The sequence below is a fragment of the Flavobacterium sp. T12S277 genome (assembly GCF_048514875.1).
In the GTDB taxonomy this organism is placed as follows: Bacteria; Bacteroidota; Bacteroidia; order Flavobacteriales; family Flavobacteriaceae; genus Flavobacterium.
This window is the reverse complement of record NZ_JBLYEG010000009.1, coordinates 57,672-115,342: the sequence shown is the minus strand read 5'-3', so window position 1 is coordinate 115,342 and position 57,671 is coordinate 57,672. Positions and strand designations below refer to the sequence as shown.

At 35.5% G+C, this 57,671-nt stretch carries 50 protein-coding genes and 1 tRNA gene (2 of these 51 cut by a window edge); 27 read left to right on the top strand and 24 right to left on the bottom strand.

What is annotated here, in order from left to right:
* Both ACN1CN_RS14185 and ACN1CN_RS14180 read right to left on the bottom strand, forming a co-directional pair.
* Nucleotides 1-202, bottom strand: partial view of an NAD(P)-dependent alcohol dehydrogenase gene (locus tag ACN1CN_RS14185; RefSeq protein WP_419136126.1) — the start only. The gene continues 845 nt to the left of window position 1, outside the view; the window shows 202 of its 1,047 coding nt (coding positions 1-202); it begins with the start codon at nt 200-202; its stop codon lies off the left edge, out of view.
* Between the two features lie 97 nt (nt 203-299).
* On the bottom strand, nt 300-1,547 hold the full coding sequence (locus tag ACN1CN_RS14180) for an ABC transporter permease (protein WP_419136125.1): 1,248 nt from the start codon (nt 1,545-1,547) through the stop codon (nt 300-302).
* 166 nt (nt 1,548-1,713) lie between these two features.
* Between ACN1CN_RS14180 and purH the strand changes: the two genes are divergently transcribed.
* The 6 genes from purH (at nt 1,714) to rodA (ending at nt 8,968) form a co-directional block, all read left to right on the top strand.
* Nucleotides 1,714-3,240 carry a bifunctional phosphoribosylaminoimidazolecarboxamide formyltransferase/IMP cyclohydrolase gene (gene purH / locus ACN1CN_RS14175; protein ID WP_264526162.1) on the top strand — a complete coding sequence of 509 codons (1,527 nt, stop codon included), beginning with the start codon at nt 1,714-1,716 and terminating at the stop codon, nt 3,238-3,240.
* Between the two features lie 54 nt (nt 3,241-3,294).
* Entirely contained in the window at nt 3,295-4,323 is a 1,029-nt protein-coding gene (locus tag ACN1CN_RS14170; protein ID WP_007804822.1) for a rod shape-determining protein, read from the top strand.
* 109 nt (nt 4,324-4,432) lie between these two features.
* Nucleotides 4,433-5,257 carry a rod shape-determining protein MreC gene (gene mreC / locus ACN1CN_RS14165; protein WP_419136124.1) on the top strand — a complete coding sequence of 275 codons (825 nt, stop codon included), beginning with the start codon at nt 4,433-4,435 and terminating at the stop codon, nt 5,255-5,257.
* Nucleotides 5,250-5,756, top strand: coding sequence for a rod shape-determining protein MreD (locus ACN1CN_RS14160; RefSeq protein ID WP_264526160.1), 507 nt, complete (start codon nt 5,250-5,252; stop codon nt 5,754-5,756). The genes mreC and ACN1CN_RS14160 overlap by 8 nt, the downstream gene beginning before the upstream one ends.
* A complete protein-coding gene (mrdA, locus tag ACN1CN_RS14155) occupies nt 5,753-7,717 on the top strand; it encodes a penicillin-binding protein 2 (protein WP_291285857.1) in 1,965 nt (654 codons plus the stop codon). The genes ACN1CN_RS14160 and mrdA overlap by 4 nt, the downstream gene beginning before the upstream one ends.
* A 15-nt stretch (nt 7,718-7,732) precedes the next feature.
* Entirely contained in the window at nt 7,733-8,968 is a 1,236-nt protein-coding gene (gene rodA / locus ACN1CN_RS14150) for a rod shape-determining protein RodA (RefSeq protein WP_264526158.1), read from the top strand.
* Between the two features lie 207 nt (nt 8,969-9,175).
* Here rodA and ACN1CN_RS14145 read toward each other — a convergent pair whose 3' ends face one another.
* The 6 genes from ACN1CN_RS14145 to xrtF form a co-directional block, all read right to left on the bottom strand.
* Entirely contained in the window at nt 9,176-9,856 is a 681-nt protein-coding gene (locus tag ACN1CN_RS14145; protein WP_419136123.1) for a DedA family protein, read from the bottom strand.
* 130 nt (nt 9,857-9,986) lie between these two features.
* Nucleotides 9,987-10,328, bottom strand: a complete 342-nt coding sequence (locus ACN1CN_RS14140) for a heavy-metal-associated domain-containing protein (RefSeq protein ID WP_264526157.1) — start codon at nt 10,326-10,328, stop codon at nt 9,987-9,989.
* 100 nt (nt 10,329-10,428) lie between these two features.
* A complete protein-coding gene (locus ACN1CN_RS14135) occupies nt 10,429-12,435 on the bottom strand; it encodes a TonB-dependent receptor plug domain-containing protein (protein ID WP_419136122.1) in 2,007 nt (668 codons plus the stop codon).
* Nucleotides 12,436-12,548: 113 nt separating this feature from the next.
* Nucleotides 12,549-12,944, bottom strand: a complete 396-nt coding sequence (locus tag ACN1CN_RS14130; RefSeq protein ID WP_419136121.1) for an HYC_CC_PP family protein — start codon at nt 12,942-12,944, stop codon at nt 12,549-12,551.
* 45 nt (nt 12,945-12,989) lie between these two features.
* The gene (locus ACN1CN_RS14125) at nt 12,990-13,436 is read right to left on the bottom strand and encodes an exosortase F system-associated membrane protein (RefSeq protein WP_419136120.1); all 447 of its coding nucleotides are present in this window, start codon (nt 13,434-13,436) and stop codon (nt 12,990-12,992) included.
* Nucleotides 13,426-13,962 (bottom strand): exosortase family protein XrtF, encoded by a 537-nt coding sequence (gene xrtF / locus ACN1CN_RS14120; protein WP_419136119.1) that lies wholly within the window; start codon nt 13,960-13,962, stop codon nt 13,426-13,428. Before xrtF ends, ACN1CN_RS14125 begins: the two co-directional genes overlap by 11 nt.
* 71 nt (nt 13,963-14,033) lie before the next feature.
* Here xrtF and ACN1CN_RS14115 point away from each other — a divergent pair, with 71 nt between their 5' ends.
* The 13 genes from ACN1CN_RS14115 to rpe all read left to right on the top strand — a co-directional run bounded on the left by ACN1CN_RS14115 (nt 14,034) and on the right by rpe (nt 30,479).
* Entirely contained in the window at nt 14,034-14,489 is a 456-nt protein-coding gene (locus tag ACN1CN_RS14115; RefSeq protein ID WP_419136118.1) for a GAF domain-containing protein, read from the top strand.
* A gap of 31 nt (nt 14,490-14,520) precedes the next feature.
* The gene (locus tag ACN1CN_RS14110) at nt 14,521-15,465 is read left to right on the top strand and encodes a TonB family protein (RefSeq protein WP_419136117.1); all 945 of its coding nucleotides are present in this window, start codon (nt 14,521-14,523) and stop codon (nt 15,463-15,465) included.
* Between the two features lie 154 nt (nt 15,466-15,619).
* Nucleotides 15,620-15,886: a 30S ribosomal protein S15 gene (rpsO, locus tag ACN1CN_RS14105; protein WP_007804772.1), complete on the top strand. Its 267-nt coding sequence runs from the start codon at nt 15,620-15,622 to the stop codon at nt 15,884-15,886.
* Nucleotides 15,887-16,049: 163 nt separating this feature from the next.
* On the top strand, nt 16,050-18,185 hold the full coding sequence (locus tag ACN1CN_RS14100) for a polyribonucleotide nucleotidyltransferase (RefSeq protein ID WP_291285852.1): 2,136 nt from the start codon (nt 16,050-16,052) through the stop codon (nt 18,183-18,185).
* 212 nt (nt 18,186-18,397) lie between these two features.
* On the top strand, nt 18,398-18,790 hold the full coding sequence (locus ACN1CN_RS14095) for a hypothetical protein (protein ID WP_264526150.1): 393 nt from the start codon (nt 18,398-18,400) through the stop codon (nt 18,788-18,790).
* 162 nt (nt 18,791-18,952) lie between these two features.
* Nucleotides 18,953-20,614 carry an ATP-binding protein gene (locus tag ACN1CN_RS14090; protein ID WP_419136116.1) on the top strand — a complete coding sequence of 554 codons (1,662 nt, stop codon included), beginning with the start codon at nt 18,953-18,955 and terminating at the stop codon, nt 20,612-20,614.
* Nucleotides 20,607-21,353 (top strand): LytR/AlgR family response regulator transcription factor, encoded by a 747-nt coding sequence (locus ACN1CN_RS14085; RefSeq protein ID WP_264526148.1) that lies wholly within the window; start codon nt 20,607-20,609, stop codon nt 21,351-21,353. Before ACN1CN_RS14090 ends, ACN1CN_RS14085 begins: the two co-directional genes overlap by 8 nt.
* Before the next feature lie 686 nt (nt 21,354-22,039).
* Nucleotides 22,040-22,759, top strand: coding sequence for a hypothetical protein (locus tag ACN1CN_RS14080; RefSeq protein WP_419136115.1), 720 nt, complete (start codon nt 22,040-22,042; stop codon nt 22,757-22,759).
* Nucleotides 22,760-22,779: 20 nt separating this feature from the next.
* Nucleotides 22,780-25,515: a TonB-dependent receptor gene (locus tag ACN1CN_RS14075; protein WP_419136114.1), complete on the top strand. Its 2,736-nt coding sequence runs from the start codon at nt 22,780-22,782 to the stop codon at nt 25,513-25,515.
* A 5-nt stretch (nt 25,516-25,520) separates the two neighbouring features.
* Nucleotides 25,521-26,747, top strand: coding sequence for a DUF4249 domain-containing protein (locus ACN1CN_RS14070; protein WP_419136113.1), 1,227 nt, complete (start codon nt 25,521-25,523; stop codon nt 26,745-26,747).
* Nucleotides 26,735-28,471, top strand: coding sequence for a hypothetical protein (locus tag ACN1CN_RS14065; protein ID WP_419136112.1), 1,737 nt, complete (start codon nt 26,735-26,737; stop codon nt 28,469-28,471). The genes ACN1CN_RS14070 and ACN1CN_RS14065 overlap by 13 nt, the downstream gene beginning before the upstream one ends.
* Before the next feature lie 122 nt (nt 28,472-28,593).
* The gene (locus tag ACN1CN_RS14060) at nt 28,594-29,457 is read left to right on the top strand and encodes a sigma-70 family RNA polymerase sigma factor (protein ID WP_007804760.1); all 864 of its coding nucleotides are present in this window, start codon (nt 28,594-28,596) and stop codon (nt 29,455-29,457) included.
* Nucleotides 29,458-29,816: 359 nt separating this feature from the next.
* The gene (gene rpe / locus ACN1CN_RS14055; protein WP_419136111.1) at nt 29,817-30,479 is read left to right on the top strand and encodes a ribulose-phosphate 3-epimerase; all 663 of its coding nucleotides are present in this window, start codon (nt 29,817-29,819) and stop codon (nt 30,477-30,479) included.
* Here the strand turns inward: rpe and ACN1CN_RS14050 are convergent.
* Together ACN1CN_RS14050 and ACN1CN_RS14045 are read right to left on the bottom strand one after the other, a co-directional pair.
* On the bottom strand, nt 30,456-31,238 hold the full coding sequence (locus ACN1CN_RS14050) for a DNA/RNA non-specific endonuclease (protein ID WP_419136110.1): 783 nt from the start codon (nt 31,236-31,238) through the stop codon (nt 30,456-30,458). The genes rpe and ACN1CN_RS14050 overlap by 24 nt on opposite strands.
* A gap of 105 nt (nt 31,239-31,343) precedes the next feature.
* Nucleotides 31,344-33,527: a carboxy terminal-processing peptidase gene (locus tag ACN1CN_RS14045; protein WP_264526141.1), complete on the bottom strand. Its 2,184-nt coding sequence runs from the start codon at nt 33,525-33,527 to the stop codon at nt 31,344-31,346.
* A 201-nt stretch (nt 33,528-33,728) separates the two neighbouring features.
* Here ACN1CN_RS14045 and surE point away from each other — a divergent pair, with 201 nt between their 5' ends.
* The 4 genes from surE (at nt 33,729) to ACN1CN_RS14025 (ending at nt 38,355) form a co-directional block, all read left to right on the top strand.
* On the top strand, nt 33,729-34,508 hold the full coding sequence (gene surE, locus ACN1CN_RS14040) for a 5'/3'-nucleotidase SurE (RefSeq protein ID WP_419136109.1): 780 nt from the start codon (nt 33,729-33,731) through the stop codon (nt 34,506-34,508).
* 144 nt (nt 34,509-34,652) lie between these two features.
* Entirely contained in the window at nt 34,653-35,771 is a 1,119-nt protein-coding gene (lpxB, locus tag ACN1CN_RS14035) for a lipid-A-disaccharide synthase (protein ID WP_264526139.1), read from the top strand.
* A 12-nt stretch (nt 35,772-35,783) separates the two neighbouring features.
* The gene (locus ACN1CN_RS14030) at nt 35,784-36,269 is read left to right on the top strand and encodes a C40 family peptidase (RefSeq protein ID WP_419136108.1); all 486 of its coding nucleotides are present in this window, start codon (nt 35,784-35,786) and stop codon (nt 36,267-36,269) included.
* A gap of 46 nt (nt 36,270-36,315) precedes the next feature.
* Nucleotides 36,316-38,355 carry a ComEC/Rec2 family competence protein gene (locus ACN1CN_RS14025; protein WP_419136107.1) on the top strand — a complete coding sequence of 680 codons (2,040 nt, stop codon included), beginning with the start codon at nt 36,316-36,318 and terminating at the stop codon, nt 38,353-38,355.
* A gap of 88 nt (nt 38,356-38,443) precedes the next feature.
* On the opposite strand, the gene ACN1CN_RS14020 is transcribed toward ACN1CN_RS14025, so the two are convergent.
* From ACN1CN_RS14020 to ACN1CN_RS13990, 7 genes are all read right to left on the bottom strand, one after another.
* Nucleotides 38,444-38,890, bottom strand: coding sequence for a thioredoxin family protein (locus ACN1CN_RS14020; protein WP_291285840.1), 447 nt, complete (start codon nt 38,888-38,890; stop codon nt 38,444-38,446).
* Nucleotides 38,891-39,159: 269 nt separating this feature from the next.
* A complete protein-coding gene (locus tag ACN1CN_RS14015; RefSeq protein WP_264526135.1) occupies nt 39,160-39,612 on the bottom strand; it encodes a thioredoxin family protein in 453 nt (150 codons plus the stop codon).
* A 225-nt stretch (nt 39,613-39,837) separates the two neighbouring features.
* On the bottom strand, nt 39,838-40,305 hold the full coding sequence (locus ACN1CN_RS14010) for a thioredoxin family protein (RefSeq protein ID WP_264526134.1): 468 nt from the start codon (nt 40,303-40,305) through the stop codon (nt 39,838-39,840).
* A gap of 52 nt (nt 40,306-40,357) precedes the next feature.
* Entirely contained in the window at nt 40,358-41,842 is a 1,485-nt protein-coding gene (locus ACN1CN_RS14005; RefSeq protein ID WP_264526133.1) for a peptide MFS transporter, read from the bottom strand.
* Between the two features lie 14 nt (nt 41,843-41,856).
* Nucleotides 41,857-43,515: a peptide MFS transporter gene (locus ACN1CN_RS14000; protein WP_419136106.1), complete on the bottom strand. Its 1,659-nt coding sequence runs from the start codon at nt 43,513-43,515 to the stop codon at nt 41,857-41,859.
* 78 nt (nt 43,516-43,593) lie between these two features.
* A complete protein-coding gene (locus ACN1CN_RS13995; protein WP_264526131.1) occupies nt 43,594-45,270 on the bottom strand; it encodes a peptide MFS transporter in 1,677 nt (558 codons plus the stop codon).
* Nucleotides 45,271-45,304: 34 nt separating this feature from the next.
* Nucleotides 45,305-47,476 carry a S9 family peptidase gene (locus ACN1CN_RS13990; protein ID WP_419136105.1) on the bottom strand — a complete coding sequence of 724 codons (2,172 nt, stop codon included), beginning with the start codon at nt 47,474-47,476 and terminating at the stop codon, nt 45,305-45,307.
* A gap of 182 nt (nt 47,477-47,658) precedes the next feature.
* Between ACN1CN_RS13990 and ACN1CN_RS13985 the strand changes: the two genes are divergently transcribed.
* Nucleotides 47,659-48,975 (top strand): hydroxymethylglutaryl-CoA reductase, degradative, encoded by a 1,317-nt coding sequence (locus ACN1CN_RS13985; RefSeq protein ID WP_419136104.1) that lies wholly within the window; start codon nt 47,659-47,661, stop codon nt 48,973-48,975.
* A gap of 89 nt (nt 48,976-49,064) precedes the next feature.
* The gene (locus ACN1CN_RS13980) at nt 49,065-49,979 is read left to right on the top strand and encodes a GYDIA family GHMP kinase (RefSeq protein WP_419136103.1); all 915 of its coding nucleotides are present in this window, start codon (nt 49,065-49,067) and stop codon (nt 49,977-49,979) included.
* 45 nt (nt 49,980-50,024) lie between these two features.
* On the opposite strand, the gene ACN1CN_RS13975 is transcribed toward ACN1CN_RS13980, so the two are convergent.
* From ACN1CN_RS13975 to ACN1CN_RS13945, 7 genes are all read right to left on the bottom strand, one after another.
* Nucleotides 50,025-50,456 carry a hypothetical protein gene (locus ACN1CN_RS13975; protein WP_419136102.1) on the bottom strand — a complete coding sequence of 144 codons (432 nt, stop codon included), beginning with the start codon at nt 50,454-50,456 and terminating at the stop codon, nt 50,025-50,027.
* A gap of 252 nt (nt 50,457-50,708) precedes the next feature.
* Nucleotides 50,709-52,808: a peptidylprolyl isomerase gene (locus ACN1CN_RS13970; RefSeq protein ID WP_264526126.1), complete on the bottom strand. Its 2,100-nt coding sequence runs from the start codon at nt 52,806-52,808 to the stop codon at nt 50,709-50,711.
* Between the two features lie 108 nt (nt 52,809-52,916).
* A complete protein-coding gene (locus ACN1CN_RS13965) occupies nt 52,917-54,176 on the bottom strand; it encodes a hemolysin family protein (RefSeq protein ID WP_419136101.1) in 1,260 nt (419 codons plus the stop codon).
* 3 nt (nt 54,177-54,179) lie between these two features.
* Nucleotides 54,180-54,374 (bottom strand): hypothetical protein, encoded by a 195-nt coding sequence (locus ACN1CN_RS13960; RefSeq protein ID WP_264526124.1) that lies wholly within the window; start codon nt 54,372-54,374, stop codon nt 54,180-54,182.
* Between the two features lie 11 nt (nt 54,375-54,385).
* Entirely contained in the window at nt 54,386-54,937 is a 552-nt protein-coding gene (gene lptC / locus ACN1CN_RS13955; protein ID WP_419136100.1) for an LPS export ABC transporter periplasmic protein LptC, read from the bottom strand.
* A gap of 52 nt (nt 54,938-54,989) precedes the next feature.
* Complete coding sequence (locus ACN1CN_RS13950) at nt 54,990-56,222, bottom strand: hypothetical protein (protein ID WP_264526122.1); 1,233 nt, start codon at nt 56,220-56,222, stop codon at nt 54,990-54,992.
* Entirely contained in the window at nt 56,215-56,949 is a 735-nt protein-coding gene (locus tag ACN1CN_RS13945; protein WP_419136099.1) for a type III pantothenate kinase, read from the bottom strand. Before ACN1CN_RS13945 ends, ACN1CN_RS13950 begins: the two co-directional genes overlap by 8 nt.
* Before the next feature lie 104 nt (nt 56,950-57,053).
* Here ACN1CN_RS13945 and ACN1CN_RS13940 point away from each other — a divergent pair.
* Both ACN1CN_RS13940 and ACN1CN_RS13935 read left to right on the top strand, forming a co-directional pair.
* Nucleotides 57,054-57,126 (top strand) — tRNA-Phe (locus ACN1CN_RS13940).
* A gap of 397 nt (nt 57,127-57,523) precedes the next feature.
* On the top strand, nt 57,524-57,671 hold the beginning of the coding sequence (locus tag ACN1CN_RS13935) for an MFS transporter (RefSeq protein WP_419136098.1). The gene runs 1,349 nt beyond the window's last position; 148 of the gene's 1,497 nt are visible here — the first part of the coding sequence; the start codon lies at nt 57,524-57,526; the stop codon falls past the right edge of the window.

Below are 57,671 nucleotides of genomic sequence, written 5' to 3'. Positions count from 1 at the left end.
GGCCCACAATTTCGTGACCTGGGACTAAGGGATAGTCAACAGGCCCCCAGTCGCCTTTTGCAGTATGAATATCAGAATGGCAAACGCCACTGTATAAAATTTCGATCTGAACCTGATGAGCACCAACTTCTTTTCTTTCAAACGTATAAGGTTTTAACGGATTTACAGCATCATAGGCTGCATAAGCTTTTACTGGTATCATATTATCGCTTTTTAAATTAGGGTATTAAAATTACGATAAAATTCAACAGCAAAGCCAAAATTAAAGTGCTTCGGAAATGATTTTTTCTGTAATGGGTTTACATTCCGGTTCGAATCGCTTCTACCGGATCTAAATTTGCAGCAGAAATCGCCGGCAGTATCCCGGAAATTAATCCGATCAGCGCCGCCAGTCCGGTTCCTAAAATGATATTTCCGGCGCTTAAAACAAATTCAAAGTCAAGTACTTTTGTCAAAACAAACGCAATACCCCAAACCATCAACAAGCCAATTATGCCGCCAATAACAGAAAGAATAACCGCTTCGAATAAAAACTGAAACAAAATAAATCGGTTTTTAGCTCCTAAGGATTTCTGAATTCCAATTAAATGAGTGCGTTCTTTTACGGATACAAACATAATATTGGCAATTCCGAACCCACCAACCAAAAGAGAGAATCCGCTGATAATCCATCCCACCACATTCATTTGTCCCAAAATCCCGTCTATAAAATCGGTAAATCCAGAAAGTACATTAATAAAGAAATTATCTATTTCGCCGGCTTTCATACCTCGAATGGCCCTTATTTTTTGTGCAACCTGCGCTTTATAGGCGTCCATGTCTACTCCTTTTTCCGGTTTTACAACAATTACGGGTGTCATCGCATCGCTGTCACCATACATTCGGCGTAAAAAATTGACCGGCAAATAAACCGATGTATCATTACTGTCTCCAAAGAAACCCGCCCCTTGTTTTGCAATTACACCAATAACCGTAAAACGCTGTCCGTACAAACGAATATCTTTTCCAATCGGATCACTTGTGCCGAAAAGTCCTTCGGCAATTTCGTAACCTAAAACAATAACTGCTTTACCGGAGTTGGACTCTGATCCATTATAAAACCTTCCTGTTTCAAAGCTCAACCCTTCAATATCTACAATTTCGCTTGACGAAGGAATAATATTAACATCACTTACGGTCTTTGAATCGTATTTTAAACTCTCGTGTTTTACAAAAAGCTGATACGCTACCTGATCGGTATTTGTTAGTGAATTCTTTAAGCCTACATATTCATCGTATTTTACATTTGGGAACTGATCTCTTTTCCATTGCGGAATTTCGGAGGGCCCAAAACTAAACTTCATTAAATAAATTGTATTTTTATCCAAGCTGCTCAAATCCTTAGAAATTTTACGATCTAAAGAATCAACTGCCGCCAAAACAGCAATAATTGAAAAAATCCCAATTGTTACTCCTAACAAAGACAATAAAGTTCGCAGTTTATTATTTCGCAAAGCATTAACAGCAAAGCTCAAACTTTCTTTTAATAATCTAAGATAAACCAGCATATAGTCGTATTTTTCAATAAAGTAAAATTCAATAATTTAAAATCAAAAACCTAATAAAAGTTAACTTACTCATCAGTAGATTTTTTTAGCATAATGTTACATTAATTTTCTTTAAAATAATGTTTAAAAAAACTACTTTTGCAGTCTCAAAAATCATAACTACACGATGAGCACAACTAAAACAATACAATCGGCATTAATATCTGTTTTTTCAAAAGACGGTTTAGAGCCAATCGTTAGAAAATTACACGAACAAAATGTAACACTTTACTCGACCGGAGGAACCGAAGACTTTATAAAAAATCTTGGTATTCCTGTAGTTCCTGTTGAAGATATTACTTCTTTCCCTGAAATTCTTGGAGGAAGAGTAAAAACATTACACCCGAAAATCTTTGGTGGAATTTTAAACCGTCAGGATAACGAAAGTGACGTTCAGCAAATGAAGGAATTTGATATTCCGCAAATCGATTTGGTAATTGTTGATTTGTATCCGTTTGAAAAAACAGTTGCCTCAGGTGCAAGCGAGCAGGATATTATTGAAAAAATTGACATTGGCGGAATTTCATTAATCCGTGCCGGTGCAAAAAACTTCAAAGACACAGTAATTGTAGCTTCAGTAAACGAGTACAGCCTGCTTTTAGATTTGATTACGACACAAAATGGAGCCACAACTCTTGAAAACAGAAGATTGCTTGCTACAAAAGCTTTCCACGTTTCCTCTCACTACGACGGTGCTATTTTTAACTATTTCAATACTGACGAAACCATTTACAAAGAAAGTATTGCAGACGGTCAGATTTTAAGATACGGGGAAAACCCTCATCAAAAAGGATTTTTCTTTGGTGATTTTGACGCTATGTTCAACAAAGTTCACGGAAAAGAATTATCATACAACAACTTATTAGATGTTGATGCCGCAGTAAACTTAATTAATGAGTTTAAAACTGACGGACCAACATTTGCGATTTTAAAACACAACAATGCTTGTGGTTTAGCTTCCAGAAAAACAATTAGCGAGGCTTATTTAGCAGCTTTGGCTTGTGATCCTACATCAGCTTTTGGAGGTGTTTTGATTGCAAATACTAAAATCGACCTGGATACAGCACAGGAAATCAACAAGTTATTCTGCGAAGTGGTAATTGCTCCGGCTTATGATGAAGAAGCAATTGCTGTTTTACAGGAAAAGAAAAACAGAATCATTTTAATTCAAAATGAAGTTGAATTACCTTCAAGACAAGTAAGAACATGTCTTAATGGTTTGTTAATTCAGGACAGAAATAATATTACAGATACTAAAGAGCATTTAAAAACCGTTACTATTACAGAGCCTACAGCTGAAGAGATAGAAGATTTAATATTTGCTTCAAAAATTTGTAAAAACACCAAATCAAATACAATCGTATTTGCTAAAAACGGAACATTAATTTCGTCAGGAACAGGTCAGACCTCAAGAGTAGATGCTTTAGTTCAGGCAGTTGACAAAGCAAAAGCTTTTGGATTTGATTTAACCGGTGCTTCAATGGCAAGTGATGCATTTTTTCCGTTTCCGGATTGTGTAGAATTAGCCAAAAAAGCAGGAATAACTGCTGTTATTCAGCCAGGAGGCTCAATAAAAGACGAATTAAGCATAAATTATTGCAATGAAAACAATCTTGCAATGGTATTTACGGGAACACGTCATTTTAAACATTAATTTGTTTAACTTTGTTCAAAATAATTTATAACATTTTAAACCCCTAAAAAACTTATGGGATTTTTTGATTTCATGACCGAGGATATTGCGATAGACCTTGGTACCGCAAACACTTTAATCATACATAATGATAAAGTTGTTATTGATAGTCCGTCGATCGTTGCACGTGATAGAATATCAGGCAAAATCATTGCTGTTGGTAAGGAAGCCAATATGATGCAAGGTAAAACGCATGAAAACATCAAGACCATAAGGCCTTTGAAAGATGGTGTAATTGCAGATTTTGATGCTTCAGAAAAGATGATCAACATGTTCATCAAAAGTATTCCGGCATTGAAAAAAAGAATGTTTACTCCAGCTTTAAGAATGGTGGTTTGTATTCCTTCCGGTATTACCGAAGTGGAGATGAGAGCGGTAAAAGAATCTTGTGAAAGAGTAAACGGAAAAGAAGTTTACTTAATTCATGAGCCAATGGCAGCAGCAATTGGTATTGGTATCGATATCATGCAACCAAAAGGAAACATGATTGTTGATATTGGAGGAGGTACTACTGAAATTGCAGTTATTGCATTAGGCGGAATTGTATGCGACAAATCTGTAAAAATTGCAGGTGACGTTTTCACAAACGATATCGTTTATTATATGCGTACACAACACAACCTTTTTGTTGGAGAGAGTACTGCTGAAAAAATAAAAATTCAAATTGGTGCCGCCATCGAAGATTTAGACGGACCACCAGAAGATATGTCAGTTCAGGGTAGAGATTTACTTACCGGTAAACCAAAACAAGTAGATGTTTCTTACCGTGAGATCGCGAAAGCACTTGACAAATCAATTCAACGTATCGAAGATGCGGTAATGGAAACATTATCTCAGACTCCACCTGAATTAGCAGCCGATATTTACAATACTGGTATTTATTTAGCGGGTGGTGGATCGATGTTAAGAGGTCTTGACAAACGTATTTCGCAAAAAACAGATTTACCTGTTTACATTGCTGAAGACCCGTTAAGAGCAGTTGTTCGCGGAACCGGAATGGCGCTTAAAAACATTGCGAAATTTAAAAGTATCTTAATCAAATAAGATTCAAAATAACAATCAATATATTTTTATTAGAGTTGAATTCAAACGTTCAACTCTAATAAATTTTGAAACCAAAAGCATATCCTGAAACAAAATAACCAAACAAGAAATGCAGCAAATTTTTAATTTCATTATAAGAAACAGTAATCGATTGCTGTTTTTGCTGCTTTTAGGTATTTCGTTAGCGCTCTCAGTTCAATCACATTCTTATCACAGAAGTAAAATAATCAGTTCGGCTAATTTTTTAACCGGAGGTGTTTATGAGAAAATCAATCACGTAAACGAATACTTGAACTTAAGAACTGAAAATGACGAACTTGTACTTGAAAACGCAAGATTAAAAAGTCTATTATTCAACAAACAAGACACCACAAAACTACCTTTAGCAGACAGCGTAAAAGGAGTTAAACCTGCGGATATTATTGTTTCAAAAGTAATTCACAACTCCTACAACACTCACGAAAATTTTATCACGCTTAACTCGGGATCAAATGATGGTGTAAAACCAGACATGGGAGTTATTAATAGCTTAGGAATTATTGGATTGGTAGACAATACTTCGCCAAGATATGCAACTGTAGTGAGTATTTTGAATATGAAATCACAGATCAACGCTAAACTAAAAAAGACAAACCATTTTGGTTCTTTAACCTGGGATGGAAAAAGCACCGGATTTGTACAGCTGGAAGATGTTCCAAGGTTAGCTTCTGTTAGAAAAGGAGATACCATCGTAACCGGAGGGCAATCTGTAATTTTCCCGGAAGGAATTAATATCGGTACTGTAGAAAATATATACAAAAAGGAAAATTCAAGTTTTTATGTTATAAAAGTTAAGCTATTTAACGATATGACCAATCTTGGACACGTATACATCATCAAGAGTAAGGACAGAGAAGAACTTATTAATTTAGAAAACAAGGGAAAAAATGAATAGCGCTTTGTTACTCAATATTTTTCGATTTATTATGTTACTAGCAATTCAGGTTGTTATTTTCAATAATATGAATTTTTTAGGGTACATAAGTCCCTTCCCATACATCTTGTACATTATTTTGTATCCGGTTAACAGCAACAGAACCGGCTTGATTGTATCGAGCTTTTTGCTTGGAATTATCATGGACATGTTTTGCAATTCGGGCGGAATTCATGCGACAGCCTGTCTTGTACTTGCGTATTACAGACCGTACATTTTCAAATTCTCGTTTGGACTTAGCTACGAATATCAAACCATTAAACTGAATGATTCCTTAACCCCGGAACGGTTTTCTTTTATTCTTGTTTCTGTCGTATTGCATCATATCGTATTGTTTGTATTAGAAGCTTTTCAGTTTAAATTTATTCTGGATGTTTTACTCCGAACTTTATTTAGCTCTATCTTTACAATAATCACCTCCATTATCATAATTTACCTTATTAAGCCTAATAAACGATGAGAAAAGTCCTGCTGCCCTCTTTAATTATTATTGCAGCATCTTTGCTAGTGATCAGGATCTTTTATTTGCAAATTATTGATGATACCTTTAAGTTAAAATCCGAAAATAACGCAATAAAGAAAAAATACGACTATCCTGAAAGAGGTTATATTTATGACCGACACGGGAAATTATTAGTTGCCAATCAGGCCTCTTATGATATCATGGTAATTCCGAGAGAGATCAAGGAAGACCTTAATATTCCTGAATTCTGTGCTTTATTAAACATTACACGAGAAGATTACGACAAACGAATTGCCAAAGCCAAGGTATACAGCCCAAGGCTTCCTTCGGTATTTTTAGCACAGCTGAACAAAAATGAGTTCGCCGCTTTTCAGGAGAAAATTCGGAAATACGAAGGTTTCTATTTTCAAAAGCGTTCGCTTCGTGACTATGACGTAGACTACGGTGCAAACATCTTTGGCTTCATCACACAGGTAAACGAACGACAAATTGCCAAAAATCCATATTACAATAGTGGTGATTTAATTGGAAAGCAAGGTGTTGAAGAAAGCTATGAAGATATTTTACGCGGTATTAAAGGTGTAAAATACATTCAGAAAGACAAATACAACAGAGAAATTGGCTCTTACAAAGAGGGTAAATACGATACTATTGCCGTAGCCGGAGAAGACATCAACCTGACAATCGATGCCGAACTTCAGAAATACGGAGAAGAATTAATGATCAATAAAAGAGGTGGTATTGTCGCTATCGAACCTAAAAGCGGTGAGATTCTGGCATTAGTAACCGCACCTTCTTATGATCCCGGAATTTTAGTTGGAAGACAGCGTTCTAAAAACTATACCCTTTTGTATCACGATTCGATCGCAAAACCGCTGTACGACAGAGGACTTTTGGCTGAGTATCCTCCGGGTTCTCCGTTTAAAATCCTGACTGGTCTGGTTGCTTTGCAGGAAGGCGTTATCAACGAACAAACCACCTTTATGTGTCACCATGGATTTAGCTATGGTCGAGGTCGTTTTATGAAATGTCACGGTTTTGGACCTCATCAGTTGCATAACGGAATTTACAATTCCTGTAACACCTATTTTGCACAATCTTATATGTTGACCATAAACAAATACAACAATCCTGCTAAGGCGGTAGATGTTTGGAGTGACCACGTAAAAAGTTTTGGATTAGGACAGTTTATGGGCTATGATTTGCCAACAGGTAAAAAAGGAAACATTCCGACATCAAAAACCTATAAACGAATTTATCCTAACGGAGGTTGGAGAAGCACCACTATTGTATCGAATTCAATTGGCCAGGGAGAGGTTTTAATGACCCCTATTCAATTGGCAAATATGATGGCAACTGTAGCCAATCAAGGCTACTATTACACGCCTCATATTATTAAAAAAATTGAAGGAAGAAAAATTGATGCTAAATTTACCACCAAACACGTTACCACAATTGACCAAAAATATTTCCCACCGGTCATCAGCGGTTTGTTTGACGTTTACAACAAAGGAACAGCTTATGCACTTCGCGTAGAAGGTATTGATATTTGCGGTAAAACGGGTACGGCAGAAAATTTTGCAAAAATTAACGGAAAAAGAACACAGCTTAAAGACCACTCTATATTTGTTGCTTTTGCCCCTAAAGACAATCCTAAAATTGCAATTGCAATTATGATTGAAAACGGAGGATTTGGAGCTACAGTAGCGGGTCCGATTGCCAGTTTAATGATTGAAAAATACCTGAGACATAAAATCACAAGAACCGATTTGGAAACCAGGGTTTTAAACAAAAGTTTGGCCAGTGAATATGCGAAACTAGGCGGTATGAACGAAGCCAGCGCAATTGAATCTACGCCAAAAGATTCCCTTTTAAAAGCTAAAATTGTTACTCCTAAACCGGTAACACCTAAAGCAGAAGTTAAAAAAACAGTATCAGACACCACTAAAAAGAACTAACAAAGATTATTTCAAATGAAAAATCAAAGTGTAAAAAATAACATTGACTGGATAAGCGTTTTTATCTACATTTCGTTGGTGATATTAGGGTGGCTAAATATCTATTCCTCATCATTATTATCAACAGAAGGAACTTATCAAAAACAATTAATCTTTATTGGATGTACCGTCCCTTTGATTTTTGTGGTCCTTTTTGTTGATGGAAAGTTCTATGAAAAATACGCCAGTATTATTTTTGGAGTTTCCTTATTGTCCTTAGCCGGTTTGTTTCTCTTTGGAAAAACGATTGCCGGACAGCGTTGTTGGTATGCGATCGGAAGCTTTACTTTACAGCCGTCTGAGTTTGCTAAAGCCGCTACATCATTGGCATTGGCCAAATATCTAAGTGATACGCAAATCAACCTGAAAGATACCAACAGACAAATTCAGGCCCTGGCCATTGTATTTTTACCGGTATTATTGATCTTACCTCAACCCGATCCGGGAAGTGCCCTAATCTACAGTATTTTTATTGTTGTATTGTACAGAGAAGGTTTACCATCCTGGTATGTATGGACTGGTTTTATCACCATTCTATTGTTTGTATTAACACTTGTCCTGGAACCTTATGTTGTTGTTCTAATTTCCTTGGGAGTTTTAACGATCATACATTTCAAAGGAAGAGTAGTTGATCGAAACATTATCTTAAGCGGTATTCTTTTACTTGTTATCTCAGGTTTTGTTTTCTCTGTAGATTACGTTTTTGATAACGTTTTCAAACAGCACCACCGTGACCGTTTTAATATCTTATTAGGAAAAAGCGTGGACATGAAAGGTATTGGATACAACACCAATCAGTCTGAAATTGCTATTGGATCAGGAGGATGGATCGGAAAAGGCTTCCTTGAAGGAACACAAACCAAAGGAGGATTCGTTCCGGAACAGCACACCGATTACATTTTTACAACCGTTGGCGAAGAATGGGGTTTTGCAGGATCTTTAGTGGTAATCGCACTTTTCGTAGGGCTATTTCTAAGAGTCATTTACCTGGCCGAAAGACAGAAAACAAAATTCAGCAGGGTCTATGGTTATTGTGTTGCGGGAATTTTATTTACACACTTCTTCGTTAATATTGCCATGGTTATTGGAATTTTCCCAACAATTGGAGTTCCTCTGCCCTTCTTTTCTTATGGAGGCTCCGGACTCTGGGGATTCACAATTTTGTTGTTTATCTTCCTAAAAATGGATGCCAACAAAGTGAATGAATGGTAGTTTTTTTTTTAAAGGTTCTGAGGTTCTGAGGTACTAAGATGCTAAGTTTTTTTTTAGTTCAGAGGCGTAATGATTCAGAAGTTGATATTTAGAGGTTACATCTCACAACTCACATTTCACGTTTTACATTTCACAAAAGAAAATATATCCCATAAAAAAAGTCCGAAACTTAACTGTTTCGGACTTTTTTATACCTTTTGTTTTAAATTACATCTTTTCGCTTGGTCTCTTTTTAAAAAGCTTTACCAATACCGGAAATGTAGATATGATTACAATTATAATAATGATGTATTCGATGTGATGTTTTAAATCTATTCCTTCTTTCAGGAACACGCCATATAAATAGTGTCCTGCGAAGATCAATATAAACGACCAAAGGAAAGAACTCAAAACATTATAGAACATAAATTTCTGTTTATCCATAGAAACGATCCCTGCCACAATAGGAGCGAAAGTTCTGAAAATTGGAAGAAAACGCGCATAGATAATTGCTTTTCCACCGTACTTCTCAAAGAAGTCTTTTGATTGCAATAAGTATTTTTTCTTGAACCAGAAAGAATCTTCTTTTTTGAACAGATAGTAACCGCTTTTGGCTCCAAACCAATATCCGGTCATATTCCCCAAGACTCCCATTATGGCAACAAGGGTTGAAAGTATAAAAACATTAAGAAAATCTGCCGGAATATCGACAACATTCTGCATTAAATCACGACTGTAAATACCTGCTAAGAAAAGTAAACTGTCTCCCGGAAGAAAAAATCCCGCAAAAAGACCTGTTTCTGCAAAAACTATAAAGAGAACAATAAATAAACCAATTTGAACCCCTCCAATGCTTAATGTTATATAAAATTCAGGGTTGATTAATTGCGTCCAATCAAAATTATTCATAAATGCGTTTGGTTATATTTATAAGTTTGTGAAATTAGCAATAATTTGCTTCAACCACAATTAAAAGCCATATTTTAAAGATAAATTAACTATTAAAAGCCCGAGTATAAACCCGGGCTCTGCTGTTTTTTTATTCTCTTACATACTTACAGCAAGAATGCAAATTGTCATAATCGGCATCCGTCGCTTTAACCTCTTTAGTATCATGTCCGACTTTAGCTACAGCAGCATTCAAATCTGCAGGAGATGATTTTTCTTCGTTTAAAATCACCGCTAGCTGATGAGTACTAATGTCCCATGTTGCCGATTTTACTCCCGGAACACTAAAGGCCGCCTTTTCAATACGTTTTTTGCATTGCTCGCAGTTACCATTTACCTCGGTTGTGTACTTTAAATTCTTGTTTTTCTTAGTTTGTGCCTGAGCCGAAAATCCTAAAAAAGTAATCAGCGCGATTAAAATTATTCTATTCATCTTATTTATTATTTAGTGTTATTATTCTTATCTTATGTGTGAGATGTTAGATGTAAGATGGTTGAATAAATTTTCACATTTTACAGCTCACATTTTACAATTACTTTATCTTAAACCGCAATCCTGCGTAATACATCTGTCCAAAAATAGGAGCATACGCAACAGAAGCATCAAAATTAGGACCAAATGGATCTGAAGCTCCTAAAATAGCTTTTTGCTGTTTGTAATTTCCAATATTCTCTCCTCCTACATATACTTCAAAAACAGAAGAAAAAATTCTAGTTACCTGAGCATTCATCACCGCATACGAAGGCGAAAAATCAGGAAACTGATCTGCAGTCGGGTTTGACGCTGTATAAGGCAATTGCTGTTTTCCAGACCAGTTAAAAGTATAATCAAATTTCCATTGTTTATCATTGTTCAGTTTGGTTTCATATTCCAGATTCCCCAAAAAGCGGTGTTTCGCCTGTAAGGGACGCTGAAAAGTACCACGTAGATAATCTGTTTGAATATCGTAATACTTGTAAGCCGTTCTTAAATTCAGGTTATGAATAAATTCGAAATTGAATTCCAACTGAAAGCTATTAGCAAACGAGCTTCCTTTCAGATTATAAAACAAAACATCCTGCGGACTTTGCATCAAGTCGACAACGGCCTGATTTTGAAAATCGGTACGATAGAAATCAAATCCAACTTCAGCATTTTTATTAAAAACACGGAATTTCTGAGAAAAACTCACTCCATAATTCCATGCGATCTCGGGATTCAACCCATAAATTTTTCCACTTTGATCTAAAATCGAAAACGTTCTGGAACTCGCAAAAAGCTGCTGATTTTCGGCAAAAATATTAGCCGAACGCTTCCCTCTTCCGGCAGAAACACGAAGCACTCCAAACTTCCAGGGATTGTATCTCATGTGCAGACGTGGCGTAACAAATACCCCCAATCGATTGTGATTGTCTACCCTACCTCCTAAAATCAAACTAAAATTATCGGTATTGTCATAAGTATACTCAAAAAATGCACCAACAGAATTATCAATTCGGCTGTAGTCATTTGCATTTACAAACTCCTGATACTGATCGTAAGCAAAATTTAAACCTGTAGAGAATTTATGCTTTGTATTGTTAATAATCGAATTGAAAATTAAATTTGAATAATAGCTATTTTGCCTGATATCATAAAGACTCAAACCAAAATAAGAGTTCTGATTGTGGGTATTGAAGGCGTTCTGAAAACCAATACTTTGATACGGCATGTCTTTAAACACATAGCCTATCTTAGTAGAAACATCAAAACGTTCTGTATTGATCTCCGAACCCCAACGGTTCTTTGTTCCGCGATCGGTATCTTTATCGAAATCTACTTCTCCGGTTTGTTTTTTATCATTCATATACCTGAAATTGATAAAACCCACCAAACCGCTATCCGGATTATAATATTGGTAACGGTTTAAAACATTAATTTGTTTCCCCAGCGGATTGTCTAAAAACCCGTCATCGTTCATGTCGTTTTTCGCTACACGGGCATTGCCATGAACAAATAAACTCGTTGCCCATTTATCCGATAATTTTTTATTGAAATGGGTATTCAATTCAAAACGGGCATCGGTAGAACCATAGGCGTTTAAGAAAAACGGGATATCACTTAATGGTTTTAAAAGCTCGGTATTAATTTGTCCTGAAATACTCTCGTACCCATTGATAACACTGCCCGCTCCTTTAGTAATCTGAACACTTTCTATCCATGTTCCCGGAGTAAACGATAATCCGTAAGCTTGTGAAGCCCCTCGTACAGAAGGAAGATTCTCTTCGGTAATTAATAAATAAGGACTTGTCAGACCAAGCATTTTAATTTGTTTGGTTCCGGTTAAAGCATCGGAAAAATTCACATCTATTGAAGGGTTTGTTTCAAAACTCTCGGCCAGATTACAGCAGGCTGCTTTTAGCAGTTCTTTACTTGTAATAACAGATGTATTGGCGGTAAGCGTATAGGATTTTTTTATTCCTTTTTGCTTTTTTGTAATTTTTACTTCCTGTAAATCTTCTTGTGAAAACACAGCTACTGACAGCAAAAATGCAACAAAAAGCATTATATTTTTTTGCATAAAAAATTGACTTTAATGTTAAATAGAAGGCCGCTCTGATGTCATTTCTTCCAAAGGAGAAATAAACAAACAGCATAGCACAAGCCAAAATGGCCCGGATCTAAACATTAAAATCAGGAATAAAAAATATATTGATGGTATAATTTGAACAAAGGAGGTGCATTCGCATCAGTATAATACGAAATGACCTGATTGCTTTTGAAATTTGAAATTCCAAGAAAAGCAATTGGCTGATACTCCTGAATTACCGGAGGAAAAGCAAGCTGAAAGAAGAAAAACTTTAAAGTAGCATCGTCTGATTTTTTCTCAAAATGAACTACTTTGTCTTTACAGCAGGATGATTTTTTTTCGGATGCCCCACAACAATTCTTTTCCGCAGCGGCGGCTGTTGTGTTTAACGAAACCGAAGCAATCTCACCACCGCAATAGTGCACATCAAAAGCAAACCCTATGTTGGAGACCAACAACAGGAAGGCTAAAAATAATCCGGTGCACTTTTTTAGTTTCATACTGCAAAATTATTTAAAAGACACCAAAAAAGACCGCATAAAGTGTTATTTTTTTAAATTTTGTTGCTGATAATAAAATGCAGAAATAAATAACAGCACAAATATGGGTTGAATAATGAATCGTCGTACATAAAAAAGAAGCCAGTTCCACTGTGGAAAACATTCGAGAATGACAAAAAACATTACCAGAAGCAGCACGGCAAAAAACGCATATAAAAATAGGCTGAATTGAAACATATCACGATCCTGAAACAAGGTATAGATTAATACAAGAGACAGAATCGCATTCAGGACGTATCGAAGTAACAGATTCCAAAAAAGAGCAAAGGTCTCTACTTCCGGGAAAGGCAAATTTTTAAAATTCCCGTCAAAATAACGCAGAAAAGGATCATAAAACAGTTGATTTTCAAAAGCTCTGATAACGGCAAAACACAGTACAATTGCTATTGCAATTATTAATTTGAATTTGTGCTCAAGGATTTTATTTAGCATACTTCGAAAATTTGTTTACCCAAACAATCCACAAAAGAAAAACGAAACCGTAAATCATTAAAGGAAACAAAGTTCCGTGTAAAAAATGATTGTGTTCGTGAAAACGAAACAACAAAACCACCAATAGTGCTATTCTGGCCACATTTAAAACATAAATAGAAAAGATTCCAAATAGTATAAACAGCAAAGTAGCTTTAAACTTTCCGGAGAATGCCAATACAAACGCAACAAACAGAATCATAACGCTTACAGCATTGCAGCCTTCAACGATTCGAACCGAATAATGTTTATTGTACCAAACTTCTAACCACGAATCGGTGAGGCTTTTATGAACTTTGATCTCACAATGAAACAATTGCATGAGCTGTTCGACATTTCGCCCCACAACATTGGTTATTCCATCTACTTCATTGGGTCCGAAACCGTTCAAATAGAACTTATACACCAAGGTTAGTACAATATAGGCCGCAAAAAAAGTGCTTATAAAAATCAGGAAGGGCTTAAACTGTACTAAATATTTTTTCAACGGAATTTTTTTTCAAATTTATGTATTTTTTGAGTTTAGCTTTAAATACTTTTGTATAAAATTTTAACATCATGACATTTCAAGAATTACAACCAAAAATAAGCGCTATTGTTTCTGATTCAGTATTAGTTAGAGACGAAAAATTATTAGCAATCTGTCAGTTATTGAACGAAAATATTGAATACTACAACTGGGTTGGTTTTTATTTTGCCAATCACGAGAACAAAACTCTGCATTTGGGGCCATATGTTGGAGCAGAAACAGATCATACTGTTATTCCTTTCGGAAAAGGGATTTGCGGTCAGGTAGCCGAAAGTAATGCCAATTTTGTAGTGCCGGATGTTGCCGCTCAGGACAATTATATTGCCTGCAGTTTTACGGTAAAATCTGAAATAGTAGTTCCTTTATTTGTTGACGGCGTAAATATTGGTCAAATCGATATTGACAGTCATGTTATTGATCCGTTTACAGAAGCCGACGAAAGGTTTTTAGAGTTCGTGAATGAAGAGGTTGCCAAGCTTTTCTAAGAAACTCAAATACAATTAGCCAAATCAATTTATGAGAAAAAAAATTTTCATTGCTTTAGCATTATTTCCAATATTCCTCTTTTCACAGAATTCTTCAGACAAAATCATTTATCGTGATTCGATTGGAAAAGACGCGTCAAAAGAAGACCATGCTTTTTATACAATAATCAAAGATTATTACACCGACAAAGATTTATATCAGGTTAAAAACTACTATAAATCCGGAGTATTGCAAATGGAAGGGAATTCTAAAACAAAAGATGGAAACTCAAGAGAAGGAGAATACACCCACTACTACGAAAATGGAAAGAAAAGAAGGATCGAGAACTATCTTAAATCAAGATTAAACGGAAGTATTTCAGAATGGTATGAAAATGGCAATCCTCTATTAAAGGGCGAATATATTGAATCTAAAAAAGGATTTAGTTCTGAAATGAAGATTTATGACTTTTGGGATGTTAACAATAAGCATATGGTCATAAATGGAAATGGAACATATGAAGAAAATGGTAAGCCTTTTTCATCAAAAGGAAGCTTAAAAAATGGATTCAAGGATGGCGAATGGAAAACAATAAATGAAAATACCGGCCATCAGTATGATGACATTTACAAAGAAGGAACATTTATTTCTGGCAAAAGCACAGATAATAACGGTATAGAAACACAATATAATATTCTTGAATCAAGACCATTACCTAAAAAGGGAATACAAGATTTTTACAATTTCATAGGGACAAATTTTTCAAAGACAAAAGAAGCAGTTGCAAATAAAATAAGCGGACGATTAATAATTCAATTTATAATTGAAAAAGATGGTAAAATAACTGAACCCAAAATACTAAAATCACTAGGATATGGCCTGGATGAAGAAGCTATGAGAGTCATTACCAGTTATGAAAATTGGATTCCTGGCCAACAAAGAGGCATCCCTGTTAGAGTCAATTACTCTATACCTTTAACTGTGACAGACAAGTAAAACAAATAAGGCCGCAAATTGTTCGAAAACAAAAATTACTGTTCTTTTTGAGATTCTTTTATTTTTGTTTGATTTTTTTGTTTTTTTAATCTAATTTTGCACCCGTCTTACAAAAGTTGTATGACATACATAAAAATCATTAAACAATATTGGAATGTATTTAACTAAAGAAAAGAAAGAAGAGATTTTCGCACAACACGGTGGTGCAACAAACACTGGAAGCGCAGAAGGTCAAATTGCATTGTTCACTTACAGAATTTCACACTTAACTGAACACTTGAAAAAAAATCGTCACGATTATAACACTGAGCGTTCACTTGTACTATTAGTAGGTAAGAGAAGAGCTTTGTTGGACTACTTGAAAAAGAAAGAGATCAACAGATATCGTGAGATTATCAAAGTATTGAATATCAGAAAATAATCAATATAGAAAAGAGGTGCGAGAGTGCCTCTTTTTGTTTTTACATTACAAGCATTTTATAAGAAAAAAAGTTTGGTTTTTCATTGGGTTTTAGAACAATAACTACACACAACAACAACTACAACACAACTAAAACCCATTGTATAACCAATAAGGAAAAATTATGATTCCACAATTATTTGTAGAAAAGATCGATTTAGGTGATGGCAGAAGCATCACAATCGAGACAGGGCGTTTAGCAAAACAAGCAGACGGTTCTGTAGTAGTAAGAATGGGCGACACGATGATTCTTGCGACAGCAGTTTCAGCTCGCACTTCTAACCCAGGCGTTGATTTTTTACCATTAACGGTAGATTATCGCGAAAAATTTGCAGCAGCAGGTCGTTTTCCGGGTGGTTTCTTCAAGAGAGAAGCTCGTCCAAGTGATAGCGAAGTATTGACAATGAGATTAGTTGACCGTGTTTTACGTCCACTTTTCCCAGACGATTACCATGCTGAAACTCAGGTTATGATTCAATTAATGTCTCATGACGAAGAGGTTATGCCGGACGCTTTAGCTGGTCTAGCGGCATCTGCAGCATTAGCAGTTTCAGACATTCCATTTTATAACTTAATTTCTGAAGTACGTGTTGCACGTATCGATGGAAAATTCGTAATCAACCCAAGCAGAGTAGAATTAGAAAAATCTGACATCGATATGATGATTGGAGCTTCTTTGGATTCTGTTGCGATGGTCGAAGGTGAGATGAAAGAAATTTCAGAAGCTGAAATGGTGGAAGCCATTAAGTTTGCTCACGAAGCTATTAAAGTACAAATCCAGGCGCAATTGCGCTTGCAGGCTGCTTTTGGTAAAAAAGAAATTCGTACTTACGAAGGTGAGAAAGAAAACGAAGAAATTTACAAAAAAGTAAAAGCTGCAGCATATGATAAAATCTATGCTATTGCAAAAGTTGGTTCTGCTAAACACGAAAGAGGTGCTGCATTTGCTGAAGTAAAAGAAGAAGTAAAAGCTTTATTTACAGAAGAAGAATTAGCTGCTGATGGAGATTTAGTTTCTAAATATTTCTACAAAACAAACAAAGAAGCTGTTCGTAACGTAGTATTAGAACTAGGTGTTCGTTTAGACGGAAGAAAAACAACAGATATCAGACCAATCTGGTGTGAAACTGATTACTTACCAAGAGTTCACGGATCTTCATTGTTTACACGTGGAGAAACTCAGGCATTGGCAACGGTAACTCTTGGAACTTCAAGAGAAGCAAACCAAATTGATTCTCCATCTGAACAAGGTGAAGAGAAATTCTATTTACACTACAACTTCCCTCCTTTCTCAACTGGTGAAGCAAAACCTCTAAGAGGAACTTCAAGAAGAGAGGTTGGTCACGGTAACTTAGCTCAAAGAGCTTTGAAAAATATGATTCCTGCTGATTGTCCTTACACTATCCGTATTGTTTCTGAAGTTTTAGAATCTAATGGTTCTTCTTCTATGGCAACCGTTTGTGCTGGAACAATGGCTTTAATGGATGCCGGAGTTCAAATGACGAAACCGGTTTCAGGAATCGCTATGGGATTAATTACTGACGGTGAGAAATTTGCTGTATTGTCAGATATTTTAGGTGATGAAGATCACTTAGGAGATATGGACTTTAAAGTAACCGGAACTGCTGACGGTATTACCGCTTGTCAAATGGACATCAAAATTGATGGTTTACGTTATGACATTATGGAACAGGCTTTAGGACAAGCAAGAGAAGGACGTTTACACATTTTAGGTAAACTGACTGAAACGATTGCTGCGCCAAGAGCTGACGTGAAAGCACATGCACCAAAAATCATTACCAGAACTATTCCTGGAAACTTTATTGGAGCATTGATCGGACCTGGTGGAAAAGTAATTCAGGAATTACAAAAAGCTACAGGAACGACTATTGTAATCAACGAAGTTGACGAACAAGGTGTAATCGAAATCTTAGGTACAGATCCTGCCGGAATTGAAGCAGTATTGGCAAAAATTAAGTCAATCACTTTCAAACCGCAAATGGGAGAAGCTTACGAAGTAAAAGTAATTAAAATGTTAGATTTTGGAGCTGTAGTAGAATATACTGCTGCACCAGGAAACGAAGTTTTATTACACGTTTCTGAATTAGCATGGGAACGCACTGAAAATGTTACTGATGTTGTAAACATGGGTGATGTATTCCAAGTGAAATACTTAGGTGTAGATCCTAAAACTAAAAAAGAAAAAGTGTCAAGAAAAGCACTTTTACAAAGACCTCCACGTGAGGAGAAAAAAGAGTAATCAGATCTTAGTTTACTAAAGGTTTATTCATAGAAAACCCCAATTCATGTATTTGAATTGGGGTTTTTCGTTTTTATTGCAATTTTTCACTAAATATCTCCTCAAATACCCGAATAATCACAAAAAAACACGACAAACCTTACATTTATACAGGAAAATAAAATATCTTTAACACGCCAAAAAAACAAATTAGTAATCCTTAAAACACAATTATGTACTTTAACATTACCCAAATCACAAAAATTAACGAGCAAGATTTTGTCTTTTCAGACCAAAGCGGTCTTACTTTTCCAATCCCGCCTCTAGCCTCAGCACAACTTTACAGAAATCAGGGTGTACTTACCTTAAAAATCTGTGCTACGGTATACATCAACTCTAAAGATTCACAAAGCCCGGTGGTTGGAACCCTAATCGAAAATGATACCAATATCGAAGTTTATTTTGATTATGACTGGGACGAAAGCACACCAGATACTTACGATGTTTGGTATGTTGAAATCGATTATATTTCCGATACAGTTAACAATATTAAGAGCGTTACATCTTACTTAAGAAATTTAGACCCTGAAACCTCTAGAGGTACAGAAACTAAGGTAGGCAACTAAAAAATGAACACACATCGCTTAGATCGTCACAAATCAAGCGATGTTTTTCTTTCTTAATTTCACATATAGCTAACTTACAACATGCTAAGAATTAATATTTTCATCACTATAATTCTGCTTAGTCTCCCGTGTTTACTTTTCTGTCAAGTAAAACCAATTATTATGACATTAAATAAAGTAGTCGAAGATGAAAGTAAAGAATTTGAAAAAGAAATTAATTTCGAACAAGCAAAAGCATCTTTTATAAAGAAGAATTGGGATTCCACTCTAACCTATTCCATTAGTGCTTTGGCAGTGGCAAAAAACAAAAAAATAATTGATTATTGCCACTTTTTCAGAGGATATAGCTTTAGAGAAAAAAGATTATTCAAAGAAGCCCAAAGAGAAATGCTTTTGGTATCTAACAGCTTCAAACTTTACCCTTTTATAAATAAAAACCTTGGGCAAATTTCTTTAGAACTAAGAGATTTTAAAAAAGCTATTTATCATTTCGAAAAAGCTGAAAAGAAACCTCTTTCAAATAATCAAGATTACAAATTAAGTATTATATATGAAAACTTAGGCATTTGTTATCTACATCTTAATGATTTTCTTAAAGCTGAAAACTACTTTTTCAAAAGTCTGAAACTAAAAGAAACAGAAAATGACTTAATTTCTTTAATTGGATTGTATATGAATATTGCCAATTTATATTATTCACAATACAAAGACGACCAAGCCATTCCTTACTTCACAAAAGCTTATAAACTCTCAACAAAAATAAAAGACTTTGACACTAAAAGAGTCGCTTCAAAAAACATGGCTGTTGTTGAAGAAAATAAAGGTAATTTTAAAAAAGCCTTAGAATACAGGAAAGAATCAGAGCAATGGAAAGACTCCCTCAACAATCAAAATAAAATTTGGGCAGTTGCCGATTTTGAGAAAAAATTCGCTGTAGCCCAAAAGCAAAAACAAATAAAAGTACTTGAAGTAGAAAACAAACTTAAAAATACCCAACGTAACGGTTTCTTTTTTGCTGCCGTTGGTCTATTGCTAATCTTAACAGCAGGAGTGTATCTCTACGCCCAAAAAGTAAAAAATGGCAAAACCATATTACTTCAAAAAAACAAACTCGATCAATTAAATACGACCAAAGATCAACTGTTCTCTATTGTAAGCCATGATCTGCGCTCGTCGGTAAATGCGCTCAAAACAAGTAACGCGAAGTTATCGGCAACATTGGAAACCAAGAATTATGATGAATTGAACCAACTCATTATTCAAAACAGTACTATTGCAAGCGGCGCCTATAGCTTATTGGATAATTTACTGCATTGGGCCATGTTACAAACCAAACAATTGTACTTTCACCAAGAATCCGTTCACTTGTATTCTATCGTGCAGCAAATCGAATACAATTACAAACCTTTGCTACTGGACAAAACCATTACTTTTGAGAATTTAGTTTCAAAAAATAGTTTTATCTTCGTAGACCTCGATTCGTTAAAAATTGTACTTCGTAATTTATTGGACAATGCGATTAAATTTTCGAATGAAAATGGCAAAATAAGCTTTTACACCCGGGAAACCAATCCTGATTTTTGCGATCTGATCCTTGAGGACGACGGAATCGGAATGAGCCCGGAAACCATCAGAGAATTACTTACCGACAATACTTCTTTACTCGCCAAAAAAAATAATTCTGAAATTATAGGTACCGGTTTAGGTTTGCAGCTGTGCAAACAAATGATCAAAAAAAATGGCGGAACACTAGCCATAGAAAGCGAGCTCAATATAGGAACTAAAATGATTTTGACTTTCCCAAAAACAACCACCGATGGATAACATTCATGTTTTAATTATAGAAGATACCCCGGAACAAAGCGAAGCGCTATGTAAGGTACTGCGGCAAAACAATTATAATATTGTAGGAGTTGCAACCAATTTTACCGACGCACTGAAACTTTTTTACGAGAATACGATAGACATCATTATTATTGATGTTTTTTTAGACGGGAAACCCGAAGGAATTACGTTTGCCGAATCAATCAACATTATTCCAAACGCCTCCAAACCATTTGTCTTTTTAACCAGTTCACAAGACCGCCAGATCTTTGAAAGAGCTAAACTTACAAAACCTTTCAGTTTTTTGCTAAAACCTTTTAACGAACTGGAAATTCTATATGCCATAGAAATGGCAGTCGAAAAGTTTTATGCCCAAACCAATGTTTTTCAAAATGAAGAACAAGATACCGTGATTAGCAATGACTACTTGTTTATAAAGAAGAAAAACTCTTTGAAAAAAGTAGCACTAAACGATATCCTCTACATTGATGTCGAAGAACGCTATTGCAACATCATTACCGAGAAGGAAAAATTTGTAATTCTGATTTCATTGACAAAAATCAGCAATTTGTTAGACAAGAACAGGTTCATCAAAACACATCGAAATACGATTGTAAACACGAATAAAATAGAAGAAATTATCCTGGCCGATAATCTCATTATTTTAAAAGGCGATCACAAGATAAATCTAAGCGACACCTATAAAGATTTCATAAAAAAGATGAACATTTTGTCGTAACAGCAAAAGCTCAAAAAATAACAAGTCTGCAAATCCTCTCCATCCGGGAGGATTTTTTTTGTTTTGAAAGAAATACTCCCAACCACAAAGGCTTCGAAAGATTTCATGACAACAAATTCAGCTTTCGTGACATTTTTAATTTCCTTCCCAAAAATCAAAATTACTTTTACCCCAAGAAACCCAAATTATAAAACGTAAATGAGAATTGAATTAAACAGACCATCAGACATGAAGCTTTTATCAATATTAAAAAAAATAAAAAACAACCCCTGGGTTGGCGTAACTGTCTCTCTTCTATTTATCATTCCTTGTTTATACAAAATTCTTGACGACATCACGGTTTTCAGAATAGAATATCTCTTGCTAGCCATTGCATTCCCAGTCTATATAAAATCACTTAAGAAAATCTTTGATGACATCTTAGACACCTCAGACGATTTTTCGGACTAAACAATATTTTTTGCCCCTTTTTTAATGAAACACTACTGCTTAATCTTTTAAGTCAGGGTGTTTTTTTATTTTTAGACAAAACAACTCTTAAATTCCATCGACATTGCATAAATTGCTTCTTTTTTAAGTCAAAAAACATCAACATCTTTAATATTTAACAAAAACACCGCGCTTATTAACATTTTTTTGATATTTTTGAGAAGCTATAAACCAAAATATCCAAAACAACCAATCCTTTGAAGAAAAATCAAATAAAAAACCACTACCTAATTTTATTTGTCTTATTCTTAAATGCATACACCATTTACGGACAAACAAGCAATGAAATCTCAGTATACAACTGGTTTGACAAAAACCTGGGTGTAGAATCTTTAGAATTTGAAAACGGCCCGGCTCATTTAAACTTCGACAAAACCGTCAACAATCAAAATCGTTATTATATTTCCGAAGATTTTAAAAAAGGAAGTATGCAGTATAATAATCAAAATTACGCTGATTTATTATTAAACTACGATACGTATACCGATGAACTGGTTATAAAACCGTACGGGGAGCAAAACACCACTAAGGTTAATCTTTTTACCGAAAACATTAGCTCCTTTACCATAGGCAATGAAAAATTTGTAAATCTGAACGTCCCTAATTCAGACAGTTTCAGAAAGGGATATTATGAGGAAGTTCCGGTAGGAAACAACATTATTCTTTACATAAAGCACTCCAAAGAAAAGAAAAAAATCAACAAAGCCGAAGTCGATTTAATAGGTTATGTACCCAAACATGAATTTATTCTTTTAAAACAAAATACATTTTATCCTATAAATGATAAAAAGGAAATCACAACACTGTTTCAGGATAACAAAAGGAAAATAAATGATTTTTATCTTATGTATAGAAATTTAAAGAAGGAAGATGCTGCACTATTTATGAAAAACCTCCTGAAGTACATAAATAACTAAAATCCGTAGCAATTATCCAAATGAGAATACTTACCCTTCTTTTATTATTTTTCGGTTTTAACCAATTCATTTATTCACAAGATCAAAAAATTAACCTCAATTACAGCAACATCAATCGGGTTGAAGTTTTAAAAAAAATAGAAGCTTCTACAACTTATAAATTCTATTTTCAAAACGAATGGATCGACACTAACGTCTTAATATCCGGAGAGTACACCAATAAAACAGTACAAGAGGTATTAAACAAAGTTTTTGAAGACACCGATCTTAATTTCTTTATCACCAAAAACAAAGTTATTTTAACGAAAAACAGTATCATCTACGACAAATTTCAGAATGATAAAGGTCGAACCGTTAATGCCCCGATCTTTTTTCAACAGTACGATTCCGTTACAAAAAACAAAACCGATCAGGCTGCTCCTATTGCGTTAATTGGAAAAGAAACCATCGACTCTGACACCGATTTCTACACCATTTCGGGCCGTATCACCGACCTGAAAAACGAAAAACCTTTAGCCGATATAACGGTAAAAGCAAAAAATTCGACGGCAACAACCGTTACAAATGCCGAGGGATTCTATAGTCTAAAACTACCCGTTGGATTGGCAACAATCGAAATCGAGTCGATCTTGTACAATAACACAGCGCGAAAAATAATGATCTACAGCGACGGTACGTTGGATTTCTCGATAATTGAAAAAGTAAATCAATTAAAAGAGGTGGTTGTAAAAGGAAAAAACAGCCAAAACATAAGAACTGCCATCACAGGAGTTACAACCATTGAAGCCGAAGGCGTAAAAACAGTTCCATTGATTTTTGGAGAAAGAGATGTATTGAAAATTGCGCTGACCATTCCGGGTATAAAAACTGCCGGAGAAGGCTCGTCAGGATTTAATGTCCGAGGAGGAAAAGAAGATCAAAACCTGATGTTGCTGGACAACGGAACGATATACAATCCTTCTCACCTTTTTGGGTTTTTCTCTTCGCTTAACCCTTATACCATCAATAAAGTTGACATTTACAAAGGAGGTATCCCATCCGAATTCGGTGGCAGATTATCGTCTGTTTTTGATATTACCTCTAAAAACGGAAACACCGAAAAATTTTCGGGAGAGGGAGGTATTGGCCCGGTTACAAGCAACCTTACCGCTTCAATTCCGGTTGTAAAAGGCAAGGCAAGTTTATTAGTAGGCGGAAGAGCGACTTATTCTGACTGGATCCTGAAAACCTTAGACGATGAAAACCTAAAAGACAGCCAGGCTTCTTTCTATGATTTATTTGCAAAATACAGTCACAAAATAAACAAAAACAATTCCGTTGAAGGTACTGCCTACTATAGCAAAGACAAGTACAGCATCACCCCTGACTCGCTATACCAATACAGCAACCGTCTTATTTCTTTGAAATGGAAACACGCTTTTAACGAAAAAAACAATAGCGAATTTAATGTGTCTAATAGCGAATACAAATTCAGTATCGACTATGAATCTGTTAATCCTGAATCTTTTATTTTCAAATACAAAATAAACGAAACTCAGGCAAGCCTTAAATTCAACAGCGAACTTAACAGCAAACACAAATTGACTTACGGAATAACGAGCAAATTATACAAAGTTAGTCCGGGCGAGCTCAATCCAAATGGAGAATCTTCAATCGTAAATCCCATAAAAGTTGATGATGAAAAAGGACTGGAGTCGGCTTTGTTTTTATCAGATAAGTTTAAAATCACCGAGAAGCTGCTGTTAGATGTTGGAGCACGATATTCTTTATATGCCGCTTTAGGAGCGTCTACTCAGAAAATTTATCAGGAGGGTGTACCTATGACCCCTTCAACCGTTGTAGAAGAAAAAACGTATGGCAATAACAAAGTAATCACAACTTATGGAGGTTTTGAACCAAGAGTTGCTTTGCGCTACATCTTTGATGAAAGTCTATTTGTTAAGGCCGGTTTTGATAAAAACTATCAGTACATCCATTTATTAACCAATAACACGACACAATCGCCTACCGACACCTGGAAATTATCGGATTTGAATGTTAAACCTCAAAGCGGATTGCAGTACTCTTTGGGTATTTTTAAGAAACTGGATTATAAAGATATCGAGTTAAGCCTTGAAGGATATTACAAAACGTCTAAAAACATACTGGATTACAAAGTTGGAGCAAACCTGCTCTTAAACAAAGATCTTGAAACCGAATTACTTCAAGGCAATGGAAAAGCTTATGGTGTCGAATTTTTACTAAAAAAATCCGTCGGAAGGCTTAACGGCTGGCTTGGCTACACCTATTCCAGAACTTTTATAAAACTGGACAGTCAATTTAACGATGAAAAGGTAAACAACGGAGCGTACTTTCCAACGAACTTTGATAAACCGCATGACTTAAGCATTGTACTGAATTACAAATTTACACACCGTTATAGCTTTTCTTCAAATTTTGTGTATCAAACCGGAAGGCCTATAACTTATCCTATTGGAAAGTACTATTATAATGGCGCGGAATATACGCTGTACAGCGATCGAAACAAATACAGAATACCGGACTATTACAGATTAGACATCGGAATAAATATTGAAGGCAACCATAAAATAAAAAAATTAGCGCATAGTTTCTGGAACATTTCCATTTACAATGTTTTGGGGCGAAACAATCCTTATTCTATCTTTTTCGTAACAAAAGAAGGGCAGGTAAAAGCCTATCAAACCTCTATTTTTTCTGTTCCGATACCAACAATTACTTATAATTTTAAATTTTAAAAGTGATGAAAAAGACCTTACTCTTTGGATTTCTTATAACGATACTCCTCTCGATAACATTCGGATGTACAACACCCTACTCCTATCAGACCAATGGATTTGAGGATGCTCTTGTAATAGAAGCAACCATTACAAACGAATTAAAAAGTCAGCAGATTAAATTGTCCAGAACCTATAAACTTGAAAGCAAGAAACCAATCTTTGAAAGTAAAGCGGTGGTATATGTAACAGATGATCAGGGCAATAAATACGATTTTCAGGAAAAAAATGAAACTTATGTTTCCCTGAATCCGTTTCAGGCCAGTCCTGACAGAGCCTATCAGTTGCACATCCTTACAAAAAACGGAAGAAGTTATGTCTCGAATGAAGAGAAACTGCCACAACAGACTCAGATCGAAAAACTAGAAGCAAAAACGGTGACCAAAAAAGGCGTACTAGGGGTTGAAATTACTGTAAGCAGTAACGATCCAACAAACAAATCCCGCTATTACAGATATGAATACGACGAAACCTATAAAATAATTGCTCCTAAAGCGTATTCTAAAAAAGCCGTGGCTGTTTTTTTTGCTCCAGGCTCCAATCCAAAAGGACAGGTTGTCTTTCAAGACAGAACAACAGAAGTCAGAACTTGTTACTCAGATAAAAAATCGAATGAATTAATCCTGACCAATACCAACCAGCTAAGCGAAGACAGAGTAACGGATTTCCCTGTCAAATTCATTAGCAGCACAGACCCGATCATCAGAAACAGATACAGCATTTTAGTCAAACAATATGTTCAAAATCTTGCTGCTCATACTTTTTATGAAACCTTAAAAGATATATCCGACATAGGAAGTATTTTATCACAAACCCAGCCCGGATTTTTTTACGGAAACATAAAACCGATTGACAATCCTGGTGAAAAAGTGATTGGCTTTTTTAATGTGTCTTCTTACTCTGAAAAAAGGCTCTTTTTTAATTTTAAAGACCTCTTTCCTATGGAACCGCTTCCTAAATACCAATACAACTGTCCCTACCCGATTCCTGAAAATGAAGCAGACGAGTTTTACTATAATTACTGCTTTGGTGCTTCAACGGAATGCCAGGGAAATGTAGTCCTGGACCTGCTTAACTCCGGAATTAGAGTTTATTTTCCCGACGAAAGTCCAAAGTACTTATTGTATCCCGTAGAATGCGGAGACTGCACTTCATTTTCATCAAACGTAAAACCATCATTTTGGATAGACTAAAATACATCACCATCATAGCTTTAGCAATGAGTTTTCAGCAAATTTCGTTTGCTCAGAAAAACAATGCCATAACTGAGCTAAACGAAATAGACAAGAAACTAAACGAGTCTGTTTACATCAGTACAAACTCCAATTCGTATGTAACTGGTGAATCTTTATTCTACCAGCTTTTTTGCATCAATAAAGCAACAAACGAAACATCAAAATATAGTAAAGTTGCTTACTTACAACTGATCGATAAAAACAAAACAACAATTCTGACCCATAAATTATTTCTTGAAAATGGAACTGCCAGCAGTGCTTTTTTTATTCCAACAACTCTCGAAACCGGAAACTACAAGCTAATAGGGTACACCAACTGGATGTTAAACAAAGAGGCTGCCGAATACTGCAACATTGACATTTACATCTTAAACCCCTATAAAGACAAACCTCTAAATACCATTTCTCAAAAAGAAACAGTTCCAACAGCAAGCATAACCAATACAAACATCTCGTTTAATTTAAAAAATAAAACCTATAAAAACAGAGATTTGGCAGAACTGCAAATCAACACTGGTTCTGATGAATTTGCAAAGGGCAATTATGTACTTTCGGTACGAAAAGCAGATGGGTTTGTTGCTCAAAAGAAAACAAATTTTGCGGAACTTGCTGCAAACAATACCTCTAACAATGCGGAAACACCATTAAAAAATCCTAATTTTCTATTACCGGAATTACGAGGTGAAATCATTTCAGGGAAAATAAAATCCAGTAGTGCAGAAACTAAAAACAAAAAAGTCGCCCTTTCGATAGTAGGCAAAAATTATGTTTTAAAGCTTGCAAAAACAGACAATGAAGGGAATTTTGTTTTCAATCTCGAAAAACCAAATCCAAGTTCAAATGTCATCGTTCAAATTCTTGAGGACAACAAACAGGATTATACGATTGAAATGGACAAACCTAAAAATAGCAATCTTTCAAATTTAAGCTTTCCGGAGTTTCAATTCAACTCCGAATTCAAACAAAACATTTCCGAAAGACTGATTTCCACCCAAATCGAAAACGCCTATTATAACATTAAAAAAGACAGCACCTTAGCTTCTACCGATACTATTCCTTTTTACAACAAATTATCAAAAGAGTATAAACTGGATGCCTTTACCCGATTTCCAACCATGGAAGAAACCATAACCGAAGTGGTAAATGGTGTCTATTTTTCAAAAGAAAAAAACAACTATGCCATTCACGTTTACGACTACGATCCTAACTACGAATCTGCCTTACCCGCTTTAATAATAGTAGACGGACTGATTATAGAAGACCTGACCGAGCTTTTTCAATACAGCCCAAAAAACATCTATAAAGTCAATGTGGTAAAAGGAATTTACTACTATGGCGCGAAATCTTTTAACGGTGTGGTTTCCTTTACCACTAAAAACGGTGATTACGAAACCAAACTTAAAGGCAGCTTTATCATACGACCTGAACTTTTAAGACCACAGCCTAAAAAAGAATACTTTAAACCCGATTATACCACTACTAAAAATGAAAGGATTCCTGATTTCAGACACCAGCTTCTATGGATCCCTAACGTTAATTTAAGTGATGCTAATTCAAAAATACAATTTTACACCTCAGATGTATCCGGCAAATTTGAAATAACGCTGGAAGGATTTTCCACAGCAGGAAAACCTGTTTTTATTAAAGAAATTATAACCGTAAAAGAAGACGTTTCAAATTAGAGCTCAGCAAGTTAAAAAAGATAAACCAATTAATTTTAAAAATAATTTAAAGTAATTGTAACCTTTTTTCAACTTCTTACGTATAACTACTTGTACACTTAAAAATTGAGGAGACAAAAAACATGAGACAACTTAAAATCACCAAGCAGGTAACCAATCGTGAAACTGCATCATTAGACAAATACCTACAAGAAATTGGAAAAGTTGACCTAATTACCGCTGATGAAGAGGTAGAATTAGCACAAAGAATAAAAGCCGGTGATCAAAGAGCATTAGAAAAATTAACAAAAGCTAACCTACGTTTCGTTGTATCGGTTGCTAAACAATATCAAAATCAAGGATTAACTCTTCCTGACTTAATAAATGAAGGAAACTTAGGTTTAATTAAAGCGGCTCAACGTTTTGATGAAACTCGTGGTTTCAAATTCATCTCTTACGCTGTATGGTGGATTCGTCAATCAATCCTTCAGGCTTTGGCAGAACAATCCCGTATTGTTCGTTTACCATTAAACAAAATTGGTTCTATCAACAAAATCAACAAAATGTATGCCTTATTAGAGCAATCTAATGAACGTCCACCTTCTGCTGAAGAAATTGCAAAAGAACTTGACATGACTGTAAATGACGTAAAAGAGTCTATGAAAAACTCTGGTCGTCACCTATCAATGGATGCACCTCTTGTTGAAGGAGAAGATTCTAACCTTTACGACGTTTTACGTTCAGGAGAATCTCCAAACCCTGACAGAGAACTAATTCACGAATCATTACGTACTGAAATCGAGCGTTCATTAGAAACATTAACTCCAAGAGAGGCTGATGTGGTTCGTTTGTATTTTGGTCTTGGCGATCAGCACCCAATGACTTTAGAAGAAATTGGAGAAACTTTCGACTTAACTCGTGAGCGTGTTCGTCAGATTAAAGAAAAAGCAATCCGTAGATTAAAACATACTTCCAGAAGTAAAATCTTAAAAACTTATCTTGGATAACATCCATAGTTCCAATTATAGCAATTCCAAATTCCGATAATTTTGTTGGAATTTGGAATTTATTGCAAAACTGCCTATATTGGACCCCAAAGCAAACAACAGTTTGATTGACTGTTCGTTTTTTGATTGATGATTGAAACTCCGGCTGATTACCGGAGTTTTTTATTGCCCTATTTCGAAGGATGTCGTTTATCCATAAAACGAGTACCTTATTTTAAATTTTCACCTTACTTTATCCACCTGTTCTTTGTTGTTTCTGCAGTTAATTATCATTGCAAAAGAACTTTGCGTTAATCCTTGTGAACTTTGCAATTAAAAAAATTATCTTTGCAAAAAATAACACAACACACAACTACACAATGAAGAATACACTTATTGCTCCTTCTGTTCTTGCAGCTGATTTCGCTAACTTACAACGCGACATCGAAATGATCAATAACAGCGAGGCCGACTGGTTTCATATTGATATTATGGACGGAGTTTTTGTTCCGAATATTTCTTTCGGAATGCCGGTTTTAGAAGCGATTTCAAGACATGCAAAAAAAACGATAGATGTACACTTGATGATTGTTGATCCGGATCGATACATCAAAACTTTTGCCGATTTGGGTGCCAATATCTTAAGCGTACATTATGAAGCCTGTACCCATTTGCACAGAACACTTCAAGCCATTAAAGCCGAGGGAATGAAGGCAGGAGTAGCGATTAACCCACACACTAATATTGATTTATTAGAAGATGTAATCAACGATATTGACTTAGTATGTATTATGAGTGTAAATCCAGGTTTTGGAGGTCAGTCGTTCATCGAAAACACTTATGCTAAAGTAGAGAAGTTAAAAGCCTTAATCACGCGTAAAAATGCTTCGACAATTATTGAAATTGACGGTGGTGTTACGAGTAAAAATGCAAAACAATTAGTAGAGGCTGGTGCTGATGTACTGGTTGCCGGAAGCTTTGTATTTAAAGCGGAAAATCCAACACAGACTATTGCTGAATTAAAAGCTTTGACTCGTTTTTAAATTCTTCACATTCGGAAAGAAATCAATTCCGGTCATTTTCTCAAGAGTTTCAATTGGAACTACAAAATCGTAAAGTGACTTATCGCTATCCTCATTCGGAACCAAAAAAGCGATTGCTTTATGCTCTTTTCCGGTTTTAGCTAAAATGATTTTATAAAAATATTTAGGAACAGCGACTTTCTCTGTTCCTATTTTTTTATCTGAATCTTTCAAAATCCCTCCTGTCACTACATAAACATCCTTGTACTTTTCAGCCCAGTAACGTGTTTTTTGTTCTAATCTGTTCCAGATTCCGCTATTGAAATCGTGATCCTGAGGTGAAATGTTTGAGGTGTAAAATGTATCGTTGTAAGCACTCTCATTAAACTCCATATCTCCGGCCGGACAAAGATGCCCTTTATCATAACCCGATTTTTTATAATTCCTCCAATCGGCAGAACCCGTTGTTACTTTTGGATCTTCAATGAAATAAGGACGTTTATAGTCAGCATTTTTTAAATATTCTTTCTTTAATTCATAAGCAACCCACTCTGCCTGTTCAAATTTTTCATTATAGGACAAGGTATAGTATTTGTGCTTTACGATTTGTTTGGTAGTAGAAGTTGGTAAATATGCGACTGTGAATGTAGAGTCTGTACTGCTTTGGTTTGCAACAAACGGAGCTTGTTGCTGCTGAGGCAATTTTTCACTTTCGTTGCTTTCTTTTTTACACGAAAACAAAACCAATCCCAATACACCCCAAACAATATAGTTTTTCATTTTTTTTTAATATTTAGTTCCTAAGAAGTTTGTTAAATTACAAAAAAACGCTCCAAAAAATATACTTTTTGGAGCGTTTTCTTAACAAATTAATCCTCTAAAGAACTAAGATTTTACTAATTTATCTCTTTTGATTTTAGTGGTATTGGTATTTTTCACCACACTTTTAACTTGTAAATCATCTAAAACATTCAATGCTTCTTCAACATAAACATCTTTAGACAACGCCTGATGCCAGGCATCTCTTTTTTCTTTTAACGTTGCATCGCTCTTCATTTCGAGCTCTTCGTAAGGCAATGATTTAAAAACCAGACTGTTTTTGTAATCAGAAATTGGTTTGTATTTTTTACCTTCATTTTCTACCTGCTCCTGAGTGGCTTTGAAACTTTTGATGTTTAAGCTATAGGTATTCTCTTTATTTTTAACATCAATCCATTTCGCATTGTCTTCAATTAATTTAAATTGCGCATTTTGAGCAATTCTGTTTCTACTGCTTTCAATTGCTTTGTTGAAATTTCCATTCGAATGCCATGTACTGTAATCAGCAGGATCTATTTTATCCCACGGCATCGCATTGTCAATATCGCGCTCTCCCATTTTTAAGTAAGCATAACGATCCGGCATTACCACATCACTATGAACTCCTTCTAACTGAGTTGAACCTCCATTGATTCTGTAAAACTTTTGTCCTGTAATTTTCAAAGCACCCAGATCTCCATAATTTGCGTTACGCACAAACTGATTTAAATCCAATACATTTTGAACTGTTCCTTTTCCGTAGGTTTGTTTACTACCAATGATCACTCCACGTTTGTAATCCTGAATTGCAGCAGCTAAAATTTCTGAAGCCGAAGCCGAGAAGCTGTTTACCATGATTACTAACGGACCATCCCACTCTACTTTTTTATCTTTGTCGTACAGTACTTCTTTCTTTTTTCCTGCCGATTTTACCTGAACGATTGGTCCTTCTTCAATAAACAATCCGGCAATATCCACTACAGTCGATAAAGATCCACCTCCATCGTCACGTACATCAAGCACGATACCGTTTATATCTTCTTTTTTAAGTCTTTCTACTTCAAGAGCAATGTCTTTCCCGGCATCACGACCGTCTTTATTTTCAAAATCGATATAAAATTTAGGTAAATAAATTACACCATATTTCAAACCGTTTCTTTCTACAATACTAGATTTAGCGTAAGTTTCTTCAATTTCAACTACATCTCTGATGATAGAAATGATCTTAATCGTACCGTCTACTTTTTTAACCGTAAGTTTAACCTCAGTTCCTTTGTGTCCTTTAATTTTTTTCACAACATCATCCAAACGCATTCCTACAACATCTACAGGCTCTTCGTTTCCTTGTGCAACTTTCAAAATTAAATCTCCGGCTTCAAGCTGTTTTCCTTTCCATGCCGGACCTCCTGAAATTAACTCATCGATTTGAGTAAAATCATTTTTCTTGGTCAGTCTTGCTCCGATACCTTCTAATTTTCCGCTGATGTTAACATCAAAACGGTCTTTATCTTCCGGTGCAAAATAACTGGTATGCGGGTCAAAACGCGTCATGATTGAGTTTACATATACTGAAAACCAATCTTCTTTGTTCAGATCTTTAATCAAACTAAAATTGTCGTCTAAAGATTTTAATGAACTTTCACGAGTTTCTTTTTCTAAAGTTTCAAAAGTTTTCTCCTTGTAATTAGGGTCTGTTTTCTTTTTATCTTCTTCTAATTTTTGTTTGGTTACCAACGAAGAAAGGGTAGACAATTTAATTTGTTTTCTCCATCTTTCATTAATCTCTGCTGTATTTTTTGCATACGGCAGTTTATCGTAATCCGCATTAAAAGTTTCATCCACATCGTAGTTGAAAGGCTGCGCTAAAATAGTCTTATAACGTTTTTTGCTTTCTTCCATTCGTTTCATCAATCTTGTATAGGTAAGATTGAAAAACGTTAAATCTTTATTCAAAAACTGATCGTCTAATTGCAGCTCATATTGTTTGAATTCATCAATATCAGATTGCAAAAAGAATCTTTTTGAAGGGTCTAATGCTTCGATATAATCTTTAAAAATTCCTTTAGAAAACTCGTCATTTATTTCTGCCGGACTGTAGTGTCCCTTTTCAATAACAAATGCTAATAATTCCAAAAGTGTTTTATCTCTATTCGGGTCCGGATCTACTGATTTGTCTGCATTTATCTTAAAAGCAAACAAAGTCAATGACAAGCATAATACGGCTATAAGTATTTTATAATTTCTTTTCATAAACTTAATAATAGCATTCATCAAATTTTTTAATCTAAGTTACGGTAAAAACTGTGCCAATAAAGCCAAGCCCGCTATAATTTTTTGTTAAAGATATAAAAATGTTTGATGCGCAAAAATCTTCTTCAAATTAGTTGACAAATTTTGGTTTATTTGTTCGTATTCTACCAAAATCTGTCACTACATTTGCTTAATACCCTTATATAACCTTACGATTTTAGCATGAAAAATGAGAAACCCCTAATATTAGTTACCAATGATGATGGCATTTTAGCTCCCGGAATCAGAGCTTTAATAAGTGTAATGGAAACGATTGGCGAAGTAGTGGTGGTGGCACCAGACAAACCTCAGAGTGCCATGGGCCATGCCATTACGATAAACAATACGCTGTTTCTTGACAAAATTTCTAAAGAAGAAGATGTGGTAACGGAATACAGCTGCTCCGGAACTCCTGTAGACTGTGTCAAACTGGCGGTAAATGAAATTTTAAAAAGAAAACCGGACTTGTGCGTTTCGGGAATTAATCACGGATCGAATTCATCTATTAATGTTATTTATTCAGGTACGATGAGTGCTGCCGTAGAGGCCGGAATAGAAGGCATTCAGGCAATTGGTTTTTCTTTACTGGATTTTGACTGGAATGCCGATTTTGACCCCATCAAGTCGTACGTTAAAAAGATTACTTTGGAAACGCTTGAAAACAAACTGCCGCCTGGTGTGGTTTTAAATGTAAATTTTCCAAAATTAAAAGAAGAAGAAATTAAAGGAATAAAAATTTGTCGTCAGGCAAAAGCCTACTACGCACAGAAGTTTGACAAAAGACAAACTCCATTCGGGAAAGATTATTACTGGCTTACCGGAAAATTCACCAACGAAGATCAGGGCGAAGATACCGATGAATGGGCTTTAGAAAACGGATATATTTCGGTTGTTCCGGTGCAATTTGATTTAACCGCACATCATGCTATGCAGCAGCTCAATACGTGGAAATTAAACGAATAAAACAAACCGCGAATTCTAGGACCAGAGGTATTGTTTTGACAGTCATTGTTCCGGCGATTTCAACTTTGTTTATTTAAATCTTATCTTTGTCCTGCAAAAATTCTTTTGTGTGTAAAGTTGGAAACACACTTTCAAAAAAAAAATATGAAATACTACATAATAGCTGGTGAAGCGTCAGGAGATTTACATGGTTCTAATTTAATGAAAGCCTTATACGAGGAAGATCCTCAGGCAGAAATTAGATTTTGGGGTGGTGATTTAATGCAAAAAGCCGGCGGAACTCTGGTAAAACATTACCGCGAACTGGCTTTCATGGGATTTGTTGAAGTTCTTTTCAATTTGAAAACGATTTTAAACAATATTAAAATTTGCAAAAAAGACATTACAGCTTTCCAGCCTGATGTTTTGATCTTTATAGACTATCCGGGTTTTAATATGCGGATTGCCAAATGGGCCAAAGCTTTGCATTACAAAACGCATTATTATATTTCGCCACAAATCTGGGCATGGAAAGAAAACCGTATTAAGGCAATCAAACAGGATATCGACAAGATGTTTGTGATCTTGCCTTTCGAAAAAAGTTTTTACGAAGACAAGCATCATTTTCCGGTTGATTTTGTTGGACATCCACTAATTGATGCGATTCAGAATCAGCCTTCGTTTGATGAAACGACCTTCAGAAAAGACAACCAATTGGGAGAAAAACCAATTATAGCAGTGCTACCCGGAAGCCGTCAACAGGAAATTACAAAAATGCTGAGTGTTATGCTTAGTGTTGTCGATGATTTTCAGGACTATGAATTTGTAATTGCAGGTGCTCCAAGTCAGGATTTTGAGTTTTATCAGCAATTTATCAGCAATAAAAACATCAAATTTATTTCGAACAAAACTTACGATTTGTTGCGTTCTTCAACGGCAGCTCTGGTAACCTCCGGAACGGCTACTCTGGAAACAGCTCTTTTTAAAGTTCCTGAAGTTGTTTGTTACAAAGGAAGTGCTATTTCCTATCAGATTGCAAAACGCATCATTACGCTAAAATACATCTCACTTGTTAATTTAATCATGGATAAAGAAGTGGTTACAGAATTAATTCAGGATGAATGCAATACCAAACGAATTAAAGAAGAACTGCAGAAATTGCTAACTCCTGATTATCGTGAAAAATTGCTAAAAAATTACGACATCCTGGAGCAAAAACTAGGCGGAATAGGCGCCAGTAAAAAAACGGCAAAACTTATTGTTGCTGACTTAAAAAACGTTTAATCCCTTTTTGATTTGAAAAAAGCAGCTCTTTTACTACTCGTCATTGTCCTTTTCGCTTCTTGTAAATCGGCTTCAACAGCGGTGAGCAATAAGGAAACGAAGCGCGAGAACAAGTATACTGTTACTCATTTAATTGAACACGCAACAGACAATATCGGGGTACGGTACAAAGCAGGCGGTACAACAAAAAGTGGCTATGACTGCTCGGGATTAGTGTTTACCACCTTTGAATCAGAAAATATAAAACTACCCCGAAATTCTTTTGAACAGGCCAAAGTGGGCAGGGTAATTAAGTTTAACGATGCCCGCAAAGGCGATTTAATCTTCTTTAAAACCAACAGAAGCAAACAAATCAATCATGTTGGACTGATTGTAGAAGTAAAGTCGGACGAAATTAAATTTGTCCATTCTTCCACCTCAAAAGGAGTGATCATTTCATCAACCAAAGAAGCTTACTACCAAAATTCATTTACTCAGATCAACAGGGTAATCGAATAATAAAATCATATTCTTTTTCTTACAAATAATTTAATACTTTTAACTGATGAAAGTATTAGATTTCCCTTTGACTAAAATTACCCTCTGCTTTATTTACGGTATTTTGGTTTCGTATTATGGTGTACCAGCATTTCAGGTGGTGGTTTCAGGCTTTCTCATTGGCTTTAGTCTTTTTTTACTGGTTTATTTTTCGATTCCAAAACATAAAAAGCTGTCGGTATTCTTCGGAATAAGCACGTATTGGGTTTCGTTTTTTATGGGAGCTTCGACACTTTTATTTCACACCGAATGGCTGCAAAAATCCAATTATACGCACAACAGGCAAGCTTTTACCGCACCTCAGACTATTACTTTTGTCATGCGCGAAAAACTAAAAAGCAATGCCTACAACGATCGCTATACTGCCCTGGTTAAAACCATCAACAACAGGAATTTCACCGGAAAAATTCTCGTAAACATTCAAAAGGACAGCGTAGCAAAGCCCGTTATTATTGGCCATATCCTAAAAGTCAAGACCATCTTACAACGCAATAACTCAAATAAAAACCCAAATCAGTTTGACTATAAAAAATACCTTTCGGACAAACAGACTTATGCTCAGGTATATCTGCATACGGCAGAAATTTCGGTGAGCCAAAAACTTCAAAAGGACATTTGGTATTATTCAGGCCGCTTACATTCCAGAATCTATAACAATCTGAAAAAGGCTGGCTTTAATCAAACAGAAATGAATGTGGCACTTGCGCTTATTTTGGGGCAACGACAAGAAATTTCAAACGATCTTATTCAGGATTATCAATTCTCAGGAGCCACACACATTTTGTCCGTTTCCGGACTGCATGTTGGTTTTATCATGCTGTTTATCCATTTTATTTTAAAACCGATTCCCAATACCCGAAAAGGTTCTTTACTAAAATTAGTTTCGATCCTGCTGTCACTTTCTCTTTTTGCGGTACTCTCCGGATTGTCTCCGTCGGTATTGCGCTCGGTTGTTATGTTTTCCTTTCTGGCTGTGGGCAACCATCTTAGAAGAGCTGGCAGTGTTTACCACACTTTATTGGTTTCTCTGCTTTTAATTCTGCTTTTTGAACCGTATTTTTTGTTTGATGTTGGTTTTCAACTCAGTTATCTCGCCTTGTTTTTTATTTTTTGGCTGCAACCTTTGTTAAAAAGTGTCTGGTCTCCAAAACTCCAAATTTCAAAATTTCTCTGGAATGCGCTAACCGTTTCCTTTGCTGCTCAGATAGGCACTTTACCGCTCTGTTTGTATTACTTTCATCAGTTTCCGGGTCTGTTTTTTGTGACCAATATTGTTGTAATTCCAATTTTGTCTTTTATAATGATCGCCGGAATTATCGTCCTCTTTCTTGCCATTTTTCTCCCCCCGCCTCTATTTTTAATTGAGATATTCGAAAAAAGTATTTTTCTTTTAAACCTTACGATTCACCACATAGCTTCGCTTGAATGGTTTGTTGTACGCAATGTCAGCTTTAACTTCTATCTTTTGATTGCTTCTTATTTTATCGTTGTTGCAGCCACTATTTGGGGCAGGAAAGTCAATTATACTACGACGTTTGCTGTACTGGTTTCTATTATCACCTTTCAAGTTTCTTTACTTTATACCAAAAGAGAAACAGAGTCCAACCAGGAGATGATTTTTTACCACCTCAAGAAAAGCTCTCTAATTTCGGAAAGAAAAGGCAGCACGATCAAGGTGTATTCAAATGATACTGTAGTGCTTCAAAAGCCAGAAGTAACCCTTCTGAACTCTTATTTGGTGGGAAACTTTGGCAAATTACACACTACCGCCAAAATGAAAAATCTGCTGTTTTTTAATGGTAAAAAAATCTTAGTGATCGATAGTTCCGGAATTTATGAAAGTAAAATTCAACCGGACATACTGCTGTTGATCCAGTCTCCAAAAATAAACTTAGATCGCGTTTTACAAATGGTACATCCGAAAATTATAATCGCAGACGGATCGAATGCTTACGCTATTCAGAACATCTGGAAAGGCAGCTGTACTAAAAAAAAGATCCCTTTTCACGCTACAGCCGAAAAGGGATTCTATTCTTTAACTGAATAAGCTGGGTAACAGCTCGCGAAAAGACCAACAGGCCTGTTCTTAAGAGCAGAATACTTTTACAGTCTTCACTTTCAGCAGGCAAAAAAGCTTATGGATTCAAAATTAGATTTGCATCTGCTATCCACGTTTTTGCGCCTCCCTGTCTATAAGGAACCAGTCCTAGATTGTTAAAGGTGGTTTTGCCTTTTCGGACGGAAGCCATCAAAAGACATACTTGTGGGAGTTCTGCGATGCCTAAAGCATTTTTTAGTTTCAGATTTTGCTCTTTTACCACATCAGACACGGAAGTATCAGACAGATCAAGTTTTACTAAAATAACATTATCACGCGACCATACCGCAAAATCAGGCGTAACAAAAATTTCACTCTGCATTCTCTGTGGAGCCCCCGCAGTTGTAAAAAAAATCAACAAAGGCCGTTTTTGTGTGTCACTTGCCATGATGGCATCATTCATATCTGTCTTCCAAATTAGGTTTTGTGAATGCAGACCAAACGCACCTAAAAAGAACAATAAGATAAGTAGTTTTCGGGTCATATTAAATTGGTTTTTAAGTAGGTTAATGCAACGAAATTAACATAATATCTTTACCAAACAAGATATATTTAAACAAAAGCGATAAAAAAAATAACAAAAATTCAAATTCATTAATAAAGTCATAAATTTTTAAGAAAACTAAAAAATATTCGCTTTTAAATGACAAAATCACTGATTAACAGCACCAACTGTTTCAAAAAAAATCCCTTCTCACCCGAGAGCAAAAAGGGAATCTACAAATTAAACTAAGAAACTTAATTTAAATTTTATCATTCGCTTGAATGTAGTATTGCATTTGATTCGGCAATCCAGGCTTTTGCACCACCCGGTTTATACGAAATTTTTCCTAAGGCGCTAAATGTAGTTTTATTTTTTCTGATCGAGGCGCTTGCGAAACATACTTCGGGTAAGTCCTCTACCCCAAAAGCAGCTTTTAGTTTGAGTTTTTGCTCTTTATCACTTTCATCGGCAGTACTGTCAGACAAATCAAGCTTTACGAGAATAACGTTGTCGCGTGACCAAACCGCAAAATCGGGAGTTTTGAAAATTTCGTTTTGAAGATTTTCCGGTACACCTGAGGCAGTGAATAAAATTAGCATTGGTTTTTTCTGTTCATTACTAAGTGCAATTGCATCCGTCATGTTCGTTTTCCAAACTAAGTTCTGTGCCTGCATAAAAATTGAACCGAAAAAAAATAGTAGGATAAGTATTTTTTTGGTCATATTAAATTGGTTTTTGGTTAGATTATCGAGACGAAATTAACATAATATTTTAATTTTCCAATTTTTATTAATACAAAAAATACATTATATACTTTTTTAACTAAAATTAAATATCAAATACTTAATAAGTGTAAAATCGGTAATTCCTTTTTCCTACTAAACAAAAAAACTCCTTACCAAAAGGCAAGGAGTTTTCTGAACTATAATTGTAACGGGGTATTTAGTTTAAGATTTTTTCGGATGTACAATTCCTTCCGCAACTGTTAACCAGGCAGTCGGACCTCCCGCCACGTATCCTGTCTGACCCAGTCCTTTAAAATTGACTTTGCCGTCTTTGGATTCAGCGCTTGTAAAATAAATAGTAGGGAATCCCTGAATTCCGAATGCTTGCTGCAATTCATTATTCTGATTTTTAAGCTCCGGCGTCTGCGGTGTTCTTCTTGGATAATCAAGCTCCACTAAAACCACATTTTCGGTTGCCCATTTTTTGAATTCAGCAGTTTTTAAAACCTCATTCTGTAAACGAATACACCATCCACACCAGTCACTTCCGGTAAAAAACATCAACAAAGGTTTTTTTTCCTTATTACTTATTGTGATAGCTTCTTTGACATCTGTATACCATTTTAGCTCTTGTGCCTGTGTTACAAATGCTCCGGTTAAAAACAGTGTTATTAAAAATATTTTTTTCATATCCCTTTTATTTTTCACAAATTTAAACAAAAAAAGAATCGCAAAATGTCGTCTATTTTACTTCTTGCATTAATTTTCTAATAATTGGCGAAATTGCCAATAAAATCAAACCTGCAACAAGCGAATAAATAGCCAGTTGGTAGTAACCTTCTGTATACGATTGCAATTTAGAAATCAAGGTGTCTCCGGTATTTGATCTGGAAATCTCGGCTCCCAGTTTACCCGCAGCCAACTGTCCAAAAGCACTTGCAAGGAACCACAATCCCATCATCATTCCGAATAATCTTTTTGGAGACAATTTAGTAATGATCGACATTCCAATCGGCCCCAGACAAAGCTCTCCAATAGTGGTTATCAGATACGCAAACGTAAAGACATTTAATGACGCAATTCCATTAGCATCAGCAAAGAATTTGGTCAGATAGAAGATGTAGAAAGAAGCTGCCAGGAATAAAAACCCAATTCCGAATTTAATCAAAGTATTCGGTTCAATTTTACGCTTCCCTAACCATATCCATAATAAACCAATAAGCGGACTTAAAACGACTACAAAGAAAGTATTCGAGCTGTTGTTCACAACGTTGGGATCAATTGTAAAAAACAACAATTTATTGTTTAGATTGTCTTTTGCAAAAAGCGATAATGATCCACCACTTTGTTCGTAAATAGAATTAAACAGGAAGTAGAAAAATACAAACAGAAAAGCAGCAAAAAGCTTCTTTTGCAATTTAGAATCTCCCAGTTTAAACAATTCATAAGCAAAATACAAAACGGCAACTGTACCAATAGTATACATGAAATAATCCGTATACTTCGTATTCTTAACCATTATAAAGATAAAAGGCAAACTCAAAATAGACACAGCATATACGGCTATCTCGCGAATTCGTCTCTTTTGCGGTGTTAAATTCAATAACGGAGAATCACCAATTGGTCCTAAATGTTTTTTCGTAAATAAGAAGGTGATCAAACCTAAAAACATTACAATTGCAGCGGATAAAAAGCACAATTGCCAAGAATAAAACTTCCCTAAATACACACACAGGGCACCTCCAAAAAGTCCACCCACATTTATTCCGGCATAAAACATTCCGTAACCCGCGTCTCTACGGCCATCTTCTTCATGGTACAATTCTCCTACCATCGAAGAAACGTTCGGCTTAAAAAAACCAGTCCCGATAATCGAGAAGGCAATTCCGTAATAAAAGAAATCATGAGGCGCAATAGCAATCAAAAGATTCCCCAGAATCATAACGATTCCACCAAAAAATAATGATTTTTTGAACCCCAGCACTTTATCTGCAAAAATTCCGCCTATAAAAGTAAAGGCATACACAAAAGCCTGAATGGCCCCGTATTGCTCGCTGGCATGATCTTCTTTCAAAAAAAGCTGATCTACCATAAAAATAACAAGAACACCTCGCATTCCATAAAAACAAAAACGCTCCCACATTTCAACAAAAAACAAGTACCACAGTTGTTTCGGGTAATTGCCTTTAAAATTTTGAATCTCCTCTAAAGTGATCTTCTGCTCCATTTATTTATACATAATTAATTAATTCCTTTTTCTTTCATTACTTTGTTAAGCTGTTTTACCAAAGCAAACATAAGTACTGTTGCAAACATTAACAAGGCGAAATTAACCCAAAAAAAGTTAGCTTTATTGTCGTAGGTATCCCACATACTCGCCAAAACTCCGCTTAACTTATTACCTATCGAGGTCGATAAAAACCAGCCTCCCATCATTAAAGAGGTAATGTTTACCGGACTTAGTTTAGATACTACTGATAATCCCATCGGGCTTAAAAACAATTCTCCTATGGTTATGATGCCGTAATTGGCCACCAGCCACCAAACACTCACTTTCTCTGCTCCATTATGACCAATTTGAACCGCAGCGATCATCACTAAAACTGACAGGGCCGAAATTAATAAGCCAAAAGCAATTTTAGTAGGTGTTGAAGGTTCTTTTTTTCTTGCTCGTAAAAAAGAGAAAAAAGCAACGATCAAAGGGGTTAATATGATTACCCAGGCCGGGTTTATCGATTGACTTAAATTGGTTGCCCACAGGTGTACTTTGCCGCCTTCTACCGGAAGTTTCTCTGGCGCAACGTTTCGAAAATATAGCGGATAATTTACTTCTTTCTGAACTTCTCCGTTTACTTTTTGCAAACGAAACTGATCATCGTAAAGTTCTAAAGATTCTTTTTTGTATTCGACTTCTTTGGCTAGTTTTAATTTTCCAACAAGCTGCCCCGTAGTTCCGGTAACTTCTCTGTCGGTATAGCGATCTGCCCAGGTGGTAAGTGCCGAGCCATTCAGTTTAAAAACTGCCCAAAATAAAATGACAACACCAAAAATAGCCAACAAAGCTCCTATTGGTCGTTTATCTTCTGCTTTTGCTTTAAAATAAAGTGATCCGTAAAAGAAAATTATTGGGATACAGGCAAATATAAAGGCATCTGTACTATCTGAACCAAAAATATAGCTGTCTACATTCGTTTCTGAGGTTACTCCTTTTATCAACCAGCCAATGGCTCCAAAAATAAACGATGGTAATAAAATAAACAGGATGATTTTGTAAAACGGCATATCGCCTTCCTGCACTCCTTTTTTCTGATCGTGGCCTACATAATGTTTTGTACCTAATAAAAAGACAATAACACCTATAAACATACCTACACCCGCAGCCATAAAGGCCCAATGCCAACCTAATAGAATTTGCAGTACAGCACCAAAGAAATTACAGATAAAACCTCCAACATTAATTCCCATATAGAAAATATTGTAGCCTTCGTCTTTTTTGTCTTTGTATTCTTCATTAGAATAAAAACTTCCTAATAAGGTAGAAATATTGGGTTTAAAAAAGCCATTCCCTACAATGACCAAAGTCATTGCAATATAAAGCACCGTTATATCATGAACTCCCATCAGGAAGTAACCAATACCCATTAAAATACCACCTAAAACAATAGATTTTTTATAGCCTAAATAGCGATCAGCAACAAGTCCGCCGATAAAAGGAGTTAAAAAAACCAATGCGATAAAAGTTCCGTAAAGATCCGAAGCTTCTTTTTCGGTCATGGAGAAACCTGCTTTTACATCTTTTAGATATAAAGTAAAGATTCCAATCATTAAATAATATCCAAAACGTTCCCACATTTCAGACAAGAACAAATAAGGCAATGCTTTGGGGTGTTTTTTCCACATAAGTATACAGTCTTTAAAATTAAAATTACCTACAAGCCTAAACCTGTAGGTAATTTTTGATATTAGGATTATTATTATTTATCGAACGCCATGCATCATCTTTTTCAAGAATGGAGTTAACGCAAATAATATAATTGCAGCAAGTCCTGTAAGCACTACGAATACCATAAAGAATTCGTATAAGTTATGGATTTCAAATCCAGCAAAGAAGTGGTTGTGTGAACTAATCTGATGCTTTTCTAATAAAGCCAACTGTTCAGCTGTTGGTGTAATTTTGTTGTCTAAAACTGCCTGAAGATCAATTCCCAATTCTTTTGCTTTTGCAAATTTATCTCCTGTTGCAGGCAAGATTGAACCTAAAGTTCCTCCTAAAGCATAACCAGATGCATTTGACAAGAAGAATACTCCGTATAATAATGAAGCAAAACGCTTTGGAGATAATTTACCAACTAATGATAATCCGATTGGAGACAAGCACAATTCAGCACATGTATTCAAGAAATACAATAAGATCAGCCATTTTACTAATAATAACCCTGAAGTTCCAATATAAGAAACCTGAGTAGCGATCATAAAGAAACTAACAGAGATCACGACTAAACCAACGGCTAATTTTACCGGTGAAATTGGCTCTTTCCCTTTAGCTCTTAAGGTATCCCATAAAATACTGAAAGGTACTGCAAGTAAAACTACAAATAGTCCGTTAAAAATCTGAACCATTGACGGAGGCATTTGCCATCCGAAGAAATTTCTGTCCGTTTGATTGTCTGCGATAAAAGTTAAAGAGGAACCTGCTTGTTCGAAAGCAGCCCAGAAGAAAATAATGAAAAAGGAAACGATATAAATAACGATAATCCTGTCTCTTTCTACTTTAGTTAAAGAAGTATCCGAAATAATTAATCCGGCTAATGATAAACCACTAGAGTAAATCAAAGTATAGATTAAGTTCTGACCTACCACATAATGGAAAAAGAATCCTAAAGCCACAAATGCAAGACCGGCAATTGTTAACGCTTTATTGGAGAAATTTGCTTTTTGTGCTTCTCCTTCTTCAAAATCAGAAGCATCATTTTTAGAAGGTAATCCTCCTAATGGTTTTCCTTCAGGAGAAACCACATATTTATTTTTCAGGAAGTAGAAAAGAATGGTTCCGATGAACATTGCAGCAGAAGCCGCCATGAATCCCCATCTGAAAGCATGAATGTCTCTAATTCCACCTGCATCTTTTACATCTCCTAACAACGGACAAATAGACTGACCTAAAAAGGCTCCAATATTGATTCCCATATAGAAAATAGTAAAAGCACTATCTAGTTTTGTTTTTTCTTGTTTAGGATACAAACTTCCCACCATACTGGAAATGTTTGGCTTAAAGAATCCGTTACCAAATACGATAACTCCTAAAGCAGAATACATGATTGTTTTTGCCAAACCTAAGTTCGCTTCAAAAACACTACCACTGGTAAACAACAACAATTGTCCAATCGCCATAAGCAACCCGCCCAGCATAATACAATTTCTGTTACCTAAAAAACGATCGGCAACAAAACCGCCCAACATTGGCGTTAAATAACAAAGTCCAAGGAAACCTCCATAAATTAAAGATGCCTCTTCTTCCTTCATCAATAATGAATTCACAAGAAATAAAGTTAATAAAGCTCGCATTCCATAAAAGTTGAATCGCTCCCACATCTCCGTTCCAAATAATACCCATAGTCCTTTTGGATGCGCTGTTTTTACTTGAGTTTCTCCCATATTCTTTATTATTTATTTAAGGTTTAGTTTTATGTTATAAGTTTTCTTTGATAAAGTTAGTCATCTTGTTATAAAGCTGAATTCTGGTCTTCCCACCATATATCCCGTGATTTTTATCCGGATAAATTTGAGAATCGAATTGTTTATTCGCCTGAATTAAAGCTTCCATCATCTGCATTGAATTTTGTACATGCACGTTGTCATCCGCTGATCCGTGAATCAATAAAAATTTCCCTTTTAGTTTATCAACGTGATTGATTGGAGAGTTCTGATCGTAACCGCTTGCATTTTCCTGTGGAGTCTGCATGTATCTTTCGGTGTAAACGCTGTCATAAAAACGCCAGTTTGTTACCGGAGCCACTGCGATTGCCATTTTGAAAACATCATTCCCTTGAAAAATACAATTTGAAGCCATAAATCCACCATAACTCCAACCGAAGATTCCAATTCTTGAAGAATCCACATACGGATAAGCTCCGATTACTTTTGCAGCATCAATCTGATCTTCTACTTCGTATTTCCCTAATTCTTTTTGAGTTACTTTTTTGAAATCAGCACCTTTAAATCCTGTTCCTCTACCGTCAACACAAGCTACAATATAACCTTGCTGTGTAAGAGACACAAACCAGTAGTCGTCTGAATTGTTCCAGTCGTTGTTTACCTGTTGAGAACCCGGACCAGAATACTGATACATGAAAACTGGGTATTTTTTAGAAGGATCAAAGTCTTTTGGTTTTAAAATCCATGCATTAAGTTCATTTCCTTTTGCTGTTTTTAAAACAAAAAATTCTTTTGCAGGTAAGTTATAAGCAGCTAGTTTAGAAGACAACTCTTTGTTGTTTTCGATAACCTGAATTTCTTTTCCTGTCTTCGCCTCGTTTAAGGTATAAGTAGTTGGCTGCAGATTGCTTGAAAACGTATTGATAAAGAACTGGAAGTTAGGACTGAAAGTTGCCGAACTGGTTCCTATATTTTTAGACAAACGAACTTTGTTCTTTCCGTCTAAAGCAATGCGATAAATATCTCTGTTGATCGAACCGTTTTCTGTAGATTGGTAGAAAACTGTTTTGTTTTTTTCGTCGAAACCGTAGTATGAAGTTACTTCCCAGTTTCCTTTTGTTACCTGATTCTTAAGCTTTCCGTTTTTATCGTATACATAAATATGATTAAACCCGTCTTTTTCACTTGTCCAAATAAAGCTATTGTCTTTTAAGAAGGTCAAATTGTCGGTAACATCGACATAAGCTTTGTCTTTTTCATTTAAAACCACTTTTGCCGCAGCAGTAGTTCCATCTACAAACAACAAATCCAGATTATCCTGGTGACGGTTTAACACCTGAGCCGACAATACATTGTTGTCATTTGTCCATTGTAATCTTGCAATATAAAAGTCGTTGTAATTTCCTAAATCCACTTTTTTACCTGTATTACTCACCGCATCATAGATATGTAAAGATACTACTGAGTTTTTTTCTCCTGCTTTAGGATATTTAAATGTTTCAATTGTTGGATACAAATCTTTTTGAAAGATTGACATCGAAAACTCCGGAACAGCACTTTCGTCAAAACGGATATAAGCTAGTTTTTTACTGTCTTTACTCCAGTCGAAGGCACGTACAAATGAAAACTCTTCTTCGTAAACCCAGTCGGTAATACCATTGATGATAGCATTTTTCTTTCCGTCGGTTGTAACGGCTGTTGTTTTTTTAGAAGCTAAGTCGTATACATACAAGTTATTCTCTTTTGCATAGGCGATTTTAGTTCCGTCAGGAGAAAAAGTAGGCTCCTGAATCTGAAAATCGAACAGTTTCGTTAACGATTTTGTATTGATATCGTATAAAAAATAATCTGCTGTAAACGAGTGGCGGAAGATTTGTTTGGTATTACACGCAATTAAAATCTTTTTCTCCGAGGCATCAAAAGTATAACTGTCAATTCCTTCAGCAAGTGCTGCGTGGTTTTTGGTATCAATTAAATTGGCCACTTTTTTTAGTGTCGCAAAGTCATACAAATCGATCTGCATGCTTCTGCTGGCCTGATCTACATTTAAGACCGTATATTGCTCTGTATTTTTTAACGATTGCAGTTCATCCATTCCTTTTGCCCGAAATGCTCCCGTATAAATATTCTCGACAGTAATTTTTTGTTGACCGAAAACAGTAGCAACTAAAAATAAAAATATAACAGTAATTTTACCTGTATTCATTAGAATTATTTTAAATATAAAAAAGAGCCCAATTTTAGTAAAAAAAATGAACATAATACCCATTATAATTGTTAAATGTTAAAAAAAATAACGATTGCGTATTTTTCAATTTTCAAATACATTGCAAACAAAAGTCTTAAAATAGTATCTTTGCGGCATCTTTACCCTTTAAAATACTGAGAATGAACAACGCTGTTGCCGGATTTTCGAAATTATCCAAAAAAGAAAAAATAAACTGGATTGCCAATACCTATTTTTCAAGCCCTGAAGAGGCCCTGACGATTATAAGAAATTACTGGAATTCAGACGAAAAGCTACAACAATTGCACGATGAATTCATTGAAAATACGATTACCAATCTCTACATCCCGCTTGGAGTCGCGCCTAACTTCCTGATCAACGGAAAATACAAAACGATTCCGATGGCAATTGAAGAAAGTTCAGTCGTTGCCGCGGCATCAAAAGCAGCCAAATACTGGTCGACAAGAGGCGGCTTTAAAGCTACTGTAATTGCTACAGAAAAAATTGGGCAGGTACACTTTACCTTCAACGGAGATGCTGAAAAACTGGAATCTTTTTTTAACCAGATTAAACCTAAATTATTTTCCGACACTCAAAGCATTACCAAAAATATGCAGCAACGCGGTGGCGGAATTTTAGATATAAAACTAAAAGACAAAAGAAGTCTTCTTGAAAATTACTTTCAACTTCATGCTACTTTTGAAACCAAAGACAGTATGGGAGCCAATTTTATCAATTCGTGTCTGGAGCAGTTTGCTACTACCTTAAAGGACGAATTCCATCATTCTGATTTATTTTCAGAAGAGGAAACTTTAAAAGTAATCATGAGCATTTTGTCTAATTATGTTCCCAATTGCATTGTTAAGGCCGAAGTTTCCTGTCCAGTTGAAGACTTAACCGAAAAGCACATCTCAAACCCGCAGGAGTTTGCCGAGCGTTTTGTACAAGCAGTTCAGATTGCCGAAGTAGAACCTTTCAGGGCTGTAACACACAATAAAGGAATTATGAACGGAATTGACGCCGTAATTCTTGCAACCGGAAATGATTTCAGAGCAGTTGAAGCGGGAGTCCATGCTTATGCCTCCAAAAACGGTCAATACTCAAGTTTATCTCACGCTAAAATCGAAGACGGAATTTTTACTTTCTGGCTTGAAATCCCTTTAGCCTTGGGAACTGTAGGCGGATTGACCTCTTTGCACCCACTTGTAAAACTATGTTTTGACATACTCGAAAAACCTTCTGCAAAAGAATTAATGGAGGTTGTAGCCGTTGCCGGTCTTGCTCAAAACTTTGCTGCCTTACGTTCGCTTACCACTACCGGAATTCAGGAAGGACATATGAAAATGCACCTGAACAATATTATCAATCAATTTGAAGCGACTGAAGAAGAACGTCATTTGATTAAAGCTCATTTTAAGAAAAATGCCGTTTCGCACAGTGCTGTGGTGGAATTTATTGAAAATCTTAGAACAAAGTAAAAATTCCAACTTTCAAATTCCAAATTCCAATTAACCCTGGATTTTGGAATTTGGAATTTGAAAGTTGGAATTTAATTTATAATTGAAGAATGAAAACAACCTTTTACAGTAACGGAAAGTTGCTTATTTCCGGAGAATATCTTGTTTTAGATGGCGCCGATGCTTTTGCGTTGCCTACCAAATTTGGCCAGGATTTGGTGGTTGAAAATGGCTCAAACCGCGAAATCAATTGGAAAAGTTATGATTTTGACAGACAGCTTTGGTTTGAAGATACGCTCACATTTTCGGAGATTATCGACAATCCTACATCAGAACCTGAAACTGTAAAAACGACTTTAATTCAAATTTTGCACGAAGCCTATCGTTTAAATCCTAATTTTCTCGAAAATACCGACGGCTACAACATCAGCACCCATCTTAGCTTCCCTAAAAACTGGGGATTAGGCACTTCGTCAACCTTGCTAAACAATGTGGCACAATGGACTAAAGTTAATGCGTTTACTTTGTTAAAAAACAGTTTCGGAGGCAGCGGTTATGACATTGCCTGTGCGCAAAATGACACGCCAATCGTTTACCAAATTGAAAATAATACGGTAAAACCAGTCTCTTTTCATCCCGATTTTACCCGAAATATTCATTTTGTTTATCTGAATAAAAAACAAAATAGCAAAGCAGCGATACAAGCTTATTACAACAATAAAAATCAAAATTTAGCGCAAAATATCACCGAAAACAACAAAATTACGACTGCGATTCTGAGTGCTAAAACGGTAAAAGAGTTTTCTTTTGCCATTGAAAAACATGAGATTCACCTGAGTGATATTCTCGAAATGCAAACCATTAAAGAGGCTGCTTTTCCTGATTTCGATGGTGTTGTAAAGAGTCTTGGAGCTTGGGGTGGCGACTTTGTAATGGTGATATCAAAAGAAGAACCGCGATCCTATTTTGCTTCAAAAGGGTACGAAACGATCCTGAGTTATGATGAAATGATTTTACAAAAATAAGGCTATTAAGAGCGTCAACCGGTCTCAAACAACAGAAACGAGACGCTAGTTTACCTTTTTACTTTCCAGATCGTTCGTTTCCAGTCTTCGCACCTTTTGGGTCTCCAGTTCATTAGATTCCCTAAGCGTGTTGTGCAAACGTTCTGCCATTTTTTCTATATTATTGGTGATAGAATCATAGACTTCTTCCATTCGGCGGTGTTTTTCTTCTTTTACAGCTTTCAAAACATCCTCCACAAAAGCTTTATCGTATTTTTCAGCAACAGAATCCCGGGTATTGGTAAGCCTGATGACATAATCGTTGCCCAATATGGTCACTTTAAAATGCTGTTCTTTGTTACTTAAGTAATACTTCCCTCCTAATTCATCACCGTTGATTTCGGTGCTGCTCAATTTTAAAAGCTCTGTTATTATTCCAAAAATGTGATTCTCTATTTTAGAATACACTCTTGGCTTTCTTCTCAACAGCTTAAACATAAAATTTAAATGCTAGATTATTACGGTATTTGCTCATGGTTCTTTTGTAACTCTTAATTTAAAACAGAATTTCAACAAATTAACTATAATATTCTGAATGTCACAAATTTTTAACCAAAAATCCGTACAAAAATCTCAAAACCGCACCGCCAAAACGATCTGAGTCGTTTCGATAAACCACAAAAAAAACCGAAACATTCTGTATCAGAACGTTTCGGTTTTTATATTTAAACCTTTAACTACTACTAAAACCTAGTAGTTAAATTGTAATCTATTGTCTTCAATTTTAGCATTGTTTTTCAACGCTGGTAAAATTCTGCTTGCATCAGATGCGCTTTGTGCTTTTACTTTAGCCACATACTCTGCATGGTTAGCCGCTGCAGGAGCTTTAACTGTACTAATGTTTTTCACTACATATACACCTGTGTTACCTTCAATTGGAGCTGAAATTTTGTTTGCAGCTAATGCGAATGCATTACCTACTACTTTTGGCTCTTGCCCTACTCCTCCAGGTAATACCGGATTGTCCATAGTAACATTAGCCGCTTGTTGAACAGCTACACCAGCACTTTTAGCAACTGCCTCTAGTGATGAACCTGTCATTTTAGCTTTTAAAAGTTCTGCTTTCTTCTTGTTTTTCAAGATTGACTCAACATAAGGTCTTGCCAATGTTACAGATACTAAACCTGATTTGTTTTCGCTTTTGTATTGTGCAATTACGTGACCGATATTAGCCAATTCAAAACGTTTAACATCTCCAGTGTTCGTTTCTTTGTCAAATGCCCATCTGATGATGTTACGTTGGTTTCCTAACGGACCAAACGCTTCATCCATAGCTTTAGCTGTTACAGGAGCAGCAACTTTTAATCCTAATTGTTTTGCTGTAGCATTGAAATCTTTATCGGCAGCATCCATTTCAAATTTAGTTGCCAATGTAAATACTTTATCAGAAGTAGCTTCAGATGGCTCAATTTTTTGAGCGATAGTAGCTAAACGAATTCCGTCTTGTTTGTCCGTAATTTTGATAATGTGAAATCCGAAAGGAGTTTCTACTAAACCAACTTTACCAATTCCGTTACTGAATACAAAATCATTGAATGGTTTCACCATTTGGTTTGGACCAAAATATCCTAAGTCTCCACCTTGTTGTGCAGATGAATCATCTGAACTTGTGAAAGCCAACATCATGAAGCTATCAGGGTTTGCCTGAACCTGAGCAAGAATTTCTTCTGCTTTAGCTTTAGCTTCTTCTTTTGTTCTTTTTTCTTTTGCGTTTGGAGTTTGAGATCCTTCGTATCCGATTAAGATATGGCTTGCTTTTGCATTTACTCCGGCTTTAAATCCTAAAGATTTAGAAATAGCATAGTATCTTCCGAAAACATATGGTCCGTAAATTGCTCCTGCTGGTAAGCTGAATAATTTATCAGCATCTACTGCTGGTAAAGCATTTTTAGGCACATAAGTTGAATCGTAAGGAACATCAGAGTTTGAGTTTACAAATTCAGCAATGTTAGTAGCATTTTTAAAACCTGGCAAAGTATCGTTTTTACCTGTTTTTGCATTGTACTCTACTCTTCCGTTTAATAACGCAGTGATTTTAGCTTTAATTTCAGCTTCGTCTTCTTTTGAAGCTTTATCTTCTACTAAAACGTATTGAATTTCACGAGTCGCATCCGCTTTGAATTTCTTCTCGTTTTTCTTCATATAATCTACGATTTCTGAATCAGAAATTTTCACTTCACTATCTTTAATTGAAGAATATAAAGCTGCAGCGTAAGCAAAGTTCACTTTGTTTGCTTCCATTTCATACTTTAATTTTCCTTCGCTAACTGTAGTGTAAAGTCCTGCTTTTACTAATGTATTGTAGATTTGGAATTTAGCATTTAGTTCAGCATCTTTTTCTTTTTGAGAAATGAATTGTGCTGCTTCAGGATTTGTTTTAAAGTATTCTTTAAATTTAGCTACATCAAAAATACCAGCTGCATTTAAAAACATTGGGTTTTTACCAATATTCGGATCTGCTTTTAAAACTTCAAGTAAGTGTTTTTCACCTACTCTTAATCCTAATTTATCAAACTGTGCTGATAATAATGCGATTGAAACCTCTTGGTCCCAAACTCTGTTTGCAGCTTCAGTGGAAGTAATTCCTTGACCACTTTTTTCAACATTACTAACTTTAACTCTAAAGTCTTCAAATGAAATATCTTTTCCATCGATGCTTCCCACATCTTTTGAACTTTGACCAAATGTTCCTCTTGTGAATAGATCTTGTATTATAAATGCAAATAATGCAAGTGCAATAACTCCTATCAATAAAGCGGAACGCTGTCTAATTTTTGCTAAAACTGCCATTTTTATTATCGTTAATTTTATATTCAGTTTGCGAAAATACAATTATCTAGTTAATAACAATACAACTAGCGTTTTATTTTACACAATTTTTTTTATTAATTTAAAAAATCACTCTTTTATTGTCAATTTGACCAATTCAATTTTCTTATTTGTGGCTTCTTCGATCACAAAATGATAGTTCCCAATCACGATTTCCTCTCCTTTTTGAGGGATTTCTTTGGTCGAATTGACAATAAACCCACCCAAAGTTCCGTAAGAATCCTCCTCCGGAATCGTTAGTTTATAGGTTTCATTGAGATATTCCACATCTAATCTTGTCGAAAACAAATACTTACCTTCTCCCAGTTCCTGTTCAATCAGTTCCTCGTCTAAATCATGCTCGTCTTCGATCTCACCAAAAAGCTCTTCGACGATATCTTCTATGGTGATAATCCCCGAAGTTCCGCCATATTCATCCAAAACAACGGCTACGTTTTTTCGTTTTTTGATCAATAAGTCCAGCGCATCTTTGATTAAAATTGTTTCAGGAACAAATTCAACGGTCATTAAAACCGATTTTATGGTTTTTGGCTTTTTAAACAAATCAAACGAGTGCACATAACCGACAATATCATCCAACGAGTTTTGACTGACCACAATTTTAGAATATCCTGTTTCTATAAACAATGCTTTAAGATCTGCAACACTGTCAAACAAGTCAATATCGACAATTTCTGTACGCGGTGTCATGATATCACGGGCTTTCACTCCTGAAAATTCCAATGCATTTTGAAAAATCTGAATTTCCGAATCTACTTCGGCATCATCTTCGACAGCATTCATCTGTTCTGCAATATAATTTCCCAGTTCAATTTTACTAAAGTACAACTGTATCTGGTCTCCTTCTGTTTTGAAAAACTTTCGCAGTACAAAGTCTGAAATCCAGATAAAAAAAGTAGAAAAATAATAAAACAGTCGGTAAAACAAATAAGCCGGAATGGCAAAAATCTTGATTAAAGAGTTGGCATAAATCTGAAAAAATACTTTCGGAAAAAACTCTGCCGTTATCAAAACAATAAAAGTCGAAGCAACCGTCTGAACGAGCAGACTCGTCAAATTTGAAAAATGAAATCCTCCGGTTATGATAAACTTCAGAATCAAATCTCCCATGTAAAATCCGTAAACAACCAAAGCTACATTGTTACCAATAAGCATTGCAGCAATAAACTTTGAAGGATTTTCGGTAAGTTTCGTTAGAATTTGTGAAGCAAAATTATCTTGTTTTTTTTCGATCTCAAGATAAATCTTATTCGAGGAAATAAAAGCTATTTCCATTCCTGAAAAAAAGGCTGACAGTATTAAACATAGTATTATAATACCAATTTCCATTTTTTACTGTTTTTTATTGCGATCGTCAAATTTCTTGACAAATTTCCTTCTGAAGAAAAACATAAAGACTGCCATACCTGCAATTATAAAACTCAAAGCGGCAGTATCGTTTGCTTCGTTTAACTTTGTAAAACCATCATAGATAAAATAAATGGCAAACAGGATGTAAACGTATTGTGTATATTTTAAATAACCCATAATTTGTATTTTTATTCGTTTGATTCAATTTCACCGCTAACACGCTGCGAATTAATCACTTTAAAGTCCTTACTAAAATCGATTCCCTGCCCGTTTGAGGCTCCTTTTGCATCGGTAAGTTTAAATTTTCTTTCGGTATAAAACCACTCGTTCGTCTGATCGAAATACAGTTGTTCTGTTTCCAGCATCTGCCCTTCTTCGGATGTGATTCTCACTTTTCCCTGCAAATCAATTATACCGGTAGGCTTGTACGAAACCGCATAATTGGATCTGATAAAGGTACGTTTTTGATTTTTATCGTATAAGATAACATCGATTCCTTTTGGAAATTCGGTAAACGGAAAGTCAAGATTGGAATAGTCCAACATTTTACGACTTTTCAAAACCCCTGTAATACGTCCGGAATCTGTATATTTTATGTCAACGCTATCGGCATCACTTCCGGGAACGAACTCTGAGAAGTTAATTTTCTGAACTTCTTTAAAATTACTTTCGCACCCAAAAAACAGTGTCACAGTAAAAACTGTGACAGCCGCTATTATATATCTCTTTGATAAATTCATTTGCCAAATGTAGTAAATTGTAATGAGCTTAAAAAAATATCAGAGCTTATGCTTAATTGAATTTACTTTTCACGAACCATTTATCATTAAAAGAGAAACTTACGCTAAAGTTGATGTAATTCTCCTGAACCAAACCTGAAGATACTGTTCCTCTTTTTCCGAACTCAACACCAATGTTAACATTCGAAAAAGATCCGTTATTAAGCGGGATTCCAGCTCCTAAAGTCATACCCAAATCATTGATTTCCTGATTGTTTACCACCAAACCAATTTTTTCGTATTTCAATCCGGCTCTATACGTCATTCTGCTTAAATAGCTTGTAAAAGATGCGTAGTTAGGAATATAGTACCCCCCAATTGCATATTTTTGATATTTCTCATAACGCACATTGTCTCTGGTGTTGTAATAGTTTGCCAGTTGTCCGTCACCCTGAAAAGAAACTGTTGTACCTACCAACCATTTTCTGGCTTCTCCGATACCTGCCCCAAAGGTTATTTTGCTTGGCAGTTTCAACTTGTCTTCATGTGCAGGAACGGTAACAGGATCCGGATCACCATCTACCTGAATTACTCTTGTGCTGCTTGAATTTAAAGTACTTCCAAAAGTATAGTTCAAGCTGGTGAACAAGCTTAGTTTTTTATCAATCTTTGTTTGATACATGGTACCAATATTAAAACTAATACCAGACAACTCAGAAGCATTTGTTTCTCTGGTAGCGTTCTGAACGCCGGTTACCAGTTCTAAACTTGTTGTTGTAATTTTTCCAAAATTGTATTGGGCATCAGCTCCAATATTCCAGTTCTTTCTGATTTTATATCCTAAACCCAGGAATACTTTATTAACACCACCTTTTCCTTCAAGTTGATTACTAGTTGCTCCTTCAGTACCTGTAAGGTCGTTTTGAATTTTATATCCAACAGAAGTTACCGGAACTAAACCGAAGGCTGCTCCAAATTTTCCCATCGGGATTCCCAATGCCAAATAATCAAAAGTAGCTCTTTGTGCTTTTTCAGATTTTTCACTGGTTTTCAAATTTGACGTACCGAAAGATCCTCCAACTGTAAAAGTTGTAAACTTTAAACTCGCATAACTTGCAGGATTTTCAATATTCAGGTGAATACTATCCTGTTCCACTGCAACTCCGGACATAGATCTGTTTTCAAGAGTTCCTTTAAATCTTACATCACCAATTCCGAAAAAGGAATAAGGCGACGCAGTACCTTGTTGAGCGAATGAAACGAACGAGATAAGCAAACAAGCGCTTACTATAATTTTTTTAATCATTGTCGATTTTATATTGAAATGTTTGGTTCAAACTCTCCAAAAGGAAATTTGAATTGGCAAATATGGTATTTTTTAATCGTTTAGCCAAAAAATCTGCATCACCTCCCGTTAAAATTATTATAAAATTTGAAAAGTTTGCGCGATATTCATCGATAAAACCATCAATCTCATAGACGAAACCATTGACTACTCCGGAATGAATCGCCTGCTTTGTGGAATCTCCGATAATCGAATCCGGCGACTCCAAAGCGAGCAAAGGCAGTCTGGCCGTATAGTTGTGCAAAGATTCGTACCGTAATCTAAGCCCCGGAGAAATAGCTCCTCCTAAATAATTATCCTTTTCGTCGATAAAATCGTAGGTAATACAGGTTCCGGCATCAATGACCAATCTGTTTTGTCCGGGAAACTTTAAAGTAGCCCCGGCAGCCAAAACCATGCGGTCTATTCCTAATGTTTTTGGAGTCGCATATTTATTGGTGAAGGGAAAAACATCCTCATGAGTTAAAAAATGAACGTTTAACTGTTTTTCGAAAGTCAAAAAAGATTGTTTTTCGATATTTCCGACCGATGCCACGACCAAATCAGAGCATTTTTGATATTTTTCTAAAATTTTTTTAATTTTTTTTTCAAGCTCGTTTTTCTCAAAAATAAAATTCTCAAGAACACTACCTCCCTCAAATACAGCAGCTTTAATTCTGGTATTTCCGACATCAACCGTTAAAATCATTTTTGTTTTTTTAGCCCTGCGAAGATACGAATTGATTTTTTTAAAAAAATGTTTTGGATAAACGAAAAATGATTCTATCTTTGCACCCGCAATGTGCACAGCACGGTACCTTAGCTCAGATGGTAGAGCAATGGACTGAAAATCCATGTGTCCCTGGTTCGATCCCTGGAGGTACCACAACAACCCGAATAGCAATATTCGGGTTTTCTGTTTTTAATCCTTTTCTTGCTGATTTAGATTGGTACCCACTCCCCAATTTTCTGGAACCTTATCGCAAAGAATAATGTGTTTTAACAATCTGTCGATTTCAACAGCTGCAATCGTTTAAAACATTTTTTTTCTGTTACACTATCTTTTGCTAAACCTCCCACTTTTACAGCCGATTCAGGGCTTTTACACTTCTTTCTTTTTTAATTTTAACGCAATTAGTAGGATTAAAAAACCGTAATTATCTTCCTGCTTATTTTTCGTTAAAAAAGTATTAAATAAATAAAAAAATATCTTCTATATTCGCAAAACTATAATTTAAAGTTTTATTCTTTATCAAGTACACAAAGTCTATTAAAGTCTGTTTATGAGCAACACTTCTACAAGGGGTATCTGGAAAGTCATTTCGGCATCGTCAATGGGAACCATGATCGAATGGTATGATTTCTATATTTTCGGAAGTTTAGCAGTCGTAATTTCCACCAAGTTTTTTCCTGGTGACAATCCTACCGCTG

Coding starts and splice junctions, on each gene's coding strand:
- ACN1CN_RS14180 (WP_419136125.1), bottom strand. CDS start 1,547: ATGCTGGTTTATCTTAGATTATTAAAAGAAAGTTTGAGCTTTGCTGTT.
- purH (WP_264526162.1), top strand. CDS start 1,714: ATGAGCACAACTAAAACAATACAATCGGCATTAATATCTGTTTTTTCA.
- ACN1CN_RS14170 (WP_007804822.1), top strand. CDS start 3,295: ATGGGATTTTTTGATTTCATGACCGAGGATATTGCGATAGACCTTGGT.
- mreC (WP_419136124.1), top strand. CDS start 4,433: ATGCAGCAAATTTTTAATTTCATTATAAGAAACAGTAATCGATTGCTG.
- ACN1CN_RS14160 (WP_264526160.1), top strand. CDS start 5,250: ATGAATAGCGCTTTGTTACTCAATATTTTTCGATTTATTATGTTACTA.
- mrdA (WP_291285857.1), top strand. CDS start 5,753: ATGAGAAAAGTCCTGCTGCCCTCTTTAATTATTATTGCAGCATCTTTG.
- rodA (WP_264526158.1), top strand. CDS start 7,733: ATGAAAAATCAAAGTGTAAAAAATAACATTGACTGGATAAGCGTTTTT.
- ACN1CN_RS14145 (WP_419136123.1), bottom strand. CDS start 9,856: ATGAATAATTTTGATTGGACGCAATTAATCAACCCTGAATTTTATATA.
- ACN1CN_RS14140 (WP_264526157.1), bottom strand. CDS start 10,328: ATGAATAGAATAATTTTAATCGCGCTGATTACTTTTTTAGGATTTTCG.
- ACN1CN_RS14135 (WP_419136122.1), bottom strand. CDS start 12,435: ATGCAAAAAAATATAATGCTTTTTGTTGCATTTTTGCTGTCAGTAGCT.
- ACN1CN_RS14130 (WP_419136121.1), bottom strand. CDS start 12,944: ATGAAACTAAAAAAGTGCACCGGATTATTTTTAGCCTTCCTGTTGTTG.
- ACN1CN_RS14125 (WP_419136120.1), bottom strand. CDS start 13,436: ATGCTAAATAAAATCCTTGAGCACAAATTCAAATTAATAATTGCAATA.
- ACN1CN_RS14115 (WP_419136118.1), top strand. CDS start 14,034: ATGACATTTCAAGAATTACAACCAAAAATAAGCGCTATTGTTTCTGAT.
- ACN1CN_RS14110 (WP_419136117.1), top strand. CDS start 14,521: ATGAGAAAAAAAATTTTCATTGCTTTAGCATTATTTCCAATATTCCTC.
- rpsO (WP_007804772.1), top strand. CDS start 15,620: ATGTATTTAACTAAAGAAAAGAAAGAAGAGATTTTCGCACAACACGGT.
- ACN1CN_RS14100 (WP_291285852.1), top strand. CDS start 16,050: ATGATTCCACAATTATTTGTAGAAAAGATCGATTTAGGTGATGGCAGA.
- ACN1CN_RS14095 (WP_264526150.1), top strand. CDS start 18,398: ATGTACTTTAACATTACCCAAATCACAAAAATTAACGAGCAAGATTTT.
- ACN1CN_RS14090 (WP_419136116.1), top strand. CDS start 18,953: ATGACATTAAATAAAGTAGTCGAAGATGAAAGTAAAGAATTTGAAAAA.
- ACN1CN_RS14085 (WP_264526148.1), top strand. CDS start 20,607: ATGGATAACATTCATGTTTTAATTATAGAAGATACCCCGGAACAAAGC.
- ACN1CN_RS14075 (WP_419136114.1), top strand. CDS start 22,780: ATGAGAATACTTACCCTTCTTTTATTATTTTTCGGTTTTAACCAATTC.
- ACN1CN_RS14070 (WP_419136113.1), top strand. CDS start 25,521: ATGAAAAAGACCTTACTCTTTGGATTTCTTATAACGATACTCCTCTCG.
- ACN1CN_RS14060 (WP_007804760.1), top strand. CDS start 28,594: ATGAGACAACTTAAAATCACCAAGCAGGTAACCAATCGTGAAACTGCA.
- rpe (WP_419136111.1), top strand. CDS start 29,817: ATGAAGAATACACTTATTGCTCCTTCTGTTCTTGCAGCTGATTTCGCT.
- ACN1CN_RS14050 (WP_419136110.1), bottom strand. CDS start 31,238: ATGAAAAACTATATTGTTTGGGGTGTATTGGGATTGGTTTTGTTTTCG.
- ACN1CN_RS14045 (WP_264526141.1), bottom strand. CDS start 33,527: ATGAATGCTATTATTAAGTTTATGAAAAGAAATTATAAAATACTTATA.
- surE (WP_419136109.1), top strand. CDS start 33,729: ATGAAAAATGAGAAACCCCTAATATTAGTTACCAATGATGATGGCATT.
- lpxB (WP_264526139.1), top strand. CDS start 34,653: ATGAAATACTACATAATAGCTGGTGAAGCGTCAGGAGATTTACATGGT.
- ACN1CN_RS14025 (WP_419136107.1), top strand. CDS start 36,316: ATGAAAGTATTAGATTTCCCTTTGACTAAAATTACCCTCTGCTTTATT.
- ACN1CN_RS14020 (WP_291285840.1), bottom strand. CDS start 38,890: ATGACCCGAAAACTACTTATCTTATTGTTCTTTTTAGGTGCGTTTGGT.
- ACN1CN_RS14015 (WP_264526135.1), bottom strand. CDS start 39,612: ATGACCAAAAAAATACTTATCCTACTATTTTTTTTCGGTTCAATTTTT.
- ACN1CN_RS14010 (WP_264526134.1), bottom strand. CDS start 40,305: ATGAAAAAAATATTTTTAATAACACTGTTTTTAACCGGAGCATTTGTA.
- ACN1CN_RS14005 (WP_264526133.1), bottom strand. CDS start 41,842: ATGGAGCAGAAGATCACTTTAGAGGAGATTCAAAATTTTAAAGGCAAT.
- ACN1CN_RS14000 (WP_419136106.1), bottom strand. CDS start 43,515: ATGTGGAAAAAACACCCCAAAGCATTGCCTTATTTGTTCTTGTCTGAA.
- ACN1CN_RS13995 (WP_264526131.1), bottom strand. CDS start 45,270: ATGGGAGAAACTCAAGTAAAAACAGCGCATCCAAAAGGACTATGGGTA.
- ACN1CN_RS13990 (WP_419136105.1), bottom strand. CDS start 47,476: ATGAATACAGGTAAAATTACTGTTATATTTTTATTTTTAGTTGCTACT.
- ACN1CN_RS13985 (WP_419136104.1), top strand. CDS start 47,659: ATGAACAACGCTGTTGCCGGATTTTCGAAATTATCCAAAAAAGAAAAA.
- ACN1CN_RS13980 (WP_419136103.1), top strand. CDS start 49,065: ATGAAAACAACCTTTTACAGTAACGGAAAGTTGCTTATTTCCGGAGAA.
- ACN1CN_RS13975 (WP_419136102.1), bottom strand. CDS start 50,456: ATGTTTAAGCTGTTGAGAAGAAAGCCAAGAGTGTATTCTAAAATAGAG.
- ACN1CN_RS13970 (WP_264526126.1), bottom strand. CDS start 52,808: ATGGCAGTTTTAGCAAAAATTAGACAGCGTTCCGCTTTATTGATAGGA.
- ACN1CN_RS13965 (WP_419136101.1), bottom strand. CDS start 54,176: ATGGAAATTGGTATTATAATACTATGTTTAATACTGTCAGCCTTTTTT.
- ACN1CN_RS13960 (WP_264526124.1), bottom strand. CDS start 54,374: ATGGGTTATTTAAAATATACACAATACGTTTACATCCTGTTTGCCATT.
- lptC (WP_419136100.1), bottom strand. CDS start 54,937: ATGAATTTATCAAAGAGATATATAATAGCGGCTGTCACAGTTTTTACT.
- ACN1CN_RS13950 (WP_264526122.1), bottom strand. CDS start 56,222: ATGATTAAAAAAATTATAGTAAGCGCTTGTTTGCTTATCTCGTTCGTT.
- ACN1CN_RS13945 (WP_419136099.1), bottom strand. CDS start 56,949: ATGATTTTAACGGTTGATGTCGGAAATACCAGAATTAAAGCTGCTGTA.